Here is a 57,671-nt window from a genome sequence, read left to right as displayed (position 1 = left end):
CATGGAGCGCCACGCCCACGTCTTCTACCTGCTGTTTGCTGTGCTCTTCGCCCTGGCCCTGGTGCTGCTCTATCGCAACCTCATGCTCAAGCGGCTGGCCCGCGCCGAGCAGGCCTCCCGCCAGCAGCTGGAGGCCCACGTGAGGTTCATCAAGGCGCTCGGGGAGAGCCAGCCCCACCCCATAGTGGTGCGGGACAAGAGCGGCAAGGTCTTGCTGTGCAACAGCAAATACCTGGCCCAGCTCGGTGCCCGCTCGGAGGACGTCATGGGGCACCCCTTCGTCCAGGGACTGGAGGGGCTCATCGAGCCCCGGAGCATCGCCGCCCTGGAGCAGGACTTTACAAAGGTGCTGCAGCATGGCCAGCCCGTCTTCGCCGATCGTATTTTCAACCGCGAAGGGAGGCAGACCCACATCTATCACTGGATGGTGCCCTACTTCGATGCCGAAGGGGCCATCAGCGGGGTGATCGACGGCTGGATCGACATCACGGACCGCAAGCGGCTGGAGGAGGCCCTGCGCCAGGCCAAGCTGCAGGCCGACAGCGCCAGCCGTGCCAAGAGCGACTTTCTCGCCACCATGAGTCACGAGATCCGCACCCCCATGAACGCCATCCTCGGCATGCTGGAGCTGGCCACCGAGGATCCCGCCCTCAGTCGTCACAGCGCCGAGCTGCTGCGCATCGCCGCGGACTCGGCCCACGGTCTGCTGGATCTGCTCGGGGATACCCTGGATATCGCCAGCATAGAGGCGGGCCAGATGACCCTGACCCCGACCCCCTGCGAGCTGACGCCGCTGCTGCTGTCGGTCACCCGGGTGTTCCATGGCATGGCCGGGCAAAAGGGGGTGGCCTATCGCGTCGAGCTGCCCGGCGCCCCCCTGCCGACCGTGCTGATCGATTCCCTTCGGCTGCGCCAGATCCTCTTCAACCTGATCGGCAACGCCATCAAGTTCACGGAGCAGGGGGAGGTGAGCATCAGCGCCGCCCTGACGGGAGACCCCCAGCAGGCCCCCGTGCTGCATCTGGTCATCGCAGACACCGGGGTCGGCATACCGGCGGACAAGCTGCCGCGGCTGTTCACCCCCTTCTACCGTGCGCACTCCCTCGAGCAGTACCCGGGCAGCGGCCTTGGCCTGAACCTGGCCCGCATCCTGTGCCAGCTGATGGGGGGAGAGATAGGCGTCGACAGTGCGCCAGGACGGGGGACTCAGCTCGAGATAAAACTGCCCCTGACCCTGGCCACCCCGGATCGCTCCCCAGGTGATGGCCCCCTCCCCGCGGGAGCCAGGGCCCCGCTGCGGATACTGGTGGTGGATACAACCATGCCAACCAGATCCTGCCGCTGCGCCAGCAGCTCAAGCACCTGGGACACGAGGTGAGCGTGCGCAGTATCGGGCTGGAGAAGCAGTGCGCCGTCGGCAGCCACTTGATCTCGTCATCACCGACTTGCCAGATGCCGGTGATGGATTTGCTTGAACTGACCCGCAACCTGCGGCCCGTGGCCATGAGCTGCCGGTCTGGGCTTTACCGCCCACGCCTTGCCCTGGAGCGGGAGCCTGCCTCGCTGCCGGCATGAACGACTGCCTGTTCAAACCCATAGGTTCTGCCCGCCTGCGCGGCGCTGGCCGAACTCGGCCGGGAGGGCAGGCGCCATTTCGCAAGAGAAGCAGTTGTCCGGCGGTGCGCGAGCACCGCCTTGCCTGGCAGACAGGGCTGCGTTTCGGCGGTGCCTGAACCAGAGCTGGCTCAGGCACGGCTGACGGTAACCGAAACAACTCCGGCTGGCATTGTGTACTAGACAGACAGCGGGGACTCCCCATTCGACAGCTGCTGGTCGAAATGGCTCGCCTGAATTCACTGCCTTGAATGGTCTGGGCGTGGATCATCATGTGTGCCCTGTCATAGGACCTGACCGAGAGCAGGCGCCCTGCAGGATCTCCGGTATCTCATTGACACTCCAGCACCGCAGTGTCGGCGTGTTCGCGCACAAAGATGGGCCCTGCCCGATAGGGAGAGTCGACGTCATGGTGCAGGCGATCAGCAGTACCCTCTTCCCCGGCATGGCATCCTGCAGGAAACCCGGCATTTGCAACCGGGTTCAGCATCGGCCGTCACCCATCTTGCGTTGAAGCTCCCGCTCCTCCTCGCTCATCGCCATGAAGCGTAGCAAACAGACCTTCTCTAACCCTGAATCCTGAAATCGGTGTTCATCGCACCCCCTCTGATCAAAGACACCATGTTAGCCATGGCGCAGCCCTATGCTGGCCATTTCCGGTCAGGCAATCCTATTTCTGCCACCGGGCTCTGCTGCGGTGCTTGGCGGCCCCTTCTGAGGTGTGAGTGAAGAGAGGCGAAGATGGATGAGATGGAAGCCCAGCGAGGGCCAGCGACCAGCTGCAAGGCGTGCTGTGGCTGTTCGATACCCATAAAAAAGGCGTTGTCCCAGCGGTGTGCTGAAAGGCTAACCTTGAAGCAAGCCATCACCTTGAGGCCTCCATCATGGATACCCAAGCCTTTCAGCATCTACTGTCTCTTCCCACAGCTCACCCTCCGCCAACGTCGCCTCGTGCAACATGAACTCACCACCCTCACCCCATCACCTCGTTGGCCACCCAACTCCTCGCTTGCCAATGTTGCCCTCACTGCCAGGCCGCCGCAGTTGGCTCTCAATGGAATAGGCTGCGCCGTTATCGCTGCAAGCAGTGTCTACGCACAAGCCTGTTCTCAAGACGCCGCTGGCCCGACTTCGCAAGGCACAATGCTGGGAAGACTACGCCCAGGCCCTTCATCGACGGCTTGACCGTCCGGCAGGCTGCGATTCGCTGTAGCCTGCAAAAACACTGCCTTCTTGTGGCGTCACTGCTTCCTGAACGCCATGGCGAGCCACCAAGCGGCCGGAAGAGGGGATTGTCGAGGTCGATGAAACCTCTTCCTGGAGTCGTTCAAAGGACAGCGCGGATTGCCCCGCTCGGCCCGTCATCGTGGCGGCAAAGGCCGCACCTGAGGCACAGGGCCGGATTACATCCCGGTGATGGTGGTGCAGGACAGAGCAGGTCATCTGGCTGACTTCCAGTTGGAGCAGCTAAATGCCAAAGCAGTCAGGGCAGCGTTGACGCCGCTTATCGCGCCGGATGCGGTACTGTGCAGTGATGGCGCCGGGTGTATGCTGTTTCAGCGAGGGCAAGGGATAACGCATCAGGTGGTGCAACCGCAGGGAGCGGGTGGTGGGTGCGTATCACATCCAGCATGTGAACGGGTACCAGGCGGTTGAAGGAGTGGATGGAGCGGTTCCATGGGGTAGCGACCTACCATCTGAGGAATTACCCGGGGCGGCGAAGATGTTAGAGCGCTATGGAAGGGAGTGGGTGACTATCCCACGTTGCCTGCATGAGGCGCTGGGGCGCCCCATGCAACACGTAATTGGGACATAGCCATAAAAAAACCGACACCAGTGGTGTCGGTTTTTTGTATCGGGAGGTGCGCCCTGCCTTCCTTTTGCGCCGACATGGGCTAGGCGAGGCAGGTCACGCGACGGGGATCAGTAGAAGATCCGCTCACCCCGTTCGCTCATCTTGAGCCACACCGGCTTGGTGCTGGTCTTGTTCCAGATCCGGTGCAGGTAGCTGTAGAAGCGGGCGCGATCGCGGCGAAACAGCATCACAGGGAAGGCGAGCAGACCCACCATCAGTACGAAGATGCGGCGAAGGATTATCTGAGTCAGGGAGAAGGGATGAAACATGATTTAACGCCTCACTGGTAAGACCACTGAGCAAAGATTACTCCACAATCTGTAGGATTACTACACCAACAAGCCCACTTTTTTATAAAAAAACCGCCTAAAAACCAGAAAGTGAAACTGGATTACATTATTTAACCAAAGAGTAACAAGGCTGGCAAAAACCACGCCTTGGGCAAGAGTTAGAACATGGGCAGGTAAATGGGGGGAGAAGCGCATGAAACTGGCAGACATTGCTGTCCTGAGCGTACTGGGTCTGCTCGCCTGGTCACAGTGGCAGGAGTGGCGGCTCAACCAGAACGACGCCATCACGCTGGCGTATCAGGGGGTGCCTGTCGTCAGCCTGTGGCAATGCGGTCAACTGAAGCAGAAGATGGCCGATCTGACCGACCACGCCGCCGAGCTGCAACTTCAGTATCGGGGGCAATCCCTCGACGAGATAAGTCACTATCTGCAAAGAGAGTGGCGCCATCAGAGCTGCGAGCTGTTATTGACCCAGCAAGGATATTGAACGCAAGGGGATATGCCGAAGGAGGTTCTTGGGATGAAACCTGGCATGGAACAAGAATGAAACCGAGGAAGAAGATGGAGGCACGTTCCGGAGTCGAACCGGACTAAACGGATTTGCAATCCGCTGCATAACCGCTTTGCTAACGCGCCATGCTGACAAGACTGATTGTCTTGAAAGTGAGTTCCATCGTTGGTGCGATGGAAAATTGGAGCGGGAAACGAGACTCGAACTCGCGACCCCGACCTTGGCAAGGTCGTGCTCTACCAACTGAGCTATTCCCGCCTGACTGCATGATGCCAGTTGCCTGACAACGAGGCGCATTATACGTACCCCGAGCCCGGGCACAACCCTTTTTTATGACTTTGAGCGCTTTTTGGGAGCGTTTGCTCAGGCTTTAAACGCCTTGGTCGAAATTCCCGCCATTCCCTGTGACCCGACGAGCGAATTTAAGATAAAGCCATTGAAATAGTTAGTCTTTAGTCAGAAACTCAAGCCGCTTAGTAACTGGATTCTCAATTGAAATTCACACCATGAAATGGATTTTCAGGCCTCGTGGGCTCAGACCGCAGCTGATGCTGGCTTTCTTCATGTGGGGCCTGGTGCCTTTCCTGGTCGTCACCCTGTTTTTCCTCTACAGCCACGGCAAGGATCTCACCACCCAGACGTCCAACCATCTGGTGTCGGTGCGCAACATCAAGAAGAGCCAGCTGGAAGACTACTTCGGCAACCTCAAGGAGCAGATCATCAACTTCTCCCAGCAGGACTTTGCCGGCAACAGTATCGGTCGCTTCTACGGTTTCACCGGGGCCTTCGAAAAGCTCGGCACCACGCCGCAGGAGGCCCGCGCCCGCGCCCAGGCCCGCTATGTGCCCGGCTCCTGGGACAAGCTGCAACAGCCGGACAGCCAGGTGGACATAGAGCCGTCCATCAGCGCTCTGATCCTCGCTGACGAGATGTATGGCCGGGTGCACCAGCGCTTTCACCGCGGCTACGCCGACATGGTGCGCAAGTCCAACTACAGCGACATCTTCCTGGTGGATCTCAACGGTGACGTTGTCTATTCGGTCACCAAGCACGCCAACTTCGCCACCAACCTGCTCTCCGGCCCCTATCAGGCCAGCGGTCTTGGCAACACCTTCGCCAAGATCAAGCGCCGCCTCGACGGCGGCCAGAAGCCCCAGCAGATCTTCGAGTTCACCGACTTTGGCCGCAACGAGCTGACCGGCCAGGTGGTCGCCTATCTGGCCGCCCCCGTGATGCAGTACGACTATGTGCGCGGCGTGGTGATCTTCGAGCTGCTGCCGGACAAGCTCAACCAGATCATGGCGGAGCGGGAGGGGCTCGGCGAGACCGGCGAGACCATCCTCATAGGCCCGGACAAGCGGATGCGCGCCAACGCCTGGCTGGCCCCCGAATTCAGTGTGGAGAACAGCTTCAGCCCCAACTTCCGGCCGCTGCAGACCCCCCTCGTCATCAAGGCCCTCTCCGGGGAGCAGGGGGTCGGCCCCTTCCTCTCCTATCACGACGACGAGGTGCTGGCCGCCTACACCCAGGTCAAGGTGTTCGACACCGAGTGGGCCTTCATCGCCGAGATCTCCACCAGCGAGGCCTATGCCCCCATACGCCAGCTGGAAACCCTGGTGATCCTGCTGGGGGCGGGCTCATTGCTGCTGCTGATCCTCTTCTCCCGCTGGCTCTCCCACTCCATCACGGCGCCGCTGCGCTCCCTCACCGCCGCCGCCGAGCAGGTGGCGGATGGCGCCCTGGAGCACCCCATCACCATACCGCGCACCGACGACGACATAGACCGGCTGGCCCAGGCGTTCCGCCACATGCAGCGCTCGGTGAAGGACAAGATAGAGCTCATCGAACGCCAGACCCAGGAGCTGCAGCAGCAGGTCAAGCTGACCCACAAGCAGAACCTCAGCCTGCAACAGGCAGACAAGCTCAAAGACGAGCTCCTGGCCAACACCTCCCACGAGCTGCGCACCCCCATCCACGGCATCAAGGGGATGGCCGAGTCCATGCTCGCCAGCCAGCAGGATCTGACCGAGGGGCAGCAGAAGCAGCTCGGCCTCATCATCAAGAGCGCCGACGGCCTGGCCCGGCTGGTGGACGATCTGCTCGACTACCACCAGATGCGCTACGGCCAGCTGGAGATCCACCCCCAGCCCGTCTCCTCCAAGGGGGTGATCCGGCTGGTGCTGGATCTCTGCCAGCACCTGGTGCAGGCCAAGCCCCTCACCCTGGTGGACATAAGCCCGGCGGAGCTGCCTCCGGTGCTGGCGGACGAACAGCGCCTCGAGCAGGTGCTCTACAACCTGGTGGGCAACGCCATCAAGTACACCCCCCAGGGCAAGGTGGTGCTGAGCGCCCAGGTGGAGGGCAACTTCCTGCGCATCAGGGTGACAGACACCGGCATCGGCATCGCCAAAGATCATCTGGAGCACATCTTCGAACCCCTGGTGCAGATGAGCCCGGAAGTGAGCAAGCAGGGGGCCGGCCTTGGCCTCTCCATCACCCGCCAGCTGGTGCACCTGATGGGGGGCGAGCTGTTCGTCGAGAGCGAGCCGAGCGTCGGCTCCACCTTCGCCTTCACCCTGCCGCTGGCCAGCGGCAAGGCGGGCAGCCTGACGCTCGACAGCCGCCAGATGGAGCATCAGCTGATGCGCCAGCAGCCCCTCATACTGCCGGACTGGGAGAGCGACGATCTGCCCCCGCCCCCACCTGGCGCGCCCCTCATCCTGGTGGTGGATGACGAGCCCATCAACCTGCATATCCTCCGCCACCTGCTGCAACCCTGCGGCTACCGCATACTACCGAGCAGCGACGGCCACGACGCCCTGGCCAAGCTGGCCCAGGAGCCGGTGGACCTCATCCTGCTGGACGTGATGATGCCGACCCTGTCGGGCTTCGACGTCTGCCGCCGCCTGCGCCAGCAGCATCCCAAGGACAAGCTGCCGGTGTTGCTGCTCACCGCCCTCAACCAGCCCAAGGAGATCGAAGAGGGCTTCAACGCCGGGGCCAACGACTATCTGGTGAAACCCTTCTGCAAGGAGGAGCTGTTTGCCCGGGTCAGGGCCCTGCTGGAGGCCAGCGCCGGCCGCGCCTCCCTGGTGGAGAATCACCTGCTGAAACAGGAGATAGAGCACCGCCTGCGGCTGCAGGCCCAGCTGCATCAGGACCAGGAGCGGCTGCTTGCGCTGCTCGGGGAAGGGGCCGACCCCATGGTCTTCATTGACGAGCAAGGGGTGGTGCTGTTTGCCTCCCGGGCCCTGGCCCGCCTGCTGGGCCAGGAGCCGGAAGCCATGGAGGGGCTGCCGCTGGACGAGTGGCTGGCGACCCCGCTGGCGAGCCAGTGGCCCGACATGGCGGCGCGGCCGGAGCAGGATCTGAGCTTCCTGGTGGCGGGCCAGAAGGACGGGCTCAATGCCAGGGCCCTGCCCATCAGCCTGGGGGGTCAGCACGCCTTCGCCCTCACCCTCAGCACCGAGCAGCGCCAGGACGACAACAGGGTGATGGCCCTGGAGAACGCCCTCAAGAGCCTGTCGCGCCAGGCCATCATCGAAGATGGCCAGTTGCTGGGAGAGCTGAGCAGGCTGGGAGGGGAGTTCAGATCGCTGGCGGACAACCTCATTCGCCAGCAGGATGACGAGCCCCTGCGACGGGCCCTGGTGGACACCATGCGCCTCACCCTGGAGACCTGGCAGCAGAGCACCGGCAAGGGCAAGATAGTGCTGGCTGAGAAGAGCAAGCTGTGGCGCGTCTACATGGACAGATCCAGCCCCCAGACCCGCACCCTCGACAAATACCTGAGCCTGGACACCCTGCCCAAGGCGCCGCGCTGGAAGACGGTGGTGGCCAGCGCCGAATACGTGCTCAAGCAGTGCCCCTTGAGCGAAGTGCAGCAGCAGAGCCTGCACCAGAGCACCCAGCTGCTGCGCCAGCTCGCCAGCCGCAAGGGCTGAGGTTCTGCTGCGATCTCGGGTGGCCTCTCTTCCGTTGACGAATGAGCCCGAGATATCGAGCAGATGACATGCCAAAAACACCACACCCGCGAATGACGCGGGTGTGGTGTTTTAGAGGTTGTGCCATTGGGGCTAAGGGGCTGCTCCGGCGGTGCGACTCAGCAAGCGGTCCGGCACATCCCGAACGAGGGCATACAGCCTACCCCATGTCAGCCAACGCTCACCTCCCCCCAAGGGCGCCGGTAGCCCAACGCCCAGGGGATAGGCCTGTTCACTCAGGCCTATCCCCTGTCACCCGGCTTATGGCTTCAATTCTCTATTCACCTGGGCGAAGGATTTGGGCCAGGGCTGTGCCTTCCGCAGAGCTGGCGACAGCTGGCGAATGGCTGCCTGCGCCTGGCTCAGGCCGACATAATCCCCTTTCAGCACCACGTACCAGGGACTGCCATGGTAGTTGGTGCGATAGATCCACACCTGGTCGGCGAGCCGATTGACACGCACAAACTGCTCTACGGCATCCAGACTGCTCGCTCCCATCAGCTGGATGCTGAGGTGGTTGATGTTCTTCTGGTGCAGGACGCTGGCGGGCGTCAGGTTGACCTTGCCGGATGCCTTGCCTTGCGGCTCAGGCACGGTGGCTGGTTTAGACTGCGATTTCGCTGCCGGCTTGGACACAGGCTCCGGGGCAGGCGTGGACACGGGCTCGGGGATTGCGGCAGGCTCGACCTCAACCAGAGGCGCCGAGGGGGCAGGTATTGGCGGCTCAGGCTGCACGACGTCTTCGGCCACGATCGGCAGGGCGCCGCTGGCCTGCATACCCAGCATGGGGGTCAGCTTGCCGGCCGCACCGTCGACCTGCCGTTCGATCGACTCGGGAGCAGAAGGCAGGAACCCGGTCTCAGCCGGCGGGATCAACGTCGCTGCGGCGCCACTGACCTGATCCGTAGCGGCCTCCCCCACCTCGGGCTCGTCCTGCCGAGCCGTGGGGCTCACATAGCTCAACATCAGCAAGCAGAGGGCGCCTGCCACCAGACCTATTCCTATCTGGCGAATGAGGGAAGCGGGGTTGCACTTGCGCAGATGGCCTTCGGTCATATGTCCTCCTGGACGGCATGAGAATGAGGGGCGCCGGTGCGGCAGAAAAGGTCGTGGACCGGCATGGGGGCGGCCGCTCGGCGCGGCAGAAAATGGGTGTAGTCCGTGAGAGCAGGCCCGGATCAGGATGTCACCCCATCTCGCCGTTCCTCAGCGCCTTGGCGGGCTTGAAGAGAAACGGGCAGGGCTCGGCCTGCAGCCACCTCGCTTGCCATTCGTTGCCTCCCATCGACGCCGAGCACCATACCGGAGTCGCGCTGAACTTGGCCTGAATCCTCCCCCCATCCGGGGGCCTTGGCCCTGTCCAGGGGCTTGTTTCCTCTGGCATTTACCCCAGACACACTCCTCTGCTCCATGCGTCTTGAGAAGACGCCAGCGACCCGTTTCGGGGCCAAGAGATCGGCAGACTCGATGCCCTGCAAGCTGACGGCAAAAGGCCGCCAGCAGCCTCTTCGCCACGATCTCGTCACCGCCTGCGTTGACGAGAGCACGACCAGGTTTCCATTTAGCGCTTGATGGTCCTGGCGCTTAGTGATAGTTAAATAACCAGAAAAATCAGTCATGTCGGACACATGACCACGCCAGCGACCTCGATGCCGAGCGGCAGGGGAGCACCATCCCGGACACAGGCAAGCAGCCAGATCCGGGGTGATACAGGATCAAGGAGCGATCAGTGAGGGAGAGGCGTTATCAGGGCGGGTTGCCGCGCAGGGTCATGACAGTCTTGTTATCCGCCCTCTGGGGGGGGATCTGGTGTATCGCCACCCTGGCCCATGCCGTAGCGGAGCCGACCAGCCCAGGTCAGCTCCCTGGGCTGGCCGCCGAGGCCGAGGGTTATGCCGCCGAGGCGAGCTGCCTCGGTTGTCACGACAGCCAGGTGGCCCAGTGGAAGGGGTCCGACCATGCCTGGGCCATGCGCCACGCCACCCCTGACAACGTGCTGGGGGATTTCAACGACGCCCATTTCGACGAGGCTGGCGTCAAGGCCCGCTTCTTTCGCAAGGGAGAGGACTATTTCGTCAATCTCGAGGGGGAAGACGGCAAGCCGGTAGACGTCAAGATCCTCTACACCTTCGGCCATGATCCGCTGCAGCAATACCTGGTCGCCCTCTCCCGCGGCCGCCTGCAGGCCCTGACCCTGGCCTGGGACAGCCGTCCGAAAGGGGAAGGCGGGCAGCGCTGGTTCTCCCTCTATCCCGGTCAGCGCTTTGCCACCAGCGATCCCCTGCACTGGACCGGGCGTTATCAGAACTGGAACGCCATGTGCGCGGATTGCCACTCCACCGCCCTCGACAAGGGCTACGACGACAAGAACGACAGCTTCACCACCACCTGGCACGAGCAGACCGTCGGTTGCCAGGCCTGTCACGGCCCGAGCCAGAGCCATGTGATCTGGGCCAATCAGCACAAGGCGGGCGGCAGCGCCAAGGCACCGGATGATCACTATGGTCTCGGCGTCGACACCAGAGCGCTCGACAGCAAGGGGCAGGTGGAGCAGTGCGCCTTCTGCCACAGCCGGCGTCAAGGGCTGGGGACCGGTCAGCAGCCGGGTCATCCGCAGCTGGATCAGAGCCTGCCCACCACGCTGCGGGCCTCTCTCTATCATGCCGATGGCCAGATAGATGGCGAGGTTTACGAGTTTGACTCCTTCGTGCAGAGCAAGATGTTCGCCGCCGGGGTGGGCTGCACCGATTGCCACAACCCCCACACCACCAAGGTCAAGCTGGAGGGCAACGGCCTCTGCCTCCAGTGCCACAATCCCCAGCCCCCGACCAGCCGCTTCCCGAGCCTGCAGGCCAGGGAGTACGACAGCAAGGCCCACCATCACCATGAGCCGGGCAGCGCCGGGGCACAGTGCGTCAACTGCCACATGCCGACCAAGACCTACATGGTGGTCGACCCGCGCCGTGACCACAGCCTGCGCATCCCGCGCCCGGATCTCGCGGCCAGGACCGGCAGCCCGGATGCCTGTACCGCTTGTCATCAGGACAAGGAGCCCGCCTGGGCGGCCAAGGCCATCGACACCTGGTATGGCAAGCCCAAACGGCCCCCCCACTACGGGGAGAGCTTCCACGCCGTGCAAAGCGGCCAGGGCTCTCCCCTTGACCTGCTCTCCCCCTTGCTGGCGGACAAGAGCAAGCCCGCCATAGTGCGGGCCACCGCGGCCGAGCAGCTGGCCGACCTCGGCTTGCTTGCCATCCCTGAGCTGCGTCTCGCCCTCAAGGACGACAGTGCACTGGTACGGGCCTATGCCGTCTCCGGCTTTGCCACTACGCCTCCCATGGCGCGACTAGACGACCTCCTGCCCTTACTGCGGGACCCGACCCTGGCGGTGCGGGACGAGGCCATCAGGGCTCTCGCCGACATACCGCCGGAGCGCTTGCCCGAGGCCGAGCGGGCAGGATTCCAGCGCCAGCTTGCCGACTATGAGCAGCGCCTGCGTGGCAATGCGGATCTGCCGGGCGGGCGCCTCAATCTGGCGGTGCTGCTCGCGCGCCAGGGGCGCCAGCAGGAGACGATGGACGAGTATCGCCAGGCCCTGCGGATGGATCCCTACTTCGTGCCAGCCCGGGTCAACCTGGTGACCCTCGCCAGCGCAGCCCAGCAGCTGGATGAGGCGGAAACCCTGCTGCGCGGCGGCGTCGCCCTGGACAAGATGCCCATCGCCGACCATGGCAATCTCGCCTACATGCTGGCGCTGCTGCTGGTGGAGCGGGGCAAGACCGAAGAGGCGGTCGACTGGCTGGACAAGGCCGCCGCCGAACTGCCTGGCAACGTGCGGATCCGCTACAACCAGGGTCTGCTGCTCTCCCAGCTGAACCGGCGCGAGGAGGCGCTGGCCGCCCTGCGGGCGGGGCTGGCGCAGGCGCCGGACGATCCCGACTTGCTCTACACCCTGATCTACCTCCATGCCATTGCCGGTGAACAGGAGGAAGCCTTCGGATACGTCAAGCGGATGCGCAAGGCCGCCCCGCAGGATCCCAGGCTGCTGGCCATCGAACCCTACTGGACCAAATGATCCTCGGAATGGGGAGCATTCATACCCCATTCTGCGCCTGCCTGGCGACCTGGCCTGGCGCGAACCAGGCGTCTGCGTCAGCACTCGGCGTCACAAATGGGTAATTGAGAAACAGTAATGTTCTCACTACGATAGCGCCGAGATGCTGTGTTATGGTTGTTCAGTTGTTAACAAAAAGCTTGTTAGTCTGGATCTGACGGCTCATCGCGCCGCCCCATGGGGATGCCGTCGATGAGCGAACCTCACTCTGCCAAGGAATGGAATGGTGACGACACGCGAACAGATTGCCCAGCTGGAGGCCAATGTCGCCGAGCTGGTATTCGGCCAGGCCGATACCATACGCCACGTGCTGCTTGGGCTCCTGGCCAACGGCCATGTGTTGCTGGAGAGCCTGCCCGGGCTCGCCAAGACCCGCACCGTCAAGGCACTGGCGACCCACCTCGATGCGCAGATGAGCCGCATCCAGTTCACCCCGGATCTGCTGCCCTCCGACATCACAGGGGGCGAAATCCTCCAGCAGACCCCCAGCGGCAACCGGATCAGCTTCCAGCAGGGCCCCTTGTTTGGCAACGTCATCCTGGCCGACGAGATCAACCGCGCCCCCGCCAAGGTGCAGGCCGCCCTGCTCGAAGCCATGGAGGAGCGCCAGATCACGGTGGCGGGGCAGAGCTACCCCATGCCTTCTCTGTTTATGGTGCTGGCCACCCAGAACCCCATAGAGCAGGAGGGCACCTATCCGCTGCCGGAAGCCCAGATGGATCGCTTCCTGATGAAGCTGCAACTGGACTACCCGAAGGTGGAGGACGAGATCCGCATCCTGCGCCTGATCCGGGGCGAGGATCGGCAGCAGGCGGGGGAACATCCCCAACCGAGCCACCTGCCTCAGGAGGTCATCTTCGCGGCGAGGCGCGAGGTGGCGGCCATCCATGTCTCCGAGGCCATCGACACCTACCTGATGGCCCTCATCAATGCCACTCGCCACCCGGCCGAGGTGGATGTCGATCTCGCCCGCTGGATCGCCATCGGCGCCAGCCCGCGGGGCGGGATCAGCCTGGACAGGGTCGCCCGGGCGCAAGCCTGGCTGTCAGGGCGCGACTTCGTCTCGCCCGATGACGTTCGCGCCGTGGTGCACCCGGTGCTGCGCCACCGGCTGCAGCTCTCCTACGATGCCATCGCCGACGGGGTCAATGGGGATGATGTCATCGACCGGCTGCTCGACAAGGTGGCCATTCCGGCCTAAGGAGCACCATGACAGCAGAGACGGACCTGCGCTCGCCAGATGGCTTCGTATATGCCTCCCTTCCCCAGCTTATGGCGCTGGAGCACCACAGCCGCGGGCTCAGCTTCCTCTCCCGCCAGCCCCTGTCGAGCATTCTCTCGGGCGCCCATGCCTCCCGCCTGCGGGGGCGTGGCCTGAGCTTCGACGAACTTCGCAACTACACCCCCGGGGATGACCTTCGTCACCTGGACGCTCGCGCCACCCTGCGTTACGGCAAACCCTTCGTGCGCACCTTTACCGAGGAGCGCGACCGCCCGACCCTGCTGCTGGTGGATCAGCGGATGAACATGTATTTCGGCTCCCGCCACTGCTTCAAGTCGGTGGCGGCGGCCCAGCTGGCCTCCCTCTGCGCCTGGATGGCGTTTCATGCCGGCGACAGGGTCGGTGGCCTGGTCTTTGGCGATGAGACGCTGGAGCATATCCGCCCCCAGCGCAGCCGCGCCCGCATCGAAGCTCTGTGCGCCGCCGTGATCCGGGCCAATCACGCCCTCCATGCCGCCCTGCCGGAGACCGGCCAGCCGGACAGGCTAGACACGGTATTGCGCCACTGCCTCGCCAGTGCCGGCCACGACCACCTCATCTGCATCATCAGCGACTTCGCCGGTGCCAGCGATCAGACCTTGCAGCTGCTGCGCCAGCTCAGCGCCCACAACGACGTGATCGCCATGCAGGTCTATGACCCCATCGCCCTGCAATTCCCCGACAAGGGCAGGATCACCATCACCCAGGGCTCGGTGCAACGGGAGCTGCAGGTGGACAAGCGCCAGGTGCACGGGCCGCTCGGCGACTTCCTCTCCGGTCGCCTGCGGGACGTGGCCGAGCTGCTGCGCCGCAGTCGGGTGCCCCTGATGATGTTCAGCACGGGGGAGGAGGTGCTGGGGCAATTGCGCCTGGCGCTCGGCCGCCTGACCGGGAGCGCGCGATGACGGCCCAGGTCCCCGACATAGCCCAGCTCAGGGAGCTGGCCATTCCCACGCCCCCGGTCAGCTATCTGCCCCAGACCTGGGGCTGGCTGCTGTTGCTGCTGATCGTCCTCTCCCTGTTCCTGCTCTGGGGAGGGCGCCGCTGGTGGCAATGGCGGCGCGATCGCTACCGCCGGGAGGCGCAGGCACGGCTAGAGGCGCTGCGTCTTTCCCTCGCCGATCCCCAATCCCGTCTGGCGGCACTGCGGGCACTGCCCACCCTGCTCAAGCGGGTGGCGATCTCCATGCCCGGCGGCGAGGGCGCCCGGCCGCTCGGTGGCGACGCCTGGATGGCATTCCTGGCCCGCAGCGCCCCCTTCCCCCTGCCCACCCATTTTGCCGAGGATCTGTTCACCCTGGCCTATGCCCCGTCCAGCCGGGTGCTGGACATCCCCCACGGCCGCATCGATGAGATCTTCCAGCTCAGCCGACGCTGGATAGGAGAGCATCATGTGGCAGTTTGACGCCCCCTGGGCACTGCTCCTGCTGCCCCTGCCCTGGCTGGCCTACCGCTATCTGCCCCCCTATCGCGCCGCCCGCAGTGCCCTGCGCGTGCCCTTCTTCGCCGCCATGGATCAGGCCCTGGGCCAGTCTCCCCGCACCCTGGGCGGGGGGCGCTGGCAGCTTGGCCTCAACCTGCTGGTCTGGGCGCTGCTGGTGACGGCCTGCGCCCGCCCCGTGCTGATCGAGCCCCCCATTCGCCATGACAGCCCCACCCGCGACATCATGCTGGCCATCGACATCTCCCAGTCCATGGAGACCCGGGATTACACCACTCCGGATGGCCGCCAGAGCGATCGCCTGAGCGCGGTGAAGGGGGCGGTGCAGGACTTCATCCAGCGCCGCAAGGAGGATCGCCTCGGCCTCATCGTCTTTGGCACCGGCGCCTACCCCCAGGCGCCGCTGACCCTGGATCACGCCAGCCTGCAACTGCTGCTCGATGAGGTCGGCATCGGCATGGCGGGCCCCAATACGGCGCTCGGGGACGCCATTGGTCTGGCCATCAAGCTGCTGGAGAAGACCCGGGAGAGAGAGAAGGTGCTGATCCTGCTGACGGACGGCAATGACACCGGCAGCGCCATCACCCCGGCCCACGCCGCCCAACTGGCCCGTGACCGGGGGATCAGGGTGCACACCATTGGCATAGGCGATCCGGCGGCCAGCGGCGATGCCAGGGTCGACTTGCAGGTGCTGATGGAGATCGCCAACACCACGGGCGGGCGTTTCTTCAGGGCCGACGATCGCCAGGCGCTGCACGCTGTCTATGCCGCCCTGGACGAGCTGACCCCCCATAGGGTGAAGACCTTCAGCCACCAGCCCAAGCGCGACCTGTTCTGGTGGCCGTTGGGGGCCAGTCTGCTGTTGCTGCTGGTGTGCCACCTCCTGGCCGCCCTGCTCGGCAGGCGCGCGCCCCCCTCCCGTATCGAGGAGGAGTCATGACGATCGATCTGGCGGCCTTCCATTTCCTGCGCCCCCTCTGGCTGCTGCTGATGGTGCCGGGGATAGTGCTGCCGCTGCTCTGGCTGCGTCGCCACGACATCAAGCGGCAGCTGCGCGGCATCATAGCCCCCCATCTGGTGGCATCCCTGGTCATCACCCCGGCCAGGGAGCGCACCCTGCACCCTATACACCTGCTGGCCAGCCTACTGGTACTGGGGGGGCTGGCCGCCGCCGGCCCCACCTGGCAACAAGATATCCCCGATTTCCTCGACGATCGGGCCCCGCTCATCCTCGCCGTGGATCTCTCCGCCTCCATGGATGCCGATGACGTACCGCCGACCCGGCTCGCCGCCATCCGACACAAGCTGCACGACCTCGTCCAGCGCCGGGCCGGTGCCCGCACCGCCCTCATCGCCTATGCCGGCAGCGCACACCTGGTGTTGCCCGCGACCGAGGATCCCGCCCTGCTCGACACCTTTATCCAGGCGCTGGCCACCGATCTGATGCCCAGTCCCGGCAAGGACGTGCTGGGGGTGATCGATGAGGCCCAGCGCTTGCTGGCCGCCGAGCACTCCCCCGGCACCCTGGTCCTGCTGACCGACGGCGCCGACCCCAGCCAGTTTGATGCCATCCGTAAGCGCCTCGCGGGCAGTCAGCTTCAGGTGCTGGTCCTGGCGGTGGGCAGCCAGGATGGCACCCTGATCCGCGATGCGAAGGGTCAACCCCGCACAGGGCCTGACGGCCGCCCTCTGGTGAGCCGCTTCGACGAGGCCGCCCTCAAGGGGCTGGCCAGCGCCGCCAATGCCCCCCTGGGCAGCCTGACCCTAGGCGATGACGATCTCGACTGGATTGGGCTGCACGCCCAGCAGCATTTTCAGGCCGCCCAGGGAGATGATCAGCAGATCCACTGGCAGGATGCCGGTTACTGGCTGTGCTGGCCCCTGGCACTGATCGCCCTGTGCTGCGTGCGCCGGGGCTGGCAGGTGCACTGGCTGGGGGGCGTGTTGCTGATGCTGCTCCTGGGCGCAGCCCCGGCGCCGACGCACGCCAACGCCCTGGCCGACGCTTTCTTCACCCCGGATCAACAGGGCCGCTGGGCCTTCGAGCAGGGCCACTACCCCGAGGCGGCGGCCCATTTCAAGGATCCCTACTGGAAAGGGCTCTCGGCCTACCTGGCCGCCGACTTCGATCTCGCCCAGGCCAGCCTGGCCCGGCTGGACACGGCCAATGCCTACTTCTACCTCGGCAACACCTATGTGAAGCTGTTCAAGTTCCCGGAGGCGATCCTCGCCTATCAGCAGGCCCTGAAGCAGCAACCCGACTTCCCCGAGGCCAAGGCCAACCTGGCGTTGGCCCGGGCGCTCCAGCAGGATCACGAGGATCAGCAGGAGGCCGGCACGCCGGATGAGAAGGCCGACCAGACCCTGGAGGACCAGACCCCATCCAAGGGCGGCAAGGCGCAACAGCAGCAGACCCCCCAGGCCAGCTCGGATCAGCTCTGGCTCGACAACCTCAGCACCTCGCCGGCCCAGTTCCTCAGGCGCAAGTTCCTGCTGCAGGATGCAGCCAGCGAGCGCACGCCGGAGCCTGCCCCATGAGAGCCCTGCTGCTCATCCTGCTGCTCGGCCTCGGCGCCCTTGCCCAGGCAGCCGAGCCCGAGGTCCGCATTCAGAGCAGGCTGGTGCCCGCCGACGGCGTGAGCGTGGGCGGCACCCTCAATCTGGAGGTGGATCTGCTGGTGGACACCTGGTTTACCGCCGCCCCCGTGCTGGCGCCCCTCCAGCTGGCGGGGGCCGTGGTTGCCCCTCCCAGCAGCGAAGCCAGCCATCTGACCGAGCAGATCGATGGCAAGACCTTCTTTGGCATGAGGTTCACCTACCGCATCACCCCTCAGCTTGCCCAGACATTCGAGATCCCCCCCCTGCAGTTTCAGGTTCAGCCCGGGCAGGGCACGGGGCCGGTCAGCCTCAGCAGCCCGCCCCTGAGCTTCCAGGCCAGGGCCCTGCCTCATGGGGGCAAGACACCCCAGCTGGTCGCCAACGAGGTGCGCTTCACCCAGCAGATCCAGCGCTCTCACACCCCGCTGCGGGTGGGTGACAGCGTGCAGCGTCAGCTGCGCATCGAAGCGGAGGGTGCCCAGGCCATGTTGCTGCCGGTGCCGCACTTCGCGGCGGTGAAGGGGCTCAGGCGTTATGTGCAGACCCCCAGTGTCATGGCCATGGACGACGGCCGCGGGACCACCACGGGGGGCGTGCGCGAGGACAAGGTCAGCTATGTGATAGAGCAGAGCGGCCACTTCACCCTGCCCCCCATCCGGCTCATCTGGTGGGATGCAGGCAGTGGCCAGTCCCAGGAGCTGACGATCCCCGAGATCGCCCTGAGCGCGGCAGCTGGCACCTATCAGGCCCCCTTCTCCATCAGCGAGGATCTGCACGCCCTGGGGCAGCAGGCCCGCATCACCCTGGCCGGTAAGGGAGTGCTGCTCGCTGGCCTGGGGCTGATGGCGGTCGCCCTCCTCTGGCTGGTGCGGCCCCGGCTGCAAGCCTTGTGGCACCGCCTCCAGCGGTGGCGGGCAAGCCGCCGGCTCGCCTGGCTCGACTCCCCCGACTACGCACTGCGCCTCGCACGCACCCAGTTGCGGCAGCAACCCGCCGAGCTGGGCGGACTCTATCTCTGGGTGAGGCGGCGCAGCGGGCTGCTGGCCATTGCCCCCTTGCTGAAGAGCGGCCCGACGAGTCGCCTCCACCCTGTGCTAGCCTTCTTCAGACTCAACTACGGCCTTGACAACAAGCCCTCGGGAGAGGACGCCACCACCGCCCTCGCCGAGCAGATCGTGCCGGCCCTCGAAGGGGCCATGATGGAAGCAACCGATCGCCGATCCCGGCCCCATGCCTTGCAACCACTGCATCCTGGGCTGGATGAACCGGATCATCGTCGTCATACAAGGAGGTCATAATGCGTCATCCCCCCATGCTGTCGTTCATGCGCTGGTGTGCCTTGCTGCTGCTCGTACTGCCCTTGCTGGCACGGGCCGCCGATCCGCTCCCCTCCTGGCAGGATGGCCCCTCACGCCAGGCCATCGAGGCCTTCGTCACCGCGGTGACGACGGAAGGGGGCAAGGATTATGTGGCCCCCGCCGAGCGGATCGCCGTGTTCGACAATGACGGCACCCTGTGGAGCGAACAGCCCGCCTATTTCCAGGTGCTGTTTGCCCTGTCCGAGCTCAAGCGGATGGCGCCTGAGCACCCGGAGTGGAAACAACAACAGCCCTTCAAGGCCGCCCTGGAGGGGGATCAGCAGACCCTGGCCAAGAGCGGCATGGCGGGCCTGCTCCAGATAGTGCTCGCCACCCACAGCGGCATGAGCTCGGCGCAGTTCATCCAGAATGCCCGGCATTGGCTCGACACCGCCCGTCACCCCACCACGGGGCGCCGTTTCACCGAGATGGTGTTCCAGCCCATGCTGGAGCTGCTCGATTACCTGCGGGCCAACGGCTTCAAGACCTACATAGTGTCGGGGGGCGAGGTGGTCTTCATGCGCGCCTTCGCCGAGCAGGTGTACGGCATCCCCCCCGAGCAGGTGATAGGCACCACCCTCGGCAGCCGCTTCGAGGAGAAGGCGGGTCGCCTCAGCATCCAGCGTCTGCCCAAGCTGGTGCACAACGACGATGGCGTCGGCAAGCCGGAGAGCATAGACCGCATCATAGGTCGCCGCCCCCTCTTCGCCTTTGGCAACTCGGATGGCGACCTGCAGATGCTGCAATGGACCATGGCGGGGGCAGGCAAGCGCTTCGCCGGTCTGGTGCATCACACCGATGCCAAACGGGAATGGGCCTATGACAGGAACAGCAAGGTTGGGCGTCTGGACAAGGCGTTGAGTGCAGCGAACAGGGGTAACTGGACCGTCGTGGACATGGCCAGAGAGTGGCGCCGTGTCTATCCGTTCGAGTCGCCCAGGTAGAGTAAGTGCAAGTAGAGAAGGACCGCAGGATGTCTCGGGATGACGCACCGTCATCAGCTTTCCGGCACTCGCCGTCGCGGACAAGGACTGTAGCGTGATACGGAGAAACAACTATGACATTTGCAAGAAAATGGGTGCCCGGGCTGGCACTGTCCATTGCGACGGCCCTGGGGGCCTCGGCCGCCATGGCGGCCGACAAGCCCAACATCCTGGTGATCTTCGGTGACGACGTTGGCCAGACCAACATCAGCGCCTATGGCAAGGGGGTCGTCGGTTATCAGACTCCCAACATCGACCGCATCGCCAAGGAAGGCATGATGTTCACCGACTATTACGCGGAGAACAGCTGCACGGCGGGACGCTCGACCTTCATCACGGGACAGACCATATTGCGAACCGGCCTGTCCAAGGTGGGCATGCCCGGCGTGCCTGTCGGCTTGCAGGCCCGTGATGTCACCATAGCCCAGGCCCTCAAGTCCCACGGCTACGCCACCGGCCAGTTCGGCAAGAACCACCTGGGGGATCGTGACGAGTACCTGCCGACGGCCCATGGCTTCGACGAGTTCTTCGGCAACCTCTACCACCTCAATGCCGAAGAAGAGCCCGAGCGCCCCTTCTGGCCCAAGGATGATACCGAGTTCACCAAGGCCGCGACACCGCGCGGGGTCATCCACTCCACCGCGGACGGCAAGATCGAGGACACGGGGCCGCTCAACAGCAAGCGCATGGAGACCATAGACGACGAAACCACCCAGGCCGCCATCAACTTCATGGAGAAACAGGTCAAGGCCGACAAGCCCTTCTTCGTCTGGATGAACACCACCCGCATGCACGCCTTTACCCATGTTCGCCCATCCATGCAGGGCCAGAGCGGCATGCCGGGCAACGACTATGCCGACGGCATGCTCGAGCACGATGGCCATGTGGGCAAGATCCTCAAGGCGGTGGACGACCTGAAGATCGCGGACAACACCATAGTGGTCTATTCCACCGACAACGGGCCCAATCAATGGTCCTGGCCGGATGCGGCCACCACGCCGTTCCGCAACGAGAAGAACTCCAACTGGGAAGGGGCCTACCGGGTACCTGCCATGGTCCGCTGGCCGGGCCACATCAAGCCGGATGTCATCTCTACCGAGATGTTCTCCGGTCTTGACTGGTTCCCGACTCTGCTGGCCGCTGTGGGTGACACCGACATCAAGGAGAGACTGCTCAAGGGCACCGATCTCGGTGGCAAGAACTTCAAGGTGCACCTCGACGGTTACAACCAGCTCGATTTGCTGACCGGCAAGGCCGACAAGGGGGCTCGCAAGGAGTTCTACTACTTCAACGATGATGCCGAGCTGGTAGGCATGCGTTTCGACAACTGGAAGATCGTCTGGTGCGAACAGCGTGCGCCGGGTGGCCTGCAGGTCTGGAGCGAGCCCTTCACCTGCCTGCGCGTGCCCAAGCTGTTCAACCTGCGCATGGATCCGTACGAGCGGGCTGACATCGTCTCCGATCAGTACTATGACTGGCTGACCAAGAACGACTACCTGCTGTTCCAGGGCACCCAGAAGGCGGCGAAGTTCCTGCAGACCTTCGTGGACTACCCGCCCAGCCAGCGTCCTGCCAGCTTCAGCATCGACCAGATCCGGGCCGACGTGGACAAGAAAATAGAAGAAAAAATGAACCAAAAACAATAAGTATTGTGCCAGGTGCCCGCCCCGGCGGGCACCTTTTCTCTCTTCTGTTCGTGCGGATAGTCCCGCCCGATAAGGCTAATTCGATGTCCAAAGCCGCCCATTCCCCCGTTGCCAACCGCCGTGACAAGGTGGAGGCTCCCTGCCGTCAACGGGCCTCTTTGAAGATGCTGCTTCCCGCCGCTCTCCTGTTCGCCTCCGGCGGCGCGGCCCTGATTTACCAGGTACTCTGGGTCAAACAACTCTCTCTGGTGGTGGGGGTGGAGGTCTATGCCGTCACCACCGGCATCAGTGCCTTTTTTGCCGGCCTTGCCCTCGGTGGTCTCTATTTCGGTCGCAGAGCCGACCGGCTGCAGGATCCGGTGCGCCTCTACGCCTGGCTCGAGCTGGCCGTGGCGCTGCTCGGCGTTGGAGCCACCTTGGCCCTCTCCCACCTGGCCGAGCCGTTCGCTCGCCTGGAAGCGAGTCTGGGCCTGCTCGCCTGGGTGCTGCCCTTCGTGCTGGTCGGCCTGCCCGCCGTGCTGATGGGGGGCACCCTGCCGGTCCTGGTGCGTGCCCTGACCCCTGCCAGTGACAGGGTGGCGAGCGCCGGGGGCAGCCTCTATGCGGCCAACACCGCAGGGGCCATCCTCGGCACCCTGCTGACCGCCTTCCTGCTGCTGCCCCGGCTCGGTGTCCATGGCAGCGCCTTCGCCGCCGCCACCCTGAATCTGCTGGCCGCCCTCGGCGCCTGGCTCTGGTGTCGCAAGGCGCGCACGCCCCTCCCCGTCGCCCCGCCCCAGGACAGCCCCTCGCCCCGGGCCAGAGTCGCGGTCGCCCTCTATTGCGTGGCCGGGGCATAGCCCTCGGCTACGAGGTGGTCTGGAGCCAGTCCATAGTGCAGTTCATGAGCACCCGCACCTTTGCGTTCGCCGTGGTTCTGGCCACCTATCTCACCGGCCTGATGCTCGGCAGCGCGCTCTATGCGAGGCGAGCCGAGCGCATCCAGAACCCCTGGGGCCTGTTTGGCCTGCTGATCACCGCGGCCGGCCTGCTGGCGCTGTTGCAGGTGGCCGGCCTCGGTCGCTGGCTCGTGATGGCCCAATCCCAGATGGAGCTCTGGACCCTGCAAGTGACCGGCAACGAGCTGGCCGGCATGTGTGCCCGCTTCCTCACCGTGGCCCTCTCCACCGTCTTCCTCCCCACCACCCTGCTCGGTGCCGCCTTTCCACTGGCCCTGCGGCTGGCGGCCACCAGCTCGCGGATAGGCCGGGACGTGGGCACCCTGGTGGCCCTCAACACCCTGGGGGGCATCGCCGGGGTCGCCCTGACCGGCTTCCTGCTCATCCCGAGCCTTGGCCTGGTGCGCACCCTGGCACTCCTGGCCGTGCTGGCGGCCCTGCTTGGCTGCATTGCGACCTGGCAGAGCCCGGCTCCTCGCCGCTACCTGGCCGGAGCCACATTGGCCATGACGCTGATGACGATCCTCCTCGGCGCGCTTACGCCACCACAGCGGCTGGCCGAGCTGTTGCCCGGGGCCAGAAACGGGCACCTTGCCTATTACCATGAGGGCAAGGGGGGCACTGTGGCCGTCGTCACCCAGGGACAGGGGGATCGCCGCTTCCAGCGTCTCTACATTCAGGGGGTCTCGAACACCGGGGATGCCATGCCCTCGCTGCGCTACATGCGGCTGCAAGCCCTGCTGCCGCTGCTGATCCACGGCCAGCAGCCGGATTCGGCCCTGGTCATCGGGTTTGGCACCGGCATCACGGCCGGCGCCATGCTGCGCGACCCCGGCCTGACCCGCCCCGTGGTGGCCGAGCTGCTGCCTGAGGTGCTGGAGGCCGCCCCCCTCTTCAAGGGCAACTACGATGCCGTCCATGATCCACGCCTCGACATCAGGCTGCGGGACGGGCGACGGGAGCTGCTGCGCAGCGACGAGCAGTACGATCTCATCACCCTGGAGCCGCCACCCCCCTCGGCGGCCGGGGTGGTGAACCTCTACTCCCGTGACTTCTATCAGCTGGCCGCCCGGCGCCTGCATCGGGGAGGCATGGTGGCCCAATGGTTGCCGCTGCCCACCCAGAACAGCGAGGAGAGTCGCTCCCTGGTGCGCAGCTTCGTGGAGGTTTTTCCTCACGCCACCCTGTGGACGACCGAGTTTCACGAGATGCTGTTGATAGGATCCCTCGACCCGCTGGTGCTGGATGTCCCCCGGATAAGGGCGCGCTTCGCCGAGCCCGGGGTGGCCGCGGCCCTGACCGAAGTCGGCATAGACACACCCGCCGCCCTGCTGGCCACCTGGGTCACGGACAGGGATGGCTTGCTGCGCTTTGCCGGTGACGCCCTGCCGGTCACCGATGACTGGCCACGCATCGAATACGCCCCCTGGGTCAGGCGCAACGAGATCACCCGGGTGCTGCCCGAACTGCTGGCGCTGCGCTCACCGCCCCCGCTACAGCAGGCGGATGCGGCCTTCAAGGGAGAGGTCGAGCGCCAGTGGCAGTCGCTGGATCACTTCTACTCGGTGGCCTTCTATGCCTATCAGGGAGACAGGGACGCCTGGGCGCGCGGGGTCGGCCAGATGACCCCAGAGGAGCGGGCCAACCCCTACTACCGCTGGTTTATCGGCCACTGACCCCCAGGCCAGTCCGTCGGGCTGGCCTGCTCTGGAGACAGCCCTGCCTGACCCTGTGCGGCCCGATCAGGGCGCCGGGTCAGCCTCGCTTTTTGTGGTGGTGACGGCACGACAACCCCCGCCATGGCGCAGCCTGGAGGGTCGCTGCAGCCGCGTAGCGCGCCATAGCCAACGTTTCTTTGATACGGACGGTTCAACCGGCCGATCGAGGCCACACTTTGGCTGCGATGGGGGTTGCCCTGAGACTGGCCAACAAGCAGCAGGTGCTTGACGTGCGCACTGTCACTGCGCAGACACGAGACACGACGGTGATCCCATGCTGGAGTGGCAAGGCCCGGGAAAAGAGGGCGCTCTGAACGGGTGTTAAGGCTCAGATGAATTTCCCTGCTGTGTCACATTTGAGCGGGGCATATCCTTGTATATTCAGCATATTCCCTTCACAACGCGCCTGATTGGGCAACTGCGGTGATCCATCCCAGCGACCTGTCGGCATGGAGCATGTCACATGAACATCACCCCTATCGCCATCGCATTGCTGGCGGCCAGTTCGGCCCATGCCGCCAGCCCAGCCAACCCCACCGCCCAGACTATTTATCTCGGTGGCGATATCGTTACCGTCAATGATGCGGCGCCGACGGCGCAGGCGCTGGCCATCAGGGATGGCCGCATTCTGGCGCTGGGCAGCGAGCGCGACATCCTCACGCTGCGAGATGGCGAAACCCGGGTAGTCGACCTGCAGGGCAAGACCCTGATCCCAGGCTTTATCGATGCCCATGGTCACGTGTTCAACACCGGGATCCAGGCGCTCTCCGCCAATCTGCTGGCCCCGCCGGATGGAGCAGTGACCAGCATTGCGACCCTGCAACAATCGCTGCGAAACTGGGTCGCCAAACCGCAAAACAGGGAGCACGGGATCATTCTGGGTTTCGGTTATGACGACTCCCAGCTCAAGGAGAGGCGCCACCCCACCCGTCAGGAGCTCGATGCCGTATCGCAGGATCTCCCGGTGCTCATCATTCATCAGTCCGGTCACCTCGCGACACTCAACAGCAAGGCACTGGCGCTGGCCGGGTTTGGGCCCGACAGCCAGGATCCGGAAGGGGGCAAGATCCGCCGTGAAGCGGACGGCAAGACCCCGGACGGCGTTCTGGAGGAGACCGCCTTCTTTGGCACCTTGCTGCCGATGTTCGCCAACTTGAATGACAGGGAAAACGAGGCGATTTTCAAGGCAGGCATGACACTCTATGCCAGCTTTGGTTACACCACGGCCCAGGAGGGGCGCGCCTCCACCTCAGCGGTCAAGACCATGTACCAGCTGGCCCAGAAAGCCAGGCTGCCCCTGGATGTCGCGGCCTATCCCGATATCCAGATAGCGCGGGATGTCATCGCCCCGCCCTACTACTCCAGCCACTACCTGAACGGGTTCCGGGTCGCGGGAGCCAAGCTCAACCTCGATGGCTCCCCTCAGGGCAAGACCGCCTGGCTGACCCAGCCCTATTTCGTTCCCCCTGCCGGGCAAAAGGCCGATTACAAGGGCTATCCCAGCATGAGCGACGAACAGGCCGCCCACTATATCGAACTGGCCCAGCGCAACGGCTGGCAACTGCTCACCCACGTCAACGGTGATGCGGCCATCGATCAGCTGATCAAGGGGATTGAGGCCAGCGAGAAGCAACATGGCAAACCGGATCGCGGCTTTGTTGCCATCCATGCCCAGACAGCCCGCAAGGATCAGGTCGCCTCGTTCCAGCGACTCGGCATCTTCCCCTCCTTCTTCCCGATGCATACCTTCTACTGGGGGGATTGGCACAGTGATTCCGTGCTCGGCAAGGAGCGGGCGCAGCATATCTCTCCCACCGGATGGGCCCGTGAACTGGGGATGATCTTCACCTCCCACCACGACTCCCCCGTGGCATTGCCTGATGCCATGCGGGTCTATTATGCGACCGTCAACCGGATCAGCCGTACCGGACGCCCCATCGGGCCGGATCAACGGGTCTCCGCTCTGGATGGACTGAAGGCCCAGACCCTGTGGGCGGCAACCCAATACAAGGAGGAGCACGACAAGGGTTCTCTGGAGGTCGGCAAGCTGGCAGACATGGTGGTGCTCTCGGCCAATCCGCTCAAGGTCAAGCCCGAGACTTTGGCCGATATCCGGATCGAAGAGACGATAAAGGAGGGGGTCTCCATCTACCGACGTGACGGGCAGAGCGCTCAGGAGTCGACCGCCTGCACGGATTCCACTCGCTGCAGCGCTGTCGCTACCACAGCCATGGTGGCCGCAGGCCTATTGCATCATCAGCCACACTAGGCAGGAGCATGGCCTGATGCTCAGATACGCTGGGCCATGGCTTGGCCAAGCCAGAGCAATAAATGCAAAAAGCCCGGTCGAGTCATCGACCGGGCTTTTTCAAAAGATGGCGGAGAGACAGGGATTCGAACCCTGGGTGGCATTGCTGCCACAATTGATTTCGAGTCAATCCCGTTCGGCCACTCCGGCATCTCTCCGCGGGCCCTCATATTGACCCAACCCGAGTCGGGAAATCAACGTAAATCTCGTTGCAGATCAGACGACTGGCTATTAAACCGTCAGCCTGTGGCGGCCCTCCCCTTGCCGGGCCCAGGCTGGCTTGCCGGCGTGCGACGCCAAGGTGTCAGACCTGGACCCAGAGCCGGCCACCCCGGCGCCGATCCAGGCTTATGCCCCTTTCCCCGACAAACCGGGGGCTGCGGGCCGAAAACTCCCCTCGACATGCCGCAATACGGCCCGGGAGAAGCACGGTCTGGCGCTGGTAATCCCCGGTCGATTGGTTGACAATCTCCGCTCATTTTTGGGGAGGGAAGCACTTCCCTCGAGAACTGCCGATAGGAAAAACCATGCGCAATATCCGTATCGTCTCACTGCTGCTGGCCGCTGCCAGCCTCTGGACCACACCGGCCTGGTCGATAACCTATCCGCTTCCACCGGCGGGCAGCCGTCTCATCGGTGAGCTGGAAGATTACATAGTCCAACCTGGCGATCATCTGGAGCTGGTCGGCAAACATACCCAGATTGGCTTTTTGGCGCTGCTCGAGGCAAATCCCGGGGTAGATCCCTATTTACCCACACCCGGCACCCGGCTGACACTGCCGACCCAGATGCTGCTGCCCGATGTGCCGCGGGAGGGCATCGTCATCAACCTGCCGGAGCTGCGCCTCTATTACTTCCCCAAGGACAAGGCGGAGGTGATGGTGCTGCCCATCGGCATAGGTGACATAGGCCGCGAGACGCCCGAGATGACCACCACAGTCATCGCGAAGAATCCGAACCCGACCTGGGTGCCAGGCCCCATGGTGCGCAAGTCCTGGCTGGAGCAAAAGGGCATAGATCTGCCGGCCGTGGTGCCCCCGGGCCCGGACAATCCCCTCGGCAAGTTCGCCATGCGCCTCGGCTATGGCAACAAGGACTACCTCATTCACGGCACCAACAAGGAGTTCGGGGTCGGTCTGCGGGTCAGCGCGGGCTGTATCCGGCTGCGCCCGGATGACATAGAGACCTTGTTCAGCCTGGTGCCTGTCGGTACCCGGGTGCAGGTGATCAACCAGCCGGTCAAGATGGCGGTCGAGCCCGATGGCCGCCGCTGGCTGGAGGTGCACTCCCCCCTCTCCCGCACCGAAGCGGAGATGGCCGAGGGGGCGCCCCTGGTGCTCTCCCCCGAGGTCGAGCAGTTTATCGCGGCCCCCGAGATAGACGGCGCCCGGGTGACGGCCCTGCTCGACCACAAGAACGGACTGCCCCGCCCCATCAGCGGCTAGGCTGTGTTCTTAAAGTGATGAAGATATAATCTCACATCTTCTCAACAGCTTAAGACCTATGTAGTGTCCCGTCGCTATCAGTTAACCGATGCACAATGGGGGCTTATCGAGCCCCTGTTTCCACATCACCGCATAAGCGGACGCCCTACTCGTGAGCCACGCCAAGTGCTTGATGGCATTCTCTGGATACTTCACACCGGTGCACCTTGGCGAGATCTGCCAGAACGTTTCGGCCCATGGAACTCGGTCTACAACTCCTTTCGACGTTGGCAAAGCACAGGCCGCATCGATGCCATCCTTGCGGCACTGCAACTGCATCTCAATGAAGAAGGGCTTATCGACTTCGACCTGTGGTGCATTGACGGCTCCAATGTCAGGGCATCCAAAGATGCTGCCGGAGCGCGTAAAAAAACACTCCGGTGAATCAAGCTCTTGGTCGCTCTCGTGGTGGTTTTGGCAGCAAAATTCACTTGGTCACTGATGGTAATGGTTTACCGCTGGGGTTCTGCCTTTCGCCGGGGCAATCAGCGGAAATCAGATATGCGACAAGTGCGTTGGCCATGGCAAGGATCCCGACTTCATCAGGCCGTTATCGCACGCGGCCAACGCATCTTGCCGCAGATAAGGCCTATAGCAGCAGGGCTCTGCGGGCAGAACTCCGGCGCAGAAAGATAAAAGCGGTTATCCCGCAACGCAGCGACCAGCAACGGCACCATAAGGGACGTCCACTGGTGTTAGACAAAGCTCGTTATCGTAGGAGAAATGTGGTCGAACGGTGCTTCGGATGGCTGAAGAAGTTTCGCCGATTCTCAACGAGGTATGAAAAGCTGGCGGGAAGTTTTGCAGCCTTTATCAAGCTGGCTTTCTGCCTTCGTTACTTACGGGAACTATTGGTGGAGAGAAAACCAGCATTTTGAGAACACAGCCTAAGATCCTCCCGGAGATCACCATGACGAGATGCGGCCTTCCCCTGCTGGCGCTCCTGTTGACCCTGCTGCCCGGCTCAGCCGCGATGGCGGACATACTGTGGATGCAGAACGGCGATCGCCTGACCGGTACCATAGAAGAGATCACGGACGATCAGATCCGCATCAAGCCATCCTACAGCAAGGCCCTGACCGTCCAGCGCCATGCCATCAAGCGCTGGCGCCTGGACAAGCAGGAGCAGCCAAAGCCGCTGACCAAGACGGGGATCCCCTTGCTGGACGCTCCTGACGAAGTGAATGCCTGGCTCCTGACCGGCACCAGCGATCTGAACATCAAGCTCAAGGAGAACACCAAGAAGACCAACAACGTCAACCTCAAGGTCTCCACCGAGCTGGCCAATCTGGACTGGCGTTACAGCCTGGATGGCGAGTACATCTACGAGACGGCGAACAACATCACCGACAGCCACGAATACAAGCTAAAACCCAAACTCGACTTCTTCTTCGACGATCACTGGTTCCTGAGCTCCTCCATTGACATCGACTACAACCTGATCGAAGCGGGCTACCTGGAGATTGACTATGCCTCAGGCCCCGGCTACCGCTTCTGGAATGACAAGCGGCGCCGCCTGGAGTTCATCACCCAGCTGGGTCTGGAGCGGGCCTATTTCAGGCCGGAGGTGTGGAGCAATTCGGACATTTTTGACGACAGGATTATCAATTACCCCTTCGTCAACCTGGGCTGGGACTACCGGCAACCTCTCACCTTCTGGGAGGAGAAGTTCGAGTTGTTCAGCAAGGGGAGCTATGAAAAGTTCGTCGATCAACCCTCCCCCTACCTGACCAGAAAACAGTCCGTCAGCGGCAGCCTGGGGCTCAGGTACTACTTCAACGATCACCTGCGTCTCTCCTGGTCGAGCGAGCTGGATTGGGACGATGTCTGGTTCGACTACCACGGCCTGGACATGGATGTGAGCGAGAAGGAGTGGCGCCACATCATCACCCTGGGCGCCAGCTTCTAGCCCCCAGAAACGACACAGGCCCACCGAAGTGGGCCTGTGTATCGCCGTGAGGGACGGGCGTCAGAAATAGATACGGGTGACCGACTCGATGACGCAACCAGGGCGGCGGATCCCCTCGATCTCTATCTTGATCTCCTTGAGCAACTCGATCCCCCCCTTGATGGGAGTGACTCGCGACAGCCTGGTACGGGCACGGATGTTGCTGTCCACCTTGATGGGATAAGGGAAGCGGACCTGCTCCAGACCGAAGTTCACCACCATGCGGGCGCTCGGGAATTCCGGCGTCGCCTCGTCCACCGAGCCGGTGAGCTGGGGCAGCAGGGCCAGGGTCAGGAAACCGTGGGCAATGGTGGTCTTGAATGGCGACTCGGCCGCCGCACGCTCGGGGTCGGTGTGGATCCACTGATGGTCACCGGTCACGGCCGCGAACTGATCGATCAACCCCTGATTTATCTGCAACCACTCACCCACATGGGTCTCTTCCCCGATCCGGGCCTGCAGCTCGGCGTAGAGGGTGGCGGCTTCGCCACTCAGCTCAACCGGGTTATCTTCGATCAGGGTCGGCTGACTGTTGACCGCCTGAGCCTGGGATGCGCGCTGCTGCCGCACCAGCGACTGGTCGGCCTGCAGATCCAGCACTCGACCCAGCAAAGGGTGAAGGTGTGCCTTTTGCTGAAACTCACGCCAGTAGTCACGGATCGCCGGAGAGAGCCAATCCTTGAGCTCAAAGGGGTGTTGCGCCAGGATTTCGCGCTTGTGCTTCAGAAAATCGACAACTTTCATGTACCGATCCCTATTCGATTCAAAGCCTGTAAAGAGGTCTAACCAGTCCCATTTTATGAAAGTTTCACAGGTAAGTACAAAAAAATCTCGGCGTACAACTGTACCGGGGATGAAAGTGGTCACTAACACCCAGGGAAAAACGGACAGGTATAAAGCGGAAAAACGATTGCAACGAGGGGAACGAGACGGAAAACCTCGAGGCTGACAAAGGGCGTGGTTCGGGGTGTTTTTGCTCTCAACACCCCCTTTTTCCTCAGCGGCCGGGAGCAGACCACCAGGCGGTTCGGCTCGCCTCGTCCAGGAAGCTCCAGGCCAGGATCCGGCTCACCTTGTTGCCCTGCGCCATGTCGATCACCCTGACATCCTGAGCCCCCACCCGAGCCAGCGCCTTTCGTGCGGCAGGCAGATTCTCCTTTTTCGACACCAGCGAGCTGAACCAGAGACACTGGCCGGCAAACTCCTTGCTCTGCTCTATCATGCCGGCCAGAAACGCCGCCTCGCCGCCCTCACACCAGAGCTCCGCCTTCTGTCCGCCGAAGTTGAGCACGGGAGCCCCCGTCAGCGCCTTGCCCTGGCCCTTGCCGAGATTGCGTAGCTTGCGCTCCGTCCCCTTGCTCGCCTCCGCCAGCGAGGCGTGGAACGGCGGGTTGCACAGGGTCAGGGCGAAGCGCTCCTTCGGCCCCAGGACGCCGCGAAAGATCTGCTTGGAGTTGTCCTGATGGCGGCACGCTATCTGGCTGCCCAAGCCATTGCTCGCCGCCAGCAGGGTCGCGGCCTTGACCGACACGGGATCGATGTCCGATCCCACGAAGCGCCAGCCATACTCACGGGCCCCCAGCAGGATAGATGCAGTTTGCCCCGGCCCCTATGTCCAGCACCCGCACCCCCTTGCCCCTTGGTACTTCCCCGCACTCGGCCAGCAGATCCGCCACGATGCAGGTAATCGACCCGGCCCGGGATGGGAGGGCAGAGGTAGCCCGGCGGCAGATCCCAGTGCTGGATGCCATAGTGCAACGCCAGTAGGGCCCGGTTGAGCGCCTTGACGGCGGCCGGATCGGCGAAATCCAGGGTCCGGGTGCCATGCTCGTTGACGAACACGAAAGGCAGCAGCTCGGGAGTGCGCTGACAGAGGGCGTCAAAATCGTAAGGGGTCTGATGACGATTGCGCGGGTGCAATCCGGATTTGTGCTGGGTCTTCATGCTGGGCCTGCCGAGGATCGAGGGGGCCACACTATAGAGAGTCGGCCAGGGAAAGTCTAAACGAGGGCCATAAAAAACCGGGCCTCTAGGAGCCCGGTTCAAGTGAGGTTGGAAAAACAGTCCGTACTGCGAGCCGTTTGTCCAGCCTGACTCAGATCTCGATCCGGCGTGCCTGCCAGAACTTGCTGCGCCAATAGGAGTTGTCGAGCTTGGAGCGGGTCACCCCGGCGCGGGTGGAGGCGTGGATGAATTCACCGTTGCCGACATAGATGCCCACATGATTGAGGCGGCGGTTGATCTTGAAGAAGACCAGATCCCCTTCCACCAGATCCTGCTTGGAAACGCGGGTGCCTTCATGAACCTGGGAGCGGGTATCGCGGGGCAATTCGATGCCGACGGCATTGCGGAACACTTCACGGGCGAAGGCGGAGCAATCTATGCCTCGCTGGCTGCTGCCCCCCATGCGGTAAGGGACGCCACGCCACTCTTTGTATACGGTCAGGATTTCGTTGACATCTGGTGTGGGTGAAACTTCAGGTTCAATCACGGGTTCCATCATGGAAACCTCGATCTTGCTCGCGACCTCGGGCTGGGGTGCAGAAGCACAACCCACCATTCCGAGCGCGACCAGCAGTAGCATCAGGTGGCGCAATCCTTTATCCCCGCAAATAGAGTGAAACTTGTTAAAATGCAGCCCGACAGGGCAATTTATAAGGCAACAGCACCCGACTATATCCAAGAATTCTATCGAGGCAAGCGAAAATCCCTATCGACCTCACATTTTTGCAAGGAAATGCACTGTTTTGCATGATTAATGTGATCATGGCCAAACAATATACAATCGCAAAAGTAGCGGTTTTGCCCTATCAAAACGGATCGTTATCGCTGTTTCGACCTCATTTTAAAGTGAAATATTATGCTCTATGCGGATCTCTATTTGTTAAAACCGGCGCTCATCGACGCCGAGCAGTTGATCGGGCTGCAAGCAGAGCTCTCGCCGGACGAATTTCGCCATTGGCACGAGATCCGCCAGCCTGGCCGCCAGCGTGAGTACCTGCTCGGCCGGATACTGTTGCGCCGCCTGCTGGCCGAGCGGCTTGGCTGTCCGCCCGATGCGCTGGTGTTTCGCACCAGCGAGCACGGCAAGCCCACCCTGATCAGCCATGACTGGCAGTTCAATCTCAGCCACAGCGGGGACTGGCTGGTACTCGCCCTCTGCCAGCAAGGCCCCCTCGGCGTGGATGTGGAGATGGGCTTGCGCCGGCGCCCCGTCCTGCCATTGGCCCAGCGTTTCTATGCTCCTGAGGAATATCAGTGGCTGCTTGCCCTGCCATCCCGGGAGCAGGCCTCGGCCTTCTATCGGCTCTGGTCACGCAAGGAGGCGGTGCTGAAAGCCCAGGGGGCCGGCATTGCCGCGGGGCTCGACAAGGTGCGCTTTGTACCGGAAGAGGGGTGGCGGCTGGACAACCGGCTCGATACCCGGAGCTATCAGGTGCTGGACTGGCATGTTGGCAGCGGCTGGCTGAGCCTCGCCGCCCCGACTCGCCAGATCAATGGCTACCTGCTGGATGAGCGCTTGAAATCCACGTCCCTGGACCCCATGTTGATCCACACCATTTTCCGAGAGTCAGCCTCATGATCGTCGACATCAATCCCCAGAACTTCCACGCCGAACTGATCGATGCGTCCATGAAAAAGCCGGTCGTCATCTATTTCCACGCCCCGCAGATGCCAGAATGCCAGGGCATGACCCCGCTGGTGGAGACCCTGGTCGGCCCGGCCAATCCCGCGGTCACCCTGGCCAAGGTCGACATGAACGATCCCCAGCTGCAACCCCTGGCCAGCCAGCTGGGTCTGCGCGCGCTGCCCGCTCTGGTGCTGTTCCATCAGGGGCGCCCGGACGAGCAGGCCATCCTGGAAGGGCCTCAAGATGAGGCCACCCTGCGCCAGTACTTCGCCGCCTTCTCCCCCAAGGAAGAGGAGCTGCTGCTCGAGAAGGGTCAGCAAGCCCTGGCTGAGGGTCAGGCAGATGTGGCCCATGCCCATCTCACCCAGGCCCACCGACTGGCCCCTGAGCGTCACGACATCAGCCTCTGGCTGGTGCAGGCCGCGCTGGATCTGGCTCTGCTGGATGAGGCTCAGGCCCTGCTCGCGACCATCCCCATGGTGGCGCAGGATGATCACTATCAGACCCTGAGTTCCCGCCTGGCCCTGGCGCTGCAAGCCAGCGACAGCCCGGAGCTGCGCGCCCTGGAGCAGCGTCACGCAGAGACACCGGACGACGACGCCCTCACCCAGGAGCTGGCGGTGCAGTACAGTCAGGTTGGCCGTCAGGAAGAAGCCCTGGCGTTGCTGTTCAACATTCTCAAGCGCGACATGGCGTTTGGCGATGCCAAGAAGATCTATCTCGATATTCTGACCACCATGGGAGCACACCCGGCGGCGCAGAGTTATCGCCGCAAGCTCTACAGCCTGCTTTATTGATCGATGAAGATATCAGGGGATGCCGAGCAATCGGCATTGCCTTGTTCAGGCAGGCAGTGCAGTAATAAGAGAAATGACGAATTTCAGGCAAAAAAAAATGGCGCATTGAAATGCGCCATTTTTTCGCATGGATTACTTCTTGTAGGAAGTAGCCATGTTGTCGATGCGCTGGTTAGCACGAGCTGCTTCTTGGTTAGCAGTTGCGATATCAGCAGCCATCTTGGATTGATCAGCACGAACTGCGCTAACATCTTGAGCCAGTTGGTCAACTTTGTTAGACAGATTCTGAACGGAAGTTTCCAGTTCGCTGGTGTTTGCACAACCGCCCAGCAGGGCAGACAGACCAACAACACCTACCAACAACATTTTCTTCATTTTTAAAGCTCCCTTTAACTCGCCAGACGTTTAGCAAGCGGCGTGATTATGGCACAAATAAATACGAGTTTGGATAGGCCCCATCACAGATAAATGCATTAAAACCCTCATTTTTTTTTAAACGCACACTTTTTGTGCAAATCTAAGTCAAAAACGAGTGCCCTGGATGAGGTTCGCACCAAGCGTAACCAAAAAATGCCCTTAATACAATTTCGTATGAAGCTTAAGCTGAACGTTCAGACAGCATTTGACGATATTGCACCAGATCTTCGATGGTCAGCACCGGCATCCGGTGCAGGCGACCGAAGGTCACCAGATCCGGCAACCTGGCCATGGACCCATCGGCCTTGGTCAGCTCGCACAACACCCCGTAAGGCTTGAGACCGGCCAGCTGCATCAGGTCCACCGTGGCTTCGGTATGACCGCGCCGGGTCAGCACGCCGCCGGTGCGGGCACGCAGCGGGAAGACATGGCCCGGGCGATGCAGATCAGAGGGTCGGGCGCCGTCGGCGATGGCGGCCTGGATGGTGGTGATGCGGTCGGCGGCGGAGACACCCGTGGTGACGCCCTGGGCCGCTTCTATGGTCACGGTGAAGGCGGTCTGATAATGGCTGGAGTTGGCCTCCACCATCATGGGCAGCTCGAGCTGGCGAACTCGCTCGTCGGTCAGGCAGAGGCAGACGATGCCGGAGCATTCGCGGATCATCATGGCCATCTGTTCATTGGTCATGGACTCGGCGGCGAAGATGAGGTCACCCTCGTTCTCCCGATCTTCATCATCGGCCACCAGCACACCTTGACCGGCACGCAATGCGGCCAGCGCGGCTTCGACGCGGGCAATGGGATCACCAAATTCACTGAGTAGAGACTGATTCATGGTAAGACTCCTAAACAAGACAAGGACCAGAATCAGGGCATGGAAAGGCAGACAGAGATAGGTATGCAGCAGCCGGCCCATAGGGAGCCAGGAGTGCAGTATCTGTCTTATCCTCTTTCATCCGGACTGTGACCGTCGGCTCCGGCATCTCACCGGATCTGCTGACCCCGCCCCCGGTTTCAAACCAGGGTCGGGCGCTCGCGGGCTCCCCGAGTCAGATCGGGATACCGCCGGTGGGGAATTTCACCCCGCCCTGAGAATAAGCGCAGACAGCCTAAAGAAAAAAAACCCAGGATACCAGCCCAAAACCCATCAAAGATGAATAGGATGCAGTGCACTGCCCCCCGCTGGCGACTTGCCACTCAGCTGCACGGCGCGCTGTCCTTTCTGATTTTGTTTATGGCATAGTGCCAGCAAAAACGTGCAGCCCGCGCAGACTCGGGCGCCAACACCACAAACGGAATCATGACAGAGATGGAAAAGAAAATACTGCTGACCGATTGCCCCGACGCCAAGGGACTCATCGCCAAGATCACCAACATCTGCTACAAGCACCAGCTCAACATCAACAAGAACGACGAGTTCGTGGATCACGAGAACGGTCGCTTCTTCATGCGTACCGAACTGGAGGGTCGCTTCAACGACGAGACCCTGCTGGCGGATCTCGACGACGCCCTGCCGGCGGGCGCCCAGCGCCGTCTGGTCAAGGCGGGCAAGAAGCGCATCGTCATCCTGGTCACCAAGGAGACCCACTGCCTCGGCGACATCCTGATGAAGAACTACGCCGGCGCGCTGGACATGGACATAGTGGCGGTGATCGGCAACTACGACACGCTCGCAGAATTGACGGGCAAGTTCGACATCCCCTTCCATGCCGTGAGCCATGAGGATCTCAGCCGCACCGAGCATGAAGAGCAGGTACGCACCCTCATCGACGGCTATCAGCCGGATTACGTGATCCTGGCCAAGTACATGCGGGTGCTGACCCCGAGCTTCGTGGAGGCCTATCCGCGCAAGCTCATCAACATCCATCACTCCTTCCTGCCCGCCTTCATCGGTGCCCGCCCCTACCGTCAGGCCTTCGATCGCGGGGTCAAGCTGATCGGTGCCACCGCCCACTTCGTCACCGACGATCTGGATGAAGGCCCCATCATAGAGCAGGACGTGATCCACGTGGGCCATACCTTCAGCGCCGACGACATGGCCAAGGCGGGACGGGATGTGGAGAAATCCGTGCTGAGCCGTGCCCTGGAGCTGGTGCTGAACGAGCGGGTCTTCGTCTACGGCAACAAGACGGTGGTGTTCAAGTAACCCAGCCCGTCGTTCGACGCCCAGCAAAAAGGCTCCCGAGGGAGCCTTTTTCTTCGTCTGCCTGCGCTTATTGAGGCAGGGGCAGACCGTTGATGGTGACCACTCCCTTGTCGAGCTTGAGCTCGGCATTGAGGTGCGCCGGCTCCGCCTTCAGATAACCCAGGGCCGTGAACTGGGCCAGCATGGGTGCCAGCTGCGGCACCGCCTTGCCCAACTGGTCGCCGAGACTGGCATTGAGCAGCCCGGACAGGGCCTGCATCCCCTCCTCGCTTCCCATCAACTGTGCCAGGGTCGTTGGCGCCAGCTTGGCCTCCCCTTTCAGGCTGACGGGCTCGCCGTTGAGCTGGGCGCTGAGATCGGTCAGCTCCAGCGTGGCGCCCCGTTGCAGCATCTTGTCCAGCGCCTGCTGGATAGCCGCCTCGTCCACCCGCTGGCTGCTGGCCTCCTGCAGGGTCTGATAGCCCTCCAGATCCAGCCCCTTGAGCGCCAGATCCAGACTTCCCTGGGTCAGCGCCAGACTGTCGCTCTCGTTCTCCAGATTGAGGGTCGCCACCTTCATCTGATAACGGCTGGAGAGGGTCTGGGCATCGTCCCCCGCCAGCTGGGTGTTGGTGCTAACCCCCTGCAACGAGAGCTTGACGCTCTCCGGCAGTTGCAAGGAGAGGGCGGACAGCGTCATCTCGCTGTTAGGAGAGAGCCAGATGCCGCTGATCTCGGCCATGTCGGCGCTGCCCTTGAGATCCGCCAGGGCCAAATCCATCTTGCTCTGCGCATCGTGGACCGTCATGCCCAGCCACTGGAAGACCAGGTGGCCATTGCCATCGAGATCCCCGCGATAATCCCCGCTCAGTGGCAGGAAGCTGAACTCGTTGAGCCCCTCCTTGACCTTGAAGTCGTTGGCCCAGAAACGGGAGCTGTTGCTCATGGTCCAGAGGCTGCTGGCCGACTCCAGGCCAAGCTGCCATTGCTGCATGCCGAGGGCGGTGAAGACCGGGGCCAGAGTTCCCGCCGAGGTGTCGAGCAGCATATTGCTCTTGATATAGAGCGGCAGCAGGCGGCTGTTGACGCGCAGCTGCAGCTCTATGGGGTCGCTTCCCGCCATCTGGGGATCGAAACTCGCCAGCGTCTCCGGTGTCACCACCACCTTGAGCACCCCATCACGGGTGAACAGGTTCTCGCTGTTGGGCAACCAGGTGATCTCGACGCCGCTCTCCTGCTTGGCCCTGGCGATCTGCTCCCCCAGGATGCGATCGAAGGCATTGCCCGTGTACCAGCAGGCGCCCAGCCCACCCACCACCAATGCCGCTCCGGCAGCCATGGCCACTGTCTTTTTCATCTGCTCTCTTACTCCTGATTTTTCTATGGCGGGTGCCTAGGCGCACTCTACGGGGAGTATGGGAACACAAGCAAGCCAGATCCCGGCTCATGGCCCATTCTCGACTGTCACAGCAAGGGGCTGAACAGGTAGAAGATGTTCTCCAGCAATTTTTTGTACCAGGGGCGGGCCCGCCACTGGGTCAGCGACATGGGGGTCGCCTCCAGCATGTAGCCCTGCACCAGCTGATTCATCTCGGCGACAAACACCGGGTTATCGATGAGCAGGGTGATCTCGAAATTGAGCCAGAGGCTGCGTCTGTCGAGATTGACCGTGCCCACCAGGGCGAAGTCGTCGTCCACCAGCACGCTCTTGGTGTGCAGCAGACCGGCATCATAGCGGTAGATTTCGACCCCGGCCGCCAGCAGATCCTCCATGAAGGAGTTGCTCGCGTGGTTGGCCATCAGGGAGTCGTTGCGCGCCGGCAGCACCAGCTGCACCAGCACGCCCCGCGCCGCCGCCGAGGAGAGCGCCGCCGCCAGGGGATCGTCCGGTACGAAATAGGGGGTGGTCAGCACCAGGTGGTGGCGCGCCTGATAGATGGCCAGCAGCAGGCTCTGCTGGATGCAGTCACCGCCGACGAAGGGGCCGGAGGGAATGAGCTGGGCCCGATAGTTGGTTTGCGGCCAGGCCTCGGGTTCGTGCTGCAGGCTGTCGAGCAGCCGCTCGCCGGTCTCCATCTCCCAGTCCCAGACGAAGGTGGACCACATCAGGGGCACCACAGGCCCCTGCACCCTAATCATGATGTCGACCCACTGACCGACACCGGCATCCTGCTTGAAGAAGCGGGGATCCACCATGTTCATGGAGCCGGTGTAACCGACCCTGTCGTCGATCACCACCAGCTTGCGGTGCATGCGCAAGTCCTGGCGCTGGAACGGAATGCGCCAGGCCCCCACCGGCAGCACCTCCACCACCTTGACCCCGGCCGCGCGCAGCGACTTCGGCCATGGGGAGCGGAAAAAGGTCTTGCTGCCGACGGAATCGAGCAACACGCGACAATCCACGCCGCGCGCCGCCACCTCGACAAGGGCCTCGCACACGGCGTCCACGTCCCCGCCGGGATGCCAGATGTAGAACTCCAGGTAGCAGGACTGGGAGGAGCCGAGAATGTCGCGCACTATCTCCTGAATGATGGTGTCGGGCTTGTGCAGCAGCGTCATCCGGTTGCCCGAGAGCATGGGCATGGCCAGCCGCCCCTGGATCAGATCATGGAGCGGGCGCGCCTTGCTGCCCACCTCGCAGCAGTGCTGGGGGAAGAGGCGGGCGAGCTGGCGGATCCAGATGGCATAAGGACGATACATGGCCTGGGCGCGTTCGGCCCGCTTGCGGCCGAGCCGTATCTCCCCAAACAGCACATAGAAGCCGACCCCGGCGAAGGGGATGGCATAGATGAGCGCCAGCCAGGCGAGGGAGACGCCGATGGGGCGCCGCTTCATCACCACTCGCAGGGAGATCCCCGCCACTATCACGGTGTGAAACAACAGCAACAGCCAGCCAAGAAAGCGGGAGAACAGCAACTGAATGTCGTATTCCAGACCGTCGAGCAAGACGACTCCTTGGTGTAATGGACAAAGGGCATGGGCAGATCCCGCAGGGCCACAATGGTATGCTGTGGGACAAACCCATTCTATCAGGTCGTTAGCATGATCCTGCAATCTATGCTGCTGAGTCTGGCCATGCTAGGTCAAGGCTCATATGACATCAATGAGCAACAGATAAACCAGTACCTGCAATCTCAGGTGCAAGTCGACAAACAGCTGGAGTTACCCGGCATCATCAAGGCCCATGTCCAGCTCGAGCAGAGCGATGTCCAGATCGGTCGCCAGAGTCCGGATACCGCCAGGGTCTTTGGCAAGGGGAAACTGAAGATCTCCCTGCCGGACCAGACCCAGTACGACGCGCTGCTGAACATGACCTATGAGGCGAGACCGCGCTACGACAAGGCCCAGAGCGCGCTCTTCCTCGACAACATGAAGCTGATTGACTACAAGCTGGAGCCGGCGGCGGCGGAGCAGAAGTTCGGTTTCATGCTGAGGATGCTGCTGCAGAGCATGGAGAAACGGCTGGAGACCCAGCCCGTCTACAAGCTCGACGACAAGGATCCCAACCAGGCCTGGCTCAAGGAGAATCTGCTGGGGCTGGAGCTGTCACCGGGCAAGATCCGCCTGCTGACCAAGCCGAAGGATCAGTTGTAGACAGTGGCCGTCGCCTGACGCACCAGCAGCTCGATCTGGTAACCCTGTTCGCGCTGCTGGTGATAGAGGGTATGTAGCGGTCCGTCGAGTTCATGCAGGGGAAGGTGGGCAAAGCCCGCCTTGAGGTAGAAGGGTTTCTCGAAGGGCAAGGCGTGGCAGATCACGGGCTTGTCCAGCAGATCGCTGCAGGCATGCTGCAGCAACCGGGACCCCAGCCCCAGTGACTGGTAGTGCGGCAACAACCGGAAACCGCACAGGTGGTAATAATCCTGTTCGTCGCGCAGGCGCACGGCCCCCACCAGCCAATGGGCATCCCGTACCACGAAGATCCGCTCGGCCAGATCCGGTACATAGTGGGAAAACGTCGTCTCGTAATAGTCCCTGATCAGGGAAAGATCCGCATCACAGTACTCTTCGAATCTGAGCTCCATCGCCCGCCTGCTTATCATACCCATTTCGCCCTGGCCACCTGGCCCTCTCTTGCCCTATCAACCGGCCCCACGAAGAGATCAGACCAGAGTGGAGCAACAGCAAGATAACACGCCTTTAACTTACAAAAAAGCCAATAGCCAGCTGGGGAGTTGCGGCGCCATCCACGGCCCCTTGCGGGGCTGCGTCATCCACCTCGGGGGGTATTGGCGCCCTCTGCCCGGGCTTTTCTTGCGACTCGTCGCCGGGGCCCTTGTTCTGCCTCGCCCCGGATGCTTTACTCAACGTGGCTAACAAGGCTTAAGGAGCAAGCCGTTGAAAGCATGGATGTTGCTGGGAGCCATCTCGCTGTTCCCCCTCAGTGCCTGGAGTCAGACGCCGCCACCGGCCGAGGTGGTGGTCCTGACATCCGAGTCGATCCCGTCACCCAGGGTGGCAGAGCCCGCACCGCCCCCCGCCGCGCGCCAGATCCAGGTCTACAAGTCGGTGCAAAAGAACGGTGTGGTGCGCTATTCCGACATGATGCCGGAGCAGGGTCATTACGAGTTGCTGCTGTTCAACGACTGCTACGCCTGCGATCCCGCCTCCAGGGTCAACTGGCGCACCACCGGCCTCTTCCTCTACGACTATGCCAGCACCATCACGGCGGCGGCCAAGACCTATCAGGTGGAGCCCGCCCTCATCCGGGCGCTGATCCACGCCGAATCCGCCTTCAACCCGCTGGCCGTCTCCCGCAAGGGGGCCATGGGGCTGACACAGCTGATGCCGGCGACCGCCCGCGAGCTCGGGGTCGGCAATGCCCTGCTGGCGGAGCAGAACATCTTCGGCGGGGTGAAATACCTGGCGGGCCTGCTCAAGCAGTATGACGGCAACGTTGCCCTGGCCACAGCCGCCTACAACGCCGGCGCCGGTGCGGTGCAAAAACACGGCGGCATACCGCCTTATGCAGAAACCCGGGCCTATGTGGCACGGGTCAAGCTGCTGCACCAGCGCTATAAAGAGATGCTGAGCGCCCGGGGCCTGTAAGCCCTGTGCAAGAACAAGCATGGCGACATCCCCTCCTATCCTTGCCGAAACCCGGGCCTAGGTGACACGGGTCAAGCTGCTGCACCAGCGCTATAAAGAGATGCTGAGCGCCCGGGGCCTGTAAACCCTGTCCAAGACACGAGTACGGCGGCATCCCCTCCCATCCTTGCCGAAACCCGGGCCTAGGTGGCACGGGTCAAGCTGCTGCACCAGCGCTATAAAGAGATGCTGAGCGCCCGGAGCCTGTAAGGCCTTCCTCCCCCCTCTCCTCAGCCAACAAATAAAACCGGGGTCATCCCGGTTTTGCTGCCCTCCAGAAACAAAAAAACACGCCCTCAGGCGTGTCGATACCACACGTAGTTCAGTAACAGCTCACTCTTTGGTGGCGATCACGCGATAGGCCAATGCCCCCAGAATGGCACCGACGATGGGAGCGACCCAGAACAGCCAGAGCTGGCTGACGGCCCAGTCACCCACAAAGAGCGCCACACCCGTGCTGCGAGCCGGGTTCACCGAGGTGTTGGTCACCGGAATGCTGATGAGGTGGATAAGGGTCAGGCACAGACCGATGGCAATGGGGGCAAAGCCCGCCGGTGCACGGCTGTCGGTGGCACCCATGATGACAAACAGGAAGAAGCCGGTCATCACCACTTCACACACCAGTGCCGCCAGCAGGCTGTAACCGCCCGGTGAGTGCTCACCATAACCGTTGGAGGCAAAGCCGGCGCTCACGTCAAACCCGGCCTGGCCGCTGGCGATCACATAGAGCACGCCGCCCGCCGCAATCCCGCCAAGGACTTGAGCCACGATGTAAGGCACGACGCCCGATGCCGGGAAACGGCCACCGGCCCACAGACCCAGGGTCACGGCCGGGTTCAGGTGACAACCAGAGATGTGACCTATGGCAAAGGCCATGGTCAACACGGTCAGACCGAACGCCAGGGCCACACCCAGCAGGCCTATCCCCACATTCGGGAAAGCGGCAGCCAGCACGGCACTGCCACACCCCCCCAGCACCAGCCAGAAGGTGCCCATAAATTCAGCTGCAAATGGTTTCACTCTCATATCTCCCGATGATGACTAGAACAGGAGCCTAGAAAAGGCTCATACGGACACTGCTATTCAACAGGCGCCATATTATGGGAGTGTGGTGGAGTAAGACGAAGCCGGCTTATTTTACGCAGAATGTGTGACGTGCATCACAAGTTGTTGATTCGGTAGGAGCTTCCTCTCCCGCGCCGTCCCCACTTCTCATCAGAGTCCCCCCTGACCGTGCGACAGGTTGTGACCCAATCAGCGCTTTTGAGAACAGCACGCCTGGCAACAGGGTGGTGCCAGGCGCTATGGGCGTCCTCCCAGAGCCCGTCAGGGATCAGCGGTAACGGCCACGCACCGAGCCGGTGGCACGTCCCGCCATCTTGATGAGGCTCTGGCGGGTGTGGAAGTGACAGAGCGCCACCCCGAGGGCATCCGCCGCATCCGCCTGGGGGGTGGCAGAGAGCTTGAGCAGATGGGTCACCATGTGCTGCACCTGCTCCTTGGCGGCGCCGCCCGTGCCCACCACCGCCTGCTTGATCTGGGTCGCCGAGTATTCGCTCACCGGCAGCAGGGCATTGACCGCCGCGACGATGGCGCTGCCGCGGGCCTGACCTAGCTTCAGCGCCGAGTCGGCGTTGCGGGCCATAAAGACCCGTTCGATGGCGAACTCGTCCGGCTTGAACTGGGTGATGATCTCGCTCACCCCGTCATACACCTGCTTGAGCCGAGACGGCAGCTCGCCCAGGTCGGTGCGGATGCAGCCCGAGCCCAGGTACTCCGCCTTGCCGGAGACGATGCGGATGACGCCGTAGCCGGTGATCCGCGAACCGGGGTCTATGCCCAGAATAATGCTCATGAAGGGATCACCTTGTCCGCCGCGACCGGGCGCTCATCACGGGCCCGTGGCAGGCCAGGCGCCATTTGCGAAACGTTGCTCATCACACTCTGTTGCTCTGCAGGTCTTTCATGGGCGCCAAGATAGCAAACAAGCGCCCCCTTGGCTCGCGCGGCGGCGTCCTCCCCTGTCAACCGCGCAGGGATGCGTCATCTTGTACAGTACTCTGGTTGATTTCTCGCCCCTGCACTCCATCGGCGGCCCATGGGAAGGGCGAGCCGGGCTCACTCCCCCGCCAGCTCAACCAGTCGCTCCGCCAGCCGGTGGCTGTGCAGATAGCTCTCGATAAGTCCCCCATCGGCCCTGCCCGTTTCAATTTGCTGATACCAGTGGGCCAGCATGGCGACAAAACCCCGGCTTGCCAGCACCGGCTGCCAATCATCGGGGGCCAGGGTCTGCACCACCTTGCCCTGGGCCAGGGTACCCCGGGTGCAGTTCTCGATATGCAGGGAGAGGTTGTCGCCATAGGCGTCGATGCGCTCCTCGGTGAGACCGGCGCTGCGGTTCATGCTGCCGCTCACGGCGCAGTCACCGCTCTGCCAGGCGACGCTTACCCCGGCCAGCAGCCCGGGCTGCTGACTGCTGCGCCTCATTACCGCATGCAGCTCCCCGCCTGGCACGCCGCCATAGCAGCAGAGGCTGTCGAGTACATGGATAAAGTCGTCGAACAGAAACGAGCGCGGCAGCCCCGGCAGGGAGTGCCTGTGCTTTTGCCAGTTGAGCTCGGTAAGCGGCCGCGCCCGGGCGCCCGCCATGGCGGGCAGATAGCGGCGGTTGAAGCCGACAAACAGCGGACAATCCTGCGCCAGGGCGAGGTCGGCAAGCGCCTCCACCTCGGCTGCGTTGTCACAGAGCGGCTTGTCGACAAAGGTGGGGATGCCGGCGCGCAGACACTGCTCCGCCAGCTTGCCATGCACGGCGGTGGCGGCATGGATCATCACGGCGTCCGGTCGGCTCCCGAGCAGCGCATCCACCTCGGTAAAGCACTCGGCAATGCGGTACTGGCGGGCCAGCTTGCCGAGCACTTGAGGGCTGCGGGTGCAGAGCAGCGGGGTGATCCGCTCGTCGCTCGCGAGCAGCGGCAGATAGGCCTTCTGGGCGATATCACCGAGGCCAATCAGGGCAATGCGCATGGGAACTCCTTGTGGCGGCGGGTTATAGGCGCCGTTTTATCCGGCAGCGGCTGACAGGGTAGCATCCCTGCCGACCCGGACACAGCCGATGACTGGCCCAACCCAGCCCTCTGCTCGGGGAGTGTCATTTTTGGCTCCATCTGGCTAAGATGCCCGCTTTTGGACATAAGAAGAGCCAAGGAGTGCCATGCCAAACTCAACCCTGCTCTCGCTGTTTCGCTACAAGGCCTGGGCCGATGACGAACTGCTGGATGCCCTCGCCACCCTGGATCCGCAGCGACATCCCGAGGCGCACCACACGGCCCTTCGCATCTTCAACCATATCCATGTGGTCGATGCCATCTTCAAGAGCAATCTGCTGGGGAAGCCCCATGGCTTCAGTGCCACCAATACCCCGGAGACGCCGACCCTGGCTTCGTTGCGCACCGCCATCGGCACGCTGGATGCCTGGTATCTGGATTACGTTGCCGGCCTGAACCAAGCAGATGGCGAGGCCGTGCTCTCGTTCAACTTTGTGGATGGTGACAAGGGACAGATGAGCCGCGAGGAAATGCTGCTGCATCTGGTGACCCACGGCAGCTATCACAGAGGGGCTATCGGGCGCATTTTGGTTCAATGCGGCATCACGCCACCGCGCGATACCCTGACCACCTTCTTGCATAGCAGCGAACCCGAGCGGCGAAGCAGCTAAACGACAAACGAGGGCGACCCATGTCGCCCTCTATTCTGGGGATTTGGCCTGCTCCCTGATATCGAGCCACTTGCCGATTCGGGCCCCGAGCTCGGAGCAGATCATGGCGCTGACCATGGCCCCTATCATCCGGTTCATATCCGAGATCTCTTTGGATTCCAGGAGCTGGGGCACAATCAGGTTAAAGGCTATTAGCCCCATCACCAGCCCGAGCCCGCCACCTTCTCTCTTCGGGATCTTGCTTTAATCGCCATCCGATTGCTCCTGCGCGGGAAGATATGCAGGGGGATATACCCCCTTGCCTACACACCCGGCAAGATAACAAAGCCTCCCCTGTTTGGGACAGCCATCTTTTAGGGCAAGCGACAATCCAGCAGTCTGCACATCCTGCCGCCGAGCATTGGCGATGGCATTTGTGAGACTCGGGGGATTAAAGAGAACGCCTTGGCATAAAAAAGGGCTAATTCACACGCAGCAACATAAGGGGATCAGGTGTAATACCGGGAACTTGTATGAAGCGAGCACTAACCACTCAAAGGGATGGCTGATGACATCGTCGCTGGCCACAGTGCTGTGCGAATCGCTGGCAATGATCCCTGTCGCCCACCACCCTGATGCCTGGTCGTCGAAACAGCGTCACTTGCTTGAGCCAGCGAACCTCGTCCAACCCCAGCCGCACCAGGATGGGAGCAAGATAAGCCGGAATATGGCCCCGTTTGTCAGCTCTGATGGCACGACCGGTCCAATCCACCAACATCAGGTAATCCGCGAAGGTATATGGCAGGCTATCGGGTCGTGACTGGTGTGCAAATGGCAGCAACAAGGGTGGCAATGGTGCCGAGGGGTGCTCGCCATCGAGGCGCTGCTTGAGGCTGGTGTAGTCGCTCTGTTCAGGCCGATCGGCCAATCCAGCCCGTATCGGGTTGAGGTCAACGTAAGTCATGCAGGCCAGCAGGGCTGACTCGGTAAGCAGGGCCTGGCTCTTGAAGCGCCCTTCCCAGAAATGGCCCTTGCAGCCATCCTCCCGATTGGCCTGCCGCGCCAGGGTTTCGTTAAGCAGCCGCACAAACCAACTGATGGAATGCAGACGCTCCCGCCACTGACCTATCAGTTGTTGCACCACAGCCAGTTCGGGCTCAATCAGGGATTCCCCCTGATACCAGCGTCGCACCAGCAGCGGCCACTGGAACAGCGCCGCCCAACGTTCGGCCACCTCTCGCTCGCTCCAGCTGGCGGCGGCATCCGGCTCCACCTTGAGCACCAGGTGATAGTGGTTGCTCATCACCGCATAAGCGCAAACACCGATGGCAAACAGCCGCGACAGCTGCCCTAGCTTGTCGACCACCCACTGACGCCGATGTTCGTAACTCTGGCCGGAGTGGGCATCCTCCCCGCACAGAAACGCCCGCCGCACACAGCGACTGACCACGTGGTAGTAAGGCGTATCCTGCAAACTGATTTGACGTAAACGGGCAATGGTCATGGCTCACCCCCTGGGCAGTGACTTATCAAGCCAAGTACAAGCTTACGCCGCTGTCAAAAAGGTGGGTGTCCCAGATTTCACAGCCGTTTGCCGGGTGACTCGGGAAATCCCGCTAAGATTGCTCTCTGCGATCCAGCCACTTGCCCACTCTGGCCCCCAGCTCGGAGCAGAGCAGGGCGCTGACAATGGCCCCTATCATCCGGTTGGTCTCGGAGAGCGCTTTTGTCTCAACAAATTGGTAGGCAATCAGATTGAAAATAAGGATCCCGAGCAGCAGCCCCAGCCCGCTGCCCACCTTCTCCCTTCTGGATTTGGCTTTCACCGCCATCTATTGCTCCTGTGCAAGGGAGCCGGCCATTCGGCCTCTCCCCTTATCCATAAGGCTGATCAAGATAGCAAAGCCGCGCCTGCTTGCCCGCCTTTATCGCACCTACTTAAGCGCTTTGATGACCTGGCTCAAATAACGAAGATTATCTGATGATTGCATTCGTTTTATGCTCGCTGGCCCAGCTTCGTTTGGCTTACCATAGCCATCCAGAACCTGTTGAGCTGCGATGGGTTGCTGCCCTCGCTGGTCAATGGAGCATATTGGAAGCTGTAATCCACGGGCAGTGCATGATATTCGGCTGCGTTAAGCTTCACACAGAAAGGTGGATGTCCCAGATTTTCCCATGGGTTGCTGCCAGCGCGGGTCAAAGGAGCATATTGGAAACTGTAATCTACGGGCGGTAGCGTGGATGTCCCAGTTTTTTCCTCCCAGATTTTGCCAGATTTTTTGGACAAGAATTGATCATATTTTATTATTTCGCAAAACAAGCATGGAGAGCATATGTTGCTAAGTAGAGTAGAGGGTGAATACCTTCCATCGTCCTTTATGATTAAAATAAAGACATTTGATGATATTTCAAACTTTGAATGTGAAATGACATCAACATTAATTCATGAATACATCCATTTTTTACAAGATCTAACGCTGCCATATTGCGTAAGAGAGAACCTAGTACATTTGTCAACTTTTTTTGACCGTTTGGAAATGGCCAAAAAAGATAAAAAAATAACAATCCCACAAAACAACTCAATTGATGGGTTAGAGCTAACAACACTTCAAACAGAAATGACATGGGGCAGCTTACATCAAATAATAAAAGCACCAAAAATAATATCTATCACCCAGAAATCTAAACCTATACCTGAACATAAATTTACACTTCATAGCTATGAATTGAATTTTGAAAATGGTGAAAAATATCATTTTGGAGCTCGAGACATTCTTGAGTACATTGCATATAAAATCGAAAAACAACACTACCCGGATGAAGATAAACTAGCCGACTTCCCTTATCACTCTGTAGATTTAGTTATAAATCATTATAATTTAAATAGCTCATAAATATAAAAAATGGCGTTAGCTGAGTATTGCCTTATAAATGACAATCCAGCTAATATGTTGATAAATATTCTTAAGTCATTCCTTGATAATAGCAGCATTGATAGCAAACTACTGACCCTTAACGATCAAGATTTTATTGCAATGCTCGCAAGCGAAATTACAAGTCAGCAGGTAGGCTCCTTTGAACAATAAAAGAAAAAATTAAATCGCTGCCATAAAGAGCTATCTCTTTCTTTACAACAAAGATATACCAACGATACATTCCCAGACATCCATGACTGGCTTGTGAAAACCATTGAATATGTGGAAAGTCAATTATCTGGGTTTTATTTTTTCACATTTATAATGGAACCAATGACAGACAACTTCAATAGCAGAATGCTGGAGATAATCTCTTCAATTGGCATACCTATAATAATGAACTCACAAGGTCAAATAGTCTCATACTTAAGCGATAAAATAAAAAAGAACCATTCATACAATTATTAGCTTATGACTTCACATCATATTTAGAGCAGAGGACCCACAATGTCCACTTTGCAGCTACCGTGAACTTGAACATGTTGAAAATATGACTAATGATTGTATTGATGCCCCATTTCGCCGGGCACATCAAGAAGAATTATGTCCGTTTGGAAAATTTATAAAATCACACAACATACATGATCTTCTGCGAAGCGCTGGATGGTAGATGATTGCTTCGACCTCTTCACCTTGGTGATTCACATTTATACACAAAAAATGAAAACATTTAATGGTCATGTAAAAGGCTGCAAAGCATTTATATAATTAGATGTGAAAACTAATACATTACAGAAAGCAATAATTACGGTAATACATACTTAAAGGCGACCATCCGGTCGCCTTTGTTATTTCTATCGCTTTCCAATCAGGAAAACTCACCGAGCAGGTCGCTTGGCACCATTCCCTTTGGCCGCAGGCTTGCCGCCTTGAGCAGCGGGTTTGGCACCCGGCTTGGCTGAACCCGCGCGGGTTGGGGCTTTGCCTTTGTGAGCGGGTTTTCCAACCGGCTTACCCTGAGCTGCGCCTTGAGCGGCGGGCTTGCCATTGCCCGCCTTGCCACCCTTGCTGGCGGCAGGGGTGTCGCTGCGAGGCTTGCCTTGGGCGGCGGCCCCTTGCGCGCCTGCGCCCTTACCGGCAGAGGCGCCCTTGCCAGCACCATTACCGCGCTGGTGAACTATGTTGCTGTGGCGAGTCAACGCAGGCTTGAGGCCCTTGTTGCGGCTGCGCTCGGCCTTGACTTCGCCACGGCCTTCCGGCGGTACCAGGCAGTCCGGGCCGTTGCCGATCAGGTGGCCCTTGCCCATTTCCAGCAGGGCTTCGCGGATCATGGGCCAGCCGGCCGGATCGTGGTAGCGCAGCAGCGCCTTGTGCAGGCGACGGCGACGCTCCCCCTTCACCACGAACACGTCCCCGCCCTGGCGGCTCACCTTGTTGAGGGGGTTTTTCTCGGTGTAATACATGGTGGTGGCGTTGGCGAGCGGCGACGGGTAGAAGTTCTGCACCTGATCGAGCTTGAAGCGGTTGGTCTTGACCCAGAGCGCCATGTTCACCATGTCTTCATCCGTGGTGCCCGGGTGGGCGGAGATGAAGTAGGGGATCAGGTACTGCTGCTTGCCCGCCTCCTTGGAATACTTGTCGAACAGCTCCTTGAAGCTGTAGTAGCTGCCCATGCCCGGCTTCATCATCTTGGAGAGCGGGCCCTCCTCGGTGTGCTCGGGCGCGATCTTGAGGTAGCCGCCGACGTGGTACTTGGCCAGCTCCTTGATGTAGCGCGGATCTTCCACCGCGATGTCGTAACGCACCCCGGAGGCGATCAGTATCTTCTTGATCCCCTTCACATCCCGCGCCTTGCGGTAGAGGTTGATGGTCGGGGTATGGTCGGTGTCCATGTGCGGGCAGATGGTGGGCCAGACGCAGGAGGCACGGCGACAGGTCTGCTCGGCCTTGGGGCTCTTGCAGCGTAAGCGGTACATGTTGGCGGTGGGACCGCCGAGATCCGAGATGACGCCGGTAAAGCCCGGCACCTTGTCGCGGATCTCTTCGATCTCCTTGATGATCGACTCTTCCGAGCGGCTCTGGATGATGCGCCCCTCGTGCTCTGTGATGGAGCAGAAGGAGCAGCCGCCGAAGCAGCCGCGCATGATGTTGACCGAGGTCTTGATCATCTCGTAGGCCGGGATCTTCTCGTTGCCATAGGCCGGGTGCGGCACCCGCTGGTAGGGCAGGCCGAACACGCCGTCCATCTCGTCGGTTTCCAGCGGGAAGGCGGGCGGGTTGACCCAGATGATGCGATCGCCGTGGGCCTGGGAGAGCGCGCGGGCGCAGCCCGGGTTGGTCTCGTGATGCAGGATGCGGGACGCATGGGCGTAGAGCACCTTGTCTTCCTTCACCCGCTCGAACGCCGGCAGCTTGACGTAGGTCTTCTCCCAGGGTTTCTGCTTGGGGGGCTGCACCAGGATGGGCTTGGCCTCCTGCTCCACCGGCGCTGTGCCTTCATCGTCCGAGCAGGGCGCCCCTTCCATATAGGGGTTCATGATGGGGTCGATGCGGCCGATCTGATCCAGCTTGCTCGAATCCACCCCGCGCCAGCCCGGCAGCGGCTCACGGCGGATGACGGCGGTGCCGCGAATATCCTGCATGGTCTCGATGGTCTCGCCACCCGCGATGCGGTGCGCCACCTCGATCAGCGGCCGCTCGGCGTTGCCGTAGATAAGGATATCGGCCTTGGCGTCCAGCAGGATGGAGCGGCGTATGGTCTCGGACCAGTAGTCGTAGTGGGCGATGCGGCGTAAGGAAGCCTCTATGCCGCCGATGACCACGGGGACCTCTTTATAGGCCTCTTTGCAGCGCTGGGTATAGACCAGAGTGGCTCTGTCCGGCCGCTTGCCGCCCACGTCCCCCGGGGTGTAGGCGTCATCGTGGCGCAGCTTCTTGTCGGAGGTGTAGCGGTTGATCATGGAGTCCATGTTGCCCGCGGTCACCCCGTAGAAGAGGTTCGGCTTGCCCAGACGCATGAAGTCATCCTTCGATGACCAGTCCGGCTGGGCGATGATGCCGACCCGAAAGCCCTGGGATTCCAGCATGCGGCCAATGACCGCCATGCCGAAGCTCGGGTGATCCACGTAGGCGTCGCCGGTGACCAGCACTATGTCGCAGCTGTCCCAGCCGAGCTTGTCCATCTCCGCTCTGGACATGGGCAGGAAGGGCGCAGTGCCGTAGCACTCGGCCCAGTAGCGGGGATAGGAGAAGAGAGGGGTAACCGGCTGCATTTTGAACACCTGGAACAATTCGGGTCGCGCATTATACCGGCAGAGCAAGGCGGGGGCGATGGCTTTTTGCCCCCATAGAACAAGGGGAGAAGAGACCGCCCTCAGAGAGAGAAGCGGGCCGGCATGAACCTGTGGTGGTGGCGCAGCAGCAACTGATAGCCGCCGAGCAGGCACCAGATGCAGGCTGGCGCCAGGAAGACGGGGTGAGTGGCGAGGCGCAGCATCAGCACCCCCAACAGGATGAGGGCGAAGGGGCGGCTCTCGTAGAGCCAGTGCGGCCAGGCCTGTCGCCGCGTCTGGCGCGACTTGTCTGGCCTGCGATGGGCACTGCGCCTGAACCAGGCGAGCGACCCGGCCAGATAGAGGGCTAGCCCGGCCAGCAGCAACACAGGCTGCCCTGCAAGGCTCAACAGCAGCAAGCCGCTGCCCAGATAGAGAAAAGGCAGCGGCTCGTAGATGGCGGATGGCAGCATGGAAGATGACCCCTGTGGGAACTGGTCATATGCTAACCAGCCCGGCCTCGGCTGCCATCCTCTTTTGCATCCCGCCCCCCGGATGGGGGGACGGATCAGGCCGCCGGCTTGTCCCGGCTCTCGGGGGGGGTCTCTACACCCGGAGGGTTCCCCTCGGCCAGCGCCTCGTCCACCAGCCGATCCCGCGCCCCCGTCATCCCCGCCCGTCTGGCGATCAGGTGATAGATGGCGGGCACTATCAGCAGGGTGACCAGGGTCGCCAAGGAGAGCCCGAAGAAGACCACTGTGCCCACAGCCATCCGGCTCTCATAGCCCGCCCCCATGGAGACCATCAGCGGCACGGCGCCTATGATGGCGGTCAGGGAGGTCATCAGGATGGGCCGCAGACGGCGTACCGAGGCGGCTATGATGGCCTCCTCGAAGGATTCCCCCCGCTGGCGCAGCTGGTTGATGAACTCCACGATGAGGATGCCGTTCTTGGTCACCATGCCGATCAGCATGATCATCCCTATCTGGCTGTAGATGCTGAGCTCCTGCCCCGTCAGCCAGAGGCCGAGCAGGCCGCCGAAGATGCCGAGCGGCACTGTCACCATCACCACGGTCGGGGTCAGCAGGCTCTCGAACTGGGCCACCAGCACCAGATAGACCACCAGCAGGGCGAGGCCGAACACCATCACCATCTCCCCCTGATTGTCGCGATAATCCTTGGACTCACCGGCGTAATCCACCGTCATGCCGCTCGGCAGATGCTCCCCTGCCCAGCCATCGAGGAAGTCGAGCGCCTCCCCCAGGGTGTGGCCTGGGGCCACGTCCGCGGTGAGGGCAATGGCCTTCTGGCGCTGATAGTGGTTGAGCCGCTGCGGGCTCGCCACCTGGGTGACGGTGGCCAGGGTGGAGAGGCTCACCATCTCGCCATTGGCGGCCTTGAGATAGATGCGGCTGACGTCCGAGATGCCGTTGAACTGGGTCTGGTTGGCCCTCAGGTAGACGTCATACTCCTCGCCCCTGTCCACATAGGTGGTCTGGCTGACGCCGCCGAGCAGGGCCTGAAGCGAGCTGGCCACGGTGGAGACAGGAATGCCGAGCTGGCTGGCCCGCTCCCGCTCTATGGTCACCTGCAGCTCAGGGGTCTTCTCGGCGTAGTCGAGATCCGGGGTCAGCATCAGCCCGCTCTGGCCGGCGGCCTGTTGCAGCGCCAGCCCCTGCTGATAGAGCTCCCCATAGTCGGAGCCCTGCAGCACGAACTGCACGGCCGCGGTGGAGCCGCCCCTGAATCCGGGCTGGAAGGTGCGGATCATCACATCCGGAATGCCGGCCAGCCGCCCGCTCAAGCTGCGGCCAAACTCGGTGGCGGTCTCGTCCCGCACCGCCCAGTCGGTGAGCTGGATGATGACCATGCCGGTCTGATCGCCGCCGCGCCCGAAGGCCGGGGTGCTGAAACTCATGGCCTGCACCACCCCCTTGCCGAGCAGCGGCATGATGGCGGCCTCCACCTGCTGCATGTTGCGCTTCATCCGCTCTATGCTGGTGCCCTCGGCCCCTTTCACGAACACATAGATGACTCCCCGATCTTCGGTGGGGGTCAGGCTTGCGGGCAGCTTGCCAAACAGGGCGCCGATGCCGCCGAGGCAGAGCAGCAGCACCAGCGGCATCCAGACGGATCGGCGCAGCACCGCGCCCAGCAGGCGACGATAGAGTACCTCCACCCGGCCGAGCCCCCGATCCAGCGCCGCCGTCATGGCATTGGGCTTGTCGACGGTGCGCATCAGCCAGGAGCCCATGGCCGGGGTCAGGGTGAGCGCCACCAGGGAGGAGAAGAGCACCGCGAGCGATAGCAGGATCGCAAACTCGGTAAAGAGCCGCCCGACCATGCCTTCCATGAAGGCGATGGGCACGAACACCATCACCAGCACGGCCGTGGTGGCCACCACGGCAAAGCCCACCTCCCGGGTGCCGTGCCAGGCCGCCATCAGGGGGGATTCCCCTCGCTGCAGATGGTGGTGGATGTTCTCCACCACCACTATGGCGTCGTCCACCACCAGGCCGATGGCGAGAATGAGCGCCAGCAGGGTGATGAGGTTGATGGAGAAACCGAGATACCAGGCGCCGATGAAGGCCGAAATGAGCGACACCGGCACCGTGATGGCAGGAATGAGCGTGGTGCGCCCCTGCCCGAGGAAGAGGTAGAGCACGGCCACCACCAGCACGGCGCTGATGGCCAGCGTCTCGTACACCTCGTCGATGGCCTGCTTGATGAAGACGGTGGAGTCGTAGTCCACCTCCAGGGTGGCGCCTTCCGGCAGGAAGCGCTGCATCTCTGTCATCTTGCGCTCTATGCCCTGGGCCACCGCCAGGGGGTTGGCGGTGGATTGCGCGACTATGCCTATTCCCAGGCTCTCGCGGCCGTTGCGCTGATAGGCACTGTCTTCATTCTTGGCCCCCACCTCCACGTCGGCGATGTCCGCCAGGTAGATGCTCTGGCCATTGACGGCCGTCTTGACCGGCAGGGCGCGAAAATCCTCGGCGCTGTGGTAGAGGCGGGCGATCTGCACCGCCATTGTCATGCTGTTGTTGCGGATCTCCCCCCCGGGCAGCTCTATGTTCTCCCGCTTGAGGGCATCCTGCACGTCGGCCACCGTGATGCCGCGGGCCGCCATGTCGGCGGGGCGCAGCCTCACATACATCACCTGGGTCAGATCGCCGGAGAGTTGCACCTCGCTCACCCCGTCCACCAGGCTCAAGGGATCCACCAGCATGCGATTGGCGTAGTCGGTCATGGCGGTGCGGTCCATCTGGGTGCTGCTGAAGTTCAGCCAGATCGCCACGTCACCGTTGCCGTTGTCCTTGGTCACCATGGGCTCGTCCGCCTCGTCCGGCAGCTTGGGTCTGGCCCGGGAGATGGCGTCACGCACATCCGAGGTCCCCTCCAGCATGTTCCAGCCGAGCTTGAACTCCACCGTGATGGAGGATCGCCCCTTGCGGGTCACCGAGTTGATGTTCTTGATACCGCTGATGCCGGAGAGCTGATCCTCGATGGGCTTGGTGACCTGACTCTCCATCACCTCGGGGGCCGCCCCCTCATAGGTGGTGGTGATGGAGACGGACGGCGTCTGCACGTCCGGCATCTCCCGCACCGTCAGCTTGGCGAAGGCCACCAGGCCGAATACGGTGAGCAGGGCACTGATGACCACCGCCACCAGGGGGCGGCGCACTGAGATATCGGAGAGCCACATCAGCCTTTTACCTCGGTCAGATCGCGGACCAGGGCGCCGTCACGCAGGTTGACCAGCCCCTCCACCGCGATGCGATCGCCGACGTTCAGCCCCTTGATGACCCACACTTCCTCGCCATGGGTATCCCCAAGCTCCACCGGAATGCGTTTCACCCGGCCGTCCGCCTCCAGGCGGTAGACGAAGCGAAGCTCCCCCGCATACTCCACCGACTGGGCGGGGATCAGGGTCATCTTCTGGGCGGGCAAAGAGAGATCTACATTCATCAGCATGCCGGGCCTCAGCTGGCCGTCCGGGTTGGGAAGGATGACCCGCGCCTTGATGTTCTGGGTATCGTTGGAAACGCGACTGTCGAGGGTTTCCAGCACGCCGGAGAAAGATTGATCCGGCCAGGCCGAGCTGGTGGCCGTCACCGTCATGCCGGGTTTGAGGAGGGAGAGGTAGCGCTCCGGCACCGCCAGATCGAGCCGCAATCTGGCCAGCTCGTCCAGGTGGAGCAGCACGTCGCCGCTGTTGACCAGGGCCCCTTCGCTGAGATCGATCAGGCTGACGGTGCCGTCGAAGGGGGCCGCCAGGGTGCGCAATGACAGCTCATAGCGCGCCGCGTCGACCCGGGCCTGGGCCTGGGCCACGGTCGCCTCCTGCCCTTCCAGCTCCGAGGTGGTGATGGCACCGCGCGCCACCAGCCGGCGTATGTCCCGCAGCTTGCGGCTCTCGTCGCGCACGCTGGCGCTCTGCTCGGCGAGTTCGGCCTGCTGCTTGCCCGCATCCAGGGCGATCAGGGTCTCCCCCTGCTTGACCCGCTGACCGGAGCGCACCGCAATCCTGACGATGCGTCCCGTGACCTCGGGGCTGACCACCACGGAGCGATTGGCCGCCAGCTTGCTGACCAGCTTGATGGAAGGCTCTGCCAGGCTCTGCCTGACCGTTTCCGCCCTGATGTTGACCTGTCTGGGCTCGGGCTTGCTGACCGGTTTGGCCTGCCGGAGAGCCCAGGTGCCGGCCCCCAGCAGCAGGAGAAGAGGAACAAGCCACAGCCATACGCGCATTTTCATCAAACAATCCATGCAAGGTAAGAGATAAGAAGAAGAGGGAACTTCATCAATGATGGCACCATGTTACCCCCTGACTATGCCGTGACTATGTATAAATGTGACAAAACGTAACAGCCCATGGGATAGATCATCAAACTCGCCACTGACGGGGACGCTGAGACGTTTCTGCCCTAAACTGATGCACCGATATCACTCATGGTCCCGGTCTGCCCATGTCCAAACTGTCTCATCCCCTCGCCAGGTATCGCCGTCTGCAATGGCTGGTGCTGGTCTTGGTGACACTCCTGCTGGCGCTCTCGCTGCAACACACCTTCACCCAGATCACCGACCTGAATCGACGCGACACCATCCACACGGCGGCCCGGTTGGGATCCCAGTTCCAGCAGATGGAGACCTTTCTTGAAGCCATGCGTGGTCAAGCCGAGGAACGCCTGCGCAGCCATTCCCAGTCCCCCCTGACCCACCAGCTCTACCGGGCTCTGCAGGTCACGCCTGCGCTCGGGATCACGCTGGACAAGGTGCCTGCCGATCTGCCTGCCAGCCTCACTGGCAATCTGACCGGTCAGGGCCCGCTGCCGGCCCCAGGCAGTGAGCGAGAAGACAGATTTCATCTGGCGCTCAGCCTCTCTCCCCTGCTCTCGACCACCAGCAAGATACTGGGCAGGGAGGCAGCCTGGATCTATTTCACCGGGGTGGATCATTTTATCTACCTCTATCCCTGGGTGCCCTCGAGCCAGTTTCGTTTCGATCCAGCCATCTATCAGAAGTCCTTCTGGCAAGACGCCCTGGCACAGCAATCCCACACCCGGAACGCCACCCTGTCACGCCCCTATCAGGATCTCGCCGGACAGGGGCAGATGATCACCCTGTCCCAGCCCATTACAAAGGCACAGACCCTGGTCGGGGTGATCAGCATCGACA

44 protein-coding genes, 3 tRNA genes, 2 pseudogenes and 1 riboswitch (2 of these 50 only partly in view) are annotated in these 57,671 nt (G+C 62.0%); of the genes and pseudogenes, 27 read left to right on the top strand and 22 right to left on the bottom strand.

Going from position 1 to position 57,671, the window contains the following annotated elements; all coding sequences use genetic code 11:
* Together ACWPWQ_RS01555 and ACWPWQ_RS01550 are read left to right on the top strand one after the other, a co-directional pair.
* Positions 1-1,378, top strand: partial view of an ATP-binding protein gene (locus ACWPWQ_RS01555; protein ID WP_454008843.1) — the 3' portion only. It extends 1,556 nt beyond the left edge of the window; 1,378 of the gene's 2,934 nt are visible here — the last part of the coding sequence; the start codon falls outside the window, past its left edge; it ends in the stop codon at positions 1,376-1,378.
* 1,120 nt (positions 1,379-2,498) lie between these two features.
* A pseudogene (locus tag ACWPWQ_RS01550) lies at positions 2,499-3,430 on the top strand (IS1595 family transposase).
* 107 nt (positions 3,431-3,537) lie between these two features.
* On the opposite strand, the gene ACWPWQ_RS01545 reads toward ACWPWQ_RS01550, so the two are convergent.
* Entirely contained in the window at positions 3,538-3,738 is a 201-nt protein-coding gene (locus ACWPWQ_RS01545; RefSeq protein ID WP_025327782.1) for a YbfA family protein, read from the bottom strand.
* Positions 3,739-3,952: 214 nt separating this feature from the next.
* On the opposite strand from ACWPWQ_RS01545, the gene ACWPWQ_RS01540 reads away from it, so the two are divergent.
* Positions 3,953-4,246: a hypothetical protein gene (locus tag ACWPWQ_RS01540; protein WP_454008842.1), complete on the top strand. Its 294-nt coding sequence runs from the start codon at positions 3,953-3,955 to the stop codon at positions 4,244-4,246.
* Between the two features lie 75 nt (positions 4,247-4,321).
* On the opposite strand, the gene ACWPWQ_RS01535 is transcribed toward ACWPWQ_RS01540, so the two are convergent.
* A tRNA-Cys gene (locus ACWPWQ_RS01535) sits at positions 4,322-4,395 on the bottom strand.
* A gap of 57 nt (positions 4,396-4,452) precedes the next feature.
* A tRNA-Gly gene (locus ACWPWQ_RS01530) sits at positions 4,453-4,528 on the bottom strand.
* Positions 4,529-4,776: 248 nt separating this feature from the next.
* On the opposite strand from ACWPWQ_RS01530, the gene ACWPWQ_RS01525 reads away from it, so the two are divergent.
* Entirely contained in the window at positions 4,777-8,214 is a 3,438-nt protein-coding gene (locus tag ACWPWQ_RS01525; RefSeq protein ID WP_454008841.1) for an ATP-binding protein, read from the top strand.
* 300 nt (positions 8,215-8,514) lie between these two features.
* Here ACWPWQ_RS01525 and ACWPWQ_RS01520 read toward each other — a convergent pair whose 3' ends face one another.
* Complete coding sequence (locus tag ACWPWQ_RS01520; RefSeq protein ID WP_454008840.1) at positions 8,515-9,309, bottom strand: SPOR domain-containing protein; 795 nt, start codon at positions 9,307-9,309, stop codon at positions 8,515-8,517.
* A gap of 715 nt (positions 9,310-10,024) precedes the next feature.
* On the opposite strand from ACWPWQ_RS01520, the gene ACWPWQ_RS01515 reads away from it, so the two are divergent.
* The 12 genes from ACWPWQ_RS01515 (at position 10,025) to ACWPWQ_RS01460 (ending at position 26,579) form a co-directional block, all read left to right on the top strand.
* Entirely contained in the window at positions 10,025-12,328 is a 2,304-nt protein-coding gene (locus ACWPWQ_RS01515) for a tetratricopeptide repeat protein (RefSeq protein WP_454008839.1), read from the top strand.
* Between the two features lie 262 nt (positions 12,329-12,590).
* A complete protein-coding gene (locus ACWPWQ_RS01510) occupies positions 12,591-13,568 on the top strand; it encodes an AAA family ATPase (RefSeq protein ID WP_454008838.1) in 978 nt (325 codons plus the stop codon).
* A gap of 8 nt (positions 13,569-13,576) precedes the next feature.
* Positions 13,577-14,533, top strand: coding sequence for a DUF58 domain-containing protein (locus ACWPWQ_RS01505; protein WP_454008837.1), 957 nt, complete (start codon positions 13,577-13,579; stop codon positions 14,531-14,533).
* Entirely contained in the window at positions 14,530-15,033 is a 504-nt protein-coding gene (locus ACWPWQ_RS01500) for a DUF4381 domain-containing protein (RefSeq protein ID WP_454008836.1), read from the top strand. Before ACWPWQ_RS01505 ends, ACWPWQ_RS01500 begins: the two co-directional genes overlap by 4 nt.
* On the top strand, positions 15,020-16,009 hold the full coding sequence (locus ACWPWQ_RS01495; RefSeq protein ID WP_454008835.1) for a vWA domain-containing protein: 990 nt from the start codon (positions 15,020-15,022) through the stop codon (positions 16,007-16,009). Before ACWPWQ_RS01500 ends, ACWPWQ_RS01495 begins: the two co-directional genes overlap by 14 nt.
* The gene (locus tag ACWPWQ_RS01490; RefSeq protein WP_454008834.1) at positions 16,006-17,607 is read left to right on the top strand and encodes a VWA domain-containing protein; all 1,602 of its coding nucleotides are present in this window, start codon (positions 16,006-16,008) and stop codon (positions 17,605-17,607) included. Before ACWPWQ_RS01495 ends, ACWPWQ_RS01490 begins: the two co-directional genes overlap by 4 nt.
* Positions 17,604-18,965 (top strand): hypothetical protein, encoded by a 1,362-nt coding sequence (locus ACWPWQ_RS01485; RefSeq protein ID WP_454008833.1) that lies wholly within the window; start codon positions 17,604-17,606, stop codon positions 18,963-18,965. Before ACWPWQ_RS01490 ends, ACWPWQ_RS01485 begins: the two co-directional genes overlap by 4 nt.
* The gene (locus ACWPWQ_RS01480) at positions 18,965-19,969 is read left to right on the top strand and encodes an HAD family hydrolase (RefSeq protein ID WP_247626985.1); all 1,005 of its coding nucleotides are present in this window, start codon (positions 18,965-18,967) and stop codon (positions 19,967-19,969) included. Before ACWPWQ_RS01485 ends, ACWPWQ_RS01480 begins: the two co-directional genes overlap by 1 nt.
* A gap of 113 nt (positions 19,970-20,082) precedes the next feature.
* Positions 20,083-21,654 carry an arylsulfatase gene (locus tag ACWPWQ_RS01475; protein WP_404836912.1) on the top strand — a complete coding sequence of 524 codons (1,572 nt, stop codon included), beginning with the start codon at positions 20,083-20,085 and terminating at the stop codon, positions 21,652-21,654.
* A gap of 83 nt (positions 21,655-21,737) precedes the next feature.
* Complete coding sequence (locus tag ACWPWQ_RS01470) at positions 21,738-22,493, top strand: fused MFS/spermidine synthase (RefSeq protein ID WP_454008832.1); 756 nt, start codon at positions 21,738-21,740, stop codon at positions 22,491-22,493.
* Entirely contained in the window at positions 22,475-24,268 is a 1,794-nt protein-coding gene (locus ACWPWQ_RS01465) for a spermidine synthase (RefSeq protein WP_454008831.1), read from the top strand. The genes ACWPWQ_RS01470 and ACWPWQ_RS01465 overlap by 19 nt, the downstream gene beginning before the upstream one ends.
* A gap of 505 nt (positions 24,269-24,773) precedes the next feature.
* Positions 24,774-26,579 carry an amidohydrolase gene (locus tag ACWPWQ_RS01460; protein ID WP_454008830.1) on the top strand — a complete coding sequence of 602 codons (1,806 nt, stop codon included), beginning with the start codon at positions 24,774-24,776 and terminating at the stop codon, positions 26,577-26,579.
* Positions 26,580-26,686: 107 nt separating this feature from the next.
* Here the strand turns inward: ACWPWQ_RS01460 and ACWPWQ_RS01455 are convergent.
* A tRNA-Ser gene (locus tag ACWPWQ_RS01455) sits at positions 26,687-26,776 on the bottom strand.
* A 369-nt stretch (positions 26,777-27,145) separates the two neighbouring features.
* On the opposite strand from ACWPWQ_RS01455, the gene ACWPWQ_RS01450 reads away from it, so the two are divergent.
* The 3 genes from ACWPWQ_RS01450 (at position 27,146) to ACWPWQ_RS01440 (ending at position 30,011) form a co-directional block, all read left to right on the top strand.
* Positions 27,146-28,063 (top strand): L,D-transpeptidase family protein, encoded by a 918-nt coding sequence (locus tag ACWPWQ_RS01450; protein WP_139438264.1) that lies wholly within the window; start codon positions 27,146-27,148, stop codon positions 28,061-28,063.
* A 63-nt stretch (positions 28,064-28,126) separates the two neighbouring features.
* A protein-coding gene (locus tag ACWPWQ_RS01445; protein ID WP_454008829.1) for an IS5 family transposase occupies positions 28,127-28,980 on the top strand; the annotation gives its coding sequence in 2 pieces (ribosomal slippage) (positions 28,127-28,469 and positions 28,469-28,980; 855 coding nt in all).
* 32 nt (positions 28,981-29,012) lie between these two features.
* Entirely contained in the window at positions 29,013-30,011 is a 999-nt protein-coding gene (locus tag ACWPWQ_RS01440) for a DUF481 domain-containing protein (protein WP_202046867.1), read from the top strand.
* A 60-nt stretch (positions 30,012-30,071) separates the two neighbouring features.
* Here the strand turns inward: ACWPWQ_RS01440 and ACWPWQ_RS01435 are convergent, their stop codons facing one another.
* The 3 genes and pseudogenes from ACWPWQ_RS01435 to ACWPWQ_RS01425 all read right to left on the bottom strand — a co-directional run bounded on the left by ACWPWQ_RS01435 (position 30,072) and on the right by ACWPWQ_RS01425 (position 32,634).
* Complete coding sequence (locus tag ACWPWQ_RS01435; protein WP_319918231.1) at positions 30,072-30,794, bottom strand: MaoC family dehydratase; 723 nt, start codon at positions 30,792-30,794, stop codon at positions 30,072-30,074.
* A gap of 253 nt (positions 30,795-31,047) precedes the next feature.
* Positions 31,048-31,994, bottom strand: a pseudogene (gene rlmF / locus ACWPWQ_RS01430) (23S rRNA (adenine(1618)-N(6))-methyltransferase RlmF).
* Between the two features lie 151 nt (positions 31,995-32,145).
* Positions 32,146-32,634 carry a C40 family peptidase gene (locus ACWPWQ_RS01425; RefSeq protein WP_162519271.1) on the bottom strand — a complete coding sequence of 163 codons (489 nt, stop codon included), beginning with the start codon at positions 32,632-32,634 and terminating at the stop codon, positions 32,146-32,148.
* Between the two features lie 276 nt (positions 32,635-32,910).
* On the opposite strand from ACWPWQ_RS01425, the gene ACWPWQ_RS01420 reads away from it, so the two are divergent.
* Together ACWPWQ_RS01420 and ACWPWQ_RS01415 are read left to right on the top strand one after the other, a co-directional pair.
* A complete protein-coding gene (locus tag ACWPWQ_RS01420) occupies positions 32,911-33,633 on the top strand; it encodes a 4'-phosphopantetheinyl transferase family protein (protein ID WP_454008828.1) in 723 nt (240 codons plus the stop codon).
* Positions 33,630-34,478 carry a tetratricopeptide repeat protein gene (locus tag ACWPWQ_RS01415; RefSeq protein WP_454008827.1) on the top strand — a complete coding sequence of 283 codons (849 nt, stop codon included), beginning with the start codon at positions 33,630-33,632 and terminating at the stop codon, positions 34,476-34,478. Before ACWPWQ_RS01420 ends, ACWPWQ_RS01415 begins: the two co-directional genes overlap by 4 nt.
* Before the next feature lie 132 nt (positions 34,479-34,610).
* Here the strand turns inward: ACWPWQ_RS01415 and ACWPWQ_RS01410 are convergent, their stop codons facing one another.
* Positions 34,611-34,853, bottom strand: coding sequence for an Lpp/OprI family alanine-zipper lipoprotein (locus ACWPWQ_RS01410; RefSeq protein ID WP_025327798.1), 243 nt, complete (start codon positions 34,851-34,853; stop codon positions 34,611-34,613).
* Between the two features lie 223 nt (positions 34,854-35,076).
* Positions 35,077-35,730 (bottom strand): 3,4-dihydroxy-2-butanone-4-phosphate synthase, encoded by a 654-nt coding sequence (gene ribB / locus ACWPWQ_RS01405; protein WP_139438249.1) that lies wholly within the window; start codon positions 35,728-35,730, stop codon positions 35,077-35,079.
* A 105-nt stretch (positions 35,731-35,835) separates the two neighbouring features.
* Positions 35,836-35,995, bottom strand: a riboswitch (FMN riboswitch).
* Positions 35,996-36,204: 209 nt separating this feature from the next.
* On the opposite strand from ribB, the gene purU reads away from it, so the two are divergent.
* A complete protein-coding gene (gene purU, locus ACWPWQ_RS01400; RefSeq protein ID WP_139438247.1) occupies positions 36,205-37,041 on the top strand; it encodes a formyltetrahydrofolate deformylase in 837 nt (278 codons plus the stop codon).
* Between the two features lie 67 nt (positions 37,042-37,108).
* Here the strand turns inward: purU and ACWPWQ_RS01395 are convergent, their stop codons facing one another.
* Together ACWPWQ_RS01395 and cls are read right to left on the bottom strand one after the other, a co-directional pair.
* A complete protein-coding gene (locus tag ACWPWQ_RS01395; RefSeq protein WP_454008826.1) occupies positions 37,109-38,377 on the bottom strand; it encodes a DUF945 family protein in 1,269 nt (422 codons plus the stop codon).
* A gap of 107 nt (positions 38,378-38,484) precedes the next feature.
* A complete protein-coding gene (gene cls, locus ACWPWQ_RS01390; protein WP_454008825.1) occupies positions 38,485-39,966 on the bottom strand; it encodes a cardiolipin synthase in 1,482 nt (493 codons plus the stop codon).
* A gap of 96 nt (positions 39,967-40,062) precedes the next feature.
* Here cls and ACWPWQ_RS01385 point away from each other — a divergent pair, with 96 nt between their 5' ends.
* Complete coding sequence (locus ACWPWQ_RS01385; RefSeq protein ID WP_161507403.1) at positions 40,063-40,614, top strand: DUF1439 domain-containing protein; 552 nt, start codon at positions 40,063-40,065, stop codon at positions 40,612-40,614.
* Here the strand turns inward: ACWPWQ_RS01385 and ACWPWQ_RS01380 are convergent.
* Positions 40,605-41,045, bottom strand: coding sequence for a GNAT family N-acetyltransferase (locus tag ACWPWQ_RS01380; RefSeq protein ID WP_289976245.1), 441 nt, complete (start codon positions 41,043-41,045; stop codon positions 40,605-40,607). The genes ACWPWQ_RS01385 and ACWPWQ_RS01380 overlap by 10 nt on opposite strands.
* Before the next feature lie 325 nt (positions 41,046-41,370).
* Here ACWPWQ_RS01380 and ACWPWQ_RS01375 point away from each other — a divergent pair, with 325 nt between their 5' ends.
* On the top strand, positions 41,371-42,069 hold the full coding sequence (locus tag ACWPWQ_RS01375; protein WP_139438319.1) for a lytic transglycosylase domain-containing protein: 699 nt from the start codon (positions 41,371-41,373) through the stop codon (positions 42,067-42,069).
* A 372-nt stretch (positions 42,070-42,441) separates the two neighbouring features.
* On the opposite strand, the gene aqpZ is transcribed toward ACWPWQ_RS01375, so the two are convergent.
* From aqpZ to ACWPWQ_RS01360, 3 genes are all read right to left on the bottom strand, one after another.
* Positions 42,442-43,128, bottom strand: a complete 687-nt coding sequence (gene aqpZ / locus ACWPWQ_RS01370) for an aquaporin Z (RefSeq protein ID WP_025327805.1) — start codon at positions 43,126-43,128, stop codon at positions 42,442-42,444.
* Positions 43,129-43,441: 313 nt separating this feature from the next.
* Entirely contained in the window at positions 43,442-43,963 is a 522-nt protein-coding gene (gene ruvC, locus ACWPWQ_RS01365) for a crossover junction endodeoxyribonuclease RuvC (protein WP_139438236.1), read from the bottom strand.
* Positions 43,964-44,226: 263 nt separating this feature from the next.
* Positions 44,227-45,135 carry a Gfo/Idh/MocA family protein gene (locus ACWPWQ_RS01360; RefSeq protein ID WP_454008824.1) on the bottom strand — a complete coding sequence of 303 codons (909 nt, stop codon included), beginning with the start codon at positions 45,133-45,135 and terminating at the stop codon, positions 44,227-44,229.
* 187 nt (positions 45,136-45,322) lie between these two features.
* On the opposite strand from ACWPWQ_RS01360, the gene ACWPWQ_RS01355 reads away from it, so the two are divergent.
* Positions 45,323-45,826 (top strand): DinB family protein, encoded by a 504-nt coding sequence (locus tag ACWPWQ_RS01355; protein ID WP_454008823.1) that lies wholly within the window; start codon positions 45,323-45,325, stop codon positions 45,824-45,826.
* 532 nt (positions 45,827-46,358) lie between these two features.
* Here the strand turns inward: ACWPWQ_RS01355 and ACWPWQ_RS01350 are convergent.
* A complete protein-coding gene (locus ACWPWQ_RS01350) occupies positions 46,359-47,309 on the bottom strand; it encodes a transposase (protein WP_454008822.1) in 951 nt (316 codons plus the stop codon).
* Positions 47,310-47,421: 112 nt separating this feature from the next.
* Positions 47,422-47,637 (bottom strand): hypothetical protein, encoded by a 216-nt coding sequence (locus ACWPWQ_RS01345; protein ID WP_042873670.1) that lies wholly within the window; start codon positions 47,635-47,637, stop codon positions 47,422-47,424.
* Between the two features lie 501 nt (positions 47,638-48,138).
* On the opposite strand from ACWPWQ_RS01345, the gene ACWPWQ_RS01340 reads away from it, so the two are divergent.
* Positions 48,139-48,699, top strand: a complete 561-nt coding sequence (locus ACWPWQ_RS01340; RefSeq protein ID WP_454008821.1) for a hypothetical protein — start codon at positions 48,139-48,141, stop codon at positions 48,697-48,699.
* A gap of 899 nt (positions 48,700-49,598) precedes the next feature.
* Here the strand turns inward: ACWPWQ_RS01340 and ACWPWQ_RS01335 are convergent.
* From ACWPWQ_RS01335 to ACWPWQ_RS01320, 4 genes are all read right to left on the bottom strand, one after another.
* On the bottom strand, positions 49,599-51,992 hold the full coding sequence (locus ACWPWQ_RS01335; protein WP_454008820.1) for a YgiQ family radical SAM protein: 2,394 nt from the start codon (positions 51,990-51,992) through the stop codon (positions 49,599-49,601).
* Between the two features lie 101 nt (positions 51,993-52,093).
* A complete protein-coding gene (locus tag ACWPWQ_RS01330) occupies positions 52,094-52,465 on the bottom strand; it encodes a hypothetical protein (protein WP_454008819.1) in 372 nt (123 codons plus the stop codon).
* A gap of 95 nt (positions 52,466-52,560) precedes the next feature.
* On the bottom strand, positions 52,561-55,698 hold the full coding sequence (locus tag ACWPWQ_RS01325) for an efflux RND transporter permease subunit (RefSeq protein ID WP_454008818.1): 3,138 nt from the start codon (positions 55,696-55,698) through the stop codon (positions 52,561-52,563).
* Positions 55,698-56,750: an efflux RND transporter periplasmic adaptor subunit gene (locus ACWPWQ_RS01320; protein WP_454008817.1), complete on the bottom strand. Its 1,053-nt coding sequence runs from the start codon at positions 56,748-56,750 to the stop codon at positions 55,698-55,700. The genes ACWPWQ_RS01325 and ACWPWQ_RS01320 overlap by 1 nt, the downstream gene beginning before the upstream one ends.
* Positions 56,751-56,962: 212 nt before the next feature.
* On the opposite strand from ACWPWQ_RS01320, the gene ACWPWQ_RS01315 reads away from it, so the two are divergent.
* Positions 56,963-57,671, top strand: the start of a protein-coding gene (locus tag ACWPWQ_RS01315) for a sensor domain-containing diguanylate cyclase (RefSeq protein ID WP_454008816.1). The gene runs 851 nt beyond the window's last position; 709 of the gene's 1,560 nt are visible here — the first part of the coding sequence; the start codon lies at positions 56,963-56,965; its stop codon lies beyond the right edge, outside the window.

It is taken from the genome of Aeromonas sp. Marseille-Q7275, from assembly GCF_965119515.1.
This window is presented reverse-complemented; position numbering and strand designations above follow the sequence as displayed.

Bases quoted from the DNA above. Each gene is read 5' to 3' on its own strand.
- ACWPWQ_RS01545 (WP_025327782.1), bottom strand. From the start codon at position 3,738: ATGTTTCATCCCTTCTCCCTGACTCAGATAATCCTTCGCCGCATCTTC.
- ACWPWQ_RS01540 (WP_454008842.1), top strand. From the start codon at position 3,953: ATGAAACTGGCAGACATTGCTGTCCTGAGCGTACTGGGTCTGCTCGCC.
- ACWPWQ_RS01525 (WP_454008841.1), top strand. From the start codon at position 4,777: ATGAAATGGATTTTCAGGCCTCGTGGGCTCAGACCGCAGCTGATGCTG.
- ACWPWQ_RS01520 (WP_454008840.1), bottom strand. From the start codon at position 9,309: ATGACCGAAGGCCATCTGCGCAAGTGCAACCCCGCTTCCCTCATTCGC.
- ACWPWQ_RS01515 (WP_454008839.1), top strand. From the start codon at position 10,025: ATGACAGTCTTGTTATCCGCCCTCTGGGGGGGGATCTGGTGTATCGCC.
- ACWPWQ_RS01510 (WP_454008838.1), top strand. From the start codon at position 12,591: ATGGTGACGACACGCGAACAGATTGCCCAGCTGGAGGCCAATGTCGCC.
- ACWPWQ_RS01505 (WP_454008837.1), top strand. From the start codon at position 13,577: ATGACAGCAGAGACGGACCTGCGCTCGCCAGATGGCTTCGTATATGCC.
- ACWPWQ_RS01500 (WP_454008836.1), top strand. From the start codon at position 14,530: ATGACGGCCCAGGTCCCCGACATAGCCCAGCTCAGGGAGCTGGCCATT.
- ACWPWQ_RS01495 (WP_454008835.1), top strand. From the start codon at position 15,020: ATGTGGCAGTTTGACGCCCCCTGGGCACTGCTCCTGCTGCCCCTGCCC.
- ACWPWQ_RS01490 (WP_454008834.1), top strand. From the start codon at position 16,006: ATGACGATCGATCTGGCGGCCTTCCATTTCCTGCGCCCCCTCTGGCTG.
- ACWPWQ_RS01485 (WP_454008833.1), top strand. From the start codon at position 17,604: ATGAGAGCCCTGCTGCTCATCCTGCTGCTCGGCCTCGGCGCCCTTGCC.
- ACWPWQ_RS01480 (WP_247626985.1), top strand. From the start codon at position 18,965: ATGCGTCATCCCCCCATGCTGTCGTTCATGCGCTGGTGTGCCTTGCTG.
- ACWPWQ_RS01475 (WP_404836912.1), top strand. From the start codon at position 20,083: ATGACATTTGCAAGAAAATGGGTGCCCGGGCTGGCACTGTCCATTGCG.
- ACWPWQ_RS01470 (WP_454008832.1), top strand. From the start codon at position 21,738: ATGTCCAAAGCCGCCCATTCCCCCGTTGCCAACCGCCGTGACAAGGTG.
- ACWPWQ_RS01460 (WP_454008830.1), top strand. From the start codon at position 24,774: ATGAACATCACCCCTATCGCCATCGCATTGCTGGCGGCCAGTTCGGCC.
- ACWPWQ_RS01450 (WP_139438264.1), top strand. From the start codon at position 27,146: ATGCGCAATATCCGTATCGTCTCACTGCTGCTGGCCGCTGCCAGCCTC.
- ACWPWQ_RS01440 (WP_202046867.1), top strand. From the start codon at position 29,013: ATGACGAGATGCGGCCTTCCCCTGCTGGCGCTCCTGTTGACCCTGCTG.
- ACWPWQ_RS01435 (WP_319918231.1), bottom strand. From the start codon at position 30,794: ATGAAAGTTGTCGATTTTCTGAAGCACAAGCGCGAAATCCTGGCGCAA.
- ACWPWQ_RS01425 (WP_162519271.1), bottom strand. From the start codon at position 32,634: ATGCTACTGCTGGTCGCGCTCGGAATGGTGGGTTGTGCTTCTGCACCC.
- ACWPWQ_RS01420 (WP_454008828.1), top strand. From the start codon at position 32,911: ATGCTCTATGCGGATCTCTATTTGTTAAAACCGGCGCTCATCGACGCC.
- ACWPWQ_RS01415 (WP_454008827.1), top strand. From the start codon at position 33,630: ATGATCGTCGACATCAATCCCCAGAACTTCCACGCCGAACTGATCGAT.
- ACWPWQ_RS01410 (WP_025327798.1), bottom strand. From the start codon at position 34,853: ATGAAGAAAATGTTGTTGGTAGGTGTTGTTGGTCTGTCTGCCCTGCTG.
- ribB (WP_139438249.1), bottom strand. From the start codon at position 35,730: ATGAATCAGTCTCTACTCAGTGAATTTGGTGATCCCATTGCCCGCGTC.
- purU (WP_139438247.1), top strand. From the start codon at position 36,205: ATGGAAAAGAAAATACTGCTGACCGATTGCCCCGACGCCAAGGGACTC.
- ACWPWQ_RS01395 (WP_454008826.1), bottom strand. From the start codon at position 38,377: ATGAAAAAGACAGTGGCCATGGCTGCCGGAGCGGCATTGGTGGTGGGT.
- ACWPWQ_RS01385 (WP_161507403.1), top strand. From the start codon at position 40,063: ATGATCCTGCAATCTATGCTGCTGAGTCTGGCCATGCTAGGTCAAGGC.
- ACWPWQ_RS01380 (WP_289976245.1), bottom strand. From the start codon at position 41,045: ATGGAGCTCAGATTCGAAGAGTACTGTGATGCGGATCTTTCCCTGATC.
- ACWPWQ_RS01375 (WP_139438319.1), top strand. From the start codon at position 41,371: ATGTTGCTGGGAGCCATCTCGCTGTTCCCCCTCAGTGCCTGGAGTCAG.
- ruvC (WP_139438236.1), bottom strand. From the start codon at position 43,963: ATGAGCATTATTCTGGGCATAGACCCCGGTTCGCGGATCACCGGCTAC.
- ACWPWQ_RS01360 (WP_454008824.1), bottom strand. From the start codon at position 45,135: ATGCGCATTGCCCTGATTGGCCTCGGTGATATCGCCCAGAAGGCCTAT.
- ACWPWQ_RS01355 (WP_454008823.1), top strand. From the start codon at position 45,323: ATGCCAAACTCAACCCTGCTCTCGCTGTTTCGCTACAAGGCCTGGGCC.
- ACWPWQ_RS01350 (WP_454008822.1), bottom strand. From the start codon at position 47,309: ATGACCATTGCCCGTTTACGTCAAATCAGTTTGCAGGATACGCCTTAC.
- ACWPWQ_RS01345 (WP_042873670.1), bottom strand. From the start codon at position 47,637: ATGGCGGTGAAAGCCAAATCCAGAAGGGAGAAGGTGGGCAGCGGGCTG.
- ACWPWQ_RS01340 (WP_454008821.1), top strand. From the start codon at position 48,139: ATGTTGCTAAGTAGAGTAGAGGGTGAATACCTTCCATCGTCCTTTATG.
- ACWPWQ_RS01335 (WP_454008820.1), bottom strand. From the start codon at position 51,992: ATGCAGCCGGTTACCCCTCTCTTCTCCTATCCCCGCTACTGGGCCGAG.
- ACWPWQ_RS01330 (WP_454008819.1), bottom strand. From the start codon at position 52,465: ATGCTGCCATCCGCCATCTACGAGCCGCTGCCTTTTCTCTATCTGGGC.
- ACWPWQ_RS01325 (WP_454008818.1), bottom strand. From the start codon at position 55,698: ATGTGGCTCTCCGATATCTCAGTGCGCCGCCCCCTGGTGGCGGTGGTC.
- ACWPWQ_RS01320 (WP_454008817.1), bottom strand. From the start codon at position 56,750: ATGAAAATGCGCGTATGGCTGTGGCTTGTTCCTCTTCTCCTGCTGCTG.